General features: G+C 65.0%; 38 protein-coding genes and 1 pseudogene (1 of these 39 cut by a window edge). 20 read left to right on the plus strand and 19 right to left on the minus strand.

The features are described 5' to 3' along the window. A protein-coding gene (locus UU7_RS04445) for a sensor domain-containing protein (protein WP_007805749.1) crosses the window boundary here: on the plus strand, positions 1-993 show its final stretch. Its footprint begins 1,890 nt before the window's first position; the window shows 993 of its 2,883 coding nt (coding positions 1,891-2,883); its start codon lies off the left edge, out of view; its stop codon occupies positions 991-993. Here UU7_RS04445 and UU7_RS04450 read toward each other — a convergent pair. Beyond that, complete coding sequence (locus UU7_RS04450) at positions 990-1,913, minus strand: LysR family transcriptional regulator (protein ID WP_007805750.1); 924 nt, start codon at positions 1,911-1,913, stop codon at positions 990-992. The genes UU7_RS04445 and UU7_RS04450 overlap by 4 nt on opposite strands. Before the next feature lie 103 nt (positions 1,914-2,016). On the opposite strand from UU7_RS04450, the gene UU7_RS04455 reads away from it, so the two are divergent. The 10 genes from UU7_RS04455 (at position 2,017) to UU7_RS04500 (ending at position 10,683) form a co-directional block, all read left to right on the plus strand. Continuing rightward, positions 2,017-2,766 (plus strand): SDR family oxidoreductase, encoded by a 750-nt coding sequence (locus UU7_RS04455; protein ID WP_007805751.1) that lies wholly within the window; start codon positions 2,017-2,019, stop codon positions 2,764-2,766. Positions 2,767-2,886: 120 nt separating this feature from the next. Next, positions 2,887-3,639, plus strand: a complete 753-nt coding sequence (locus tag UU7_RS04460; protein WP_007805753.1) for an SDR family oxidoreductase — start codon at positions 2,887-2,889, stop codon at positions 3,637-3,639. A 166-nt stretch (positions 3,640-3,805) separates the two neighbouring features. Next, positions 3,806-4,264, plus strand: a complete 459-nt coding sequence (locus UU7_RS04465) for a MarR family winged helix-turn-helix transcriptional regulator (RefSeq protein WP_007805755.1) — start codon at positions 3,806-3,808, stop codon at positions 4,262-4,264. A 62-nt stretch (positions 4,265-4,326) separates the two neighbouring features. Then, on the plus strand, positions 4,327-5,823 hold the full coding sequence (locus tag UU7_RS04470) for an efflux transporter outer membrane subunit (RefSeq protein WP_007805759.1): 1,497 nt from the start codon (positions 4,327-4,329) through the stop codon (positions 5,821-5,823). Continuing rightward, positions 5,820-6,992: an HlyD/EmrA/EmrK family protein gene (locus UU7_RS04475; RefSeq protein ID WP_007805761.1), complete on the plus strand. Its 1,173-nt coding sequence runs from the start codon at positions 5,820-5,822 to the stop codon at positions 6,990-6,992. The genes UU7_RS04470 and UU7_RS04475 overlap by 4 nt, the downstream gene beginning before the upstream one ends. Before the next feature lie 22 nt (positions 6,993-7,014). Beyond that, positions 7,015-8,544, plus strand: coding sequence for an MFS transporter (locus tag UU7_RS04480; protein ID WP_007805763.1), 1,530 nt, complete (start codon positions 7,015-7,017; stop codon positions 8,542-8,544). Beyond that, a complete protein-coding gene (locus tag UU7_RS04485; RefSeq protein ID WP_007805764.1) occupies positions 8,541-9,062 on the plus strand; it encodes a MarR family winged helix-turn-helix transcriptional regulator in 522 nt (173 codons plus the stop codon). Before UU7_RS04480 ends, UU7_RS04485 begins: the two co-directional genes overlap by 4 nt. A gap of 156 nt (positions 9,063-9,218) precedes the next feature. Then, a complete protein-coding gene (locus UU7_RS04490; RefSeq protein ID WP_007805766.1) occupies positions 9,219-10,223 on the plus strand; it encodes a catalase family peroxidase in 1,005 nt (334 codons plus the stop codon). 35 nt (positions 10,224-10,258) lie between these two features. Further along, on the plus strand, positions 10,259-10,501 hold the full coding sequence (locus UU7_RS04495; protein ID WP_007805768.1) for a hexameric tyrosine-coordinated heme protein: 243 nt from the start codon (positions 10,259-10,261) through the stop codon (positions 10,499-10,501). After that, the gene (locus UU7_RS04500) at positions 10,498-10,683 is read left to right on the plus strand and encodes a hypothetical protein (RefSeq protein WP_007805770.1); all 186 of its coding nucleotides are present in this window, start codon (positions 10,498-10,500) and stop codon (positions 10,681-10,683) included. The genes UU7_RS04495 and UU7_RS04500 overlap by 4 nt, the downstream gene beginning before the upstream one ends. 96 nt (positions 10,684-10,779) lie before the next feature. Here UU7_RS04500 and UU7_RS04505 read toward each other — a convergent pair whose 3' ends face one another. Continuing rightward, positions 10,780-11,217: a carboxymuconolactone decarboxylase family protein gene (locus tag UU7_RS04505; RefSeq protein WP_007805771.1), complete on the minus strand. Its 438-nt coding sequence runs from the start codon at positions 11,215-11,217 to the stop codon at positions 10,780-10,782. Positions 11,218-11,478: 261 nt separating this feature from the next. Here UU7_RS04505 and UU7_RS04510 point away from each other — a divergent pair, with 261 nt between their 5' ends. The 3 genes from UU7_RS04510 (at position 11,479) to UU7_RS04520 (ending at position 13,219) form a co-directional block, all read left to right on the plus strand. Further along, the gene (locus UU7_RS04510) at positions 11,479-11,757 is read left to right on the plus strand and encodes a hypothetical protein (RefSeq protein ID WP_007805773.1); all 279 of its coding nucleotides are present in this window, start codon (positions 11,479-11,481) and stop codon (positions 11,755-11,757) included. 51 nt (positions 11,758-11,808) lie between these two features. Then, the gene (locus UU7_RS04515) at positions 11,809-12,126 is read left to right on the plus strand and encodes an antitoxin Xre/MbcA/ParS toxin-binding domain-containing protein (protein WP_238530883.1); all 318 of its coding nucleotides are present in this window, start codon (positions 11,809-11,811) and stop codon (positions 12,124-12,126) included. A 184-nt stretch (positions 12,127-12,310) separates the two neighbouring features. Next, positions 12,311-13,219: a helix-turn-helix transcriptional regulator gene (locus UU7_RS04520; RefSeq protein WP_007805776.1), complete on the plus strand. Its 909-nt coding sequence runs from the start codon at positions 12,311-12,313 to the stop codon at positions 13,217-13,219. A gap of 15 nt (positions 13,220-13,234) precedes the next feature. Here the strand turns inward: UU7_RS04520 and UU7_RS04525 are convergent, their stop codons facing one another. From UU7_RS04525 to UU7_RS04535, 3 genes are all read right to left on the minus strand, one after another. Continuing rightward, on the minus strand, positions 13,235-13,867 hold the full coding sequence (locus UU7_RS04525; RefSeq protein ID WP_007080779.1) for a response regulator transcription factor: 633 nt from the start codon (positions 13,865-13,867) through the stop codon (positions 13,235-13,237). Positions 13,868-14,127: 260 nt separating this feature from the next. Then, the gene (locus UU7_RS04530; protein WP_007805779.1) at positions 14,128-15,525 is read right to left on the minus strand and encodes a phospholipase D-like domain-containing protein; all 1,398 of its coding nucleotides are present in this window, start codon (positions 15,523-15,525) and stop codon (positions 14,128-14,130) included. Then, entirely contained in the window at positions 15,522-18,980 is a 3,459-nt protein-coding gene (locus UU7_RS04535) for an AAA domain-containing protein (RefSeq protein ID WP_083845932.1), read from the minus strand. The genes UU7_RS04530 and UU7_RS04535 overlap by 4 nt, the downstream gene beginning before the upstream one ends. Before the next feature lie 554 nt (positions 18,981-19,534). On the opposite strand from UU7_RS04535, the gene UU7_RS04540 reads away from it, so the two are divergent. Then, on the plus strand, positions 19,535-22,540 hold the full coding sequence (locus UU7_RS04540) for a sensor histidine kinase (protein ID WP_007805783.1): 3,006 nt from the start codon (positions 19,535-19,537) through the stop codon (positions 22,538-22,540). On the opposite strand, the gene UU7_RS04545 is transcribed toward UU7_RS04540, so the two are convergent. From UU7_RS04545 to wrbA, 5 genes are read right to left on the minus strand one after another with little or no spacing between them, the layout of a single operon-like run. Next, entirely contained in the window at positions 22,525-23,061 is a 537-nt protein-coding gene (locus tag UU7_RS04545) for an SCO family protein (protein WP_007805785.1), read from the minus strand. The genes UU7_RS04540 and UU7_RS04545 overlap by 16 nt on opposite strands. Positions 23,062-23,075: 14 nt before the next feature. After that, complete coding sequence (locus tag UU7_RS04550) at positions 23,076-24,698, minus strand: linalool dehydratase/isomerase domain-containing protein (protein ID WP_007805787.1); 1,623 nt, start codon at positions 24,696-24,698, stop codon at positions 23,076-23,078. 4 nt (positions 24,699-24,702) lie between these two features. Beyond that, on the minus strand, positions 24,703-25,809 hold the full coding sequence (locus tag UU7_RS04555; protein WP_007805789.1) for an NAD(P)-dependent alcohol dehydrogenase: 1,107 nt from the start codon (positions 25,807-25,809) through the stop codon (positions 24,703-24,705). 30 nt (positions 25,810-25,839) lie between these two features. Continuing rightward, positions 25,840-26,304 (minus strand): DUF4126 family protein, encoded by a 465-nt coding sequence (locus UU7_RS04560; protein WP_007805792.1) that lies wholly within the window; start codon positions 26,302-26,304, stop codon positions 25,840-25,842. 30 nt (positions 26,305-26,334) lie between these two features. Beyond that, a complete protein-coding gene (gene wrbA / locus UU7_RS04565) occupies positions 26,335-26,934 on the minus strand; it encodes an NAD(P)H:quinone oxidoreductase (RefSeq protein ID WP_007805794.1) in 600 nt (199 codons plus the stop codon). 358 nt (positions 26,935-27,292) lie between these two features. Between wrbA and UU7_RS04570 the strand changes: the two genes are divergently transcribed. Both UU7_RS04570 and UU7_RS04575 read left to right on the plus strand, forming a co-directional pair. After that, a complete protein-coding gene (locus UU7_RS04570; protein ID WP_007805796.1) occupies positions 27,293-28,237 on the plus strand; it encodes an NADP-dependent oxidoreductase in 945 nt (314 codons plus the stop codon). A gap of 157 nt (positions 28,238-28,394) precedes the next feature. Beyond that, on the plus strand, positions 28,395-28,820 hold the full coding sequence (locus UU7_RS04575; protein ID WP_007805798.1) for a cupin domain-containing protein: 426 nt from the start codon (positions 28,395-28,397) through the stop codon (positions 28,818-28,820). Between the two features lie 276 nt (positions 28,821-29,096). Here UU7_RS04575 and UU7_RS04580 read toward each other — a convergent pair whose 3' ends face one another. The 4 genes from UU7_RS04580 to UU7_RS04595 all read right to left on the minus strand — a co-directional run bounded on the left by UU7_RS04580 (position 29,097) and on the right by UU7_RS04595 (position 32,725). Continuing rightward, complete coding sequence (locus UU7_RS04580; RefSeq protein ID WP_007805800.1) at positions 29,097-29,567, minus strand: OsmC family peroxiredoxin; 471 nt, start codon at positions 29,565-29,567, stop codon at positions 29,097-29,099. Positions 29,568-29,581: 14 nt separating this feature from the next. Continuing rightward, positions 29,582-30,247 (minus strand): OmpW/AlkL family protein, encoded by a 666-nt coding sequence (locus UU7_RS04585; RefSeq protein ID WP_083845933.1) that lies wholly within the window; start codon positions 30,245-30,247, stop codon positions 29,582-29,584. Positions 30,248-30,252: 5 nt separating this feature from the next. Continuing rightward, complete coding sequence (locus UU7_RS04590; RefSeq protein ID WP_007805803.1) at positions 30,253-31,740, minus strand: aldehyde dehydrogenase family protein; 1,488 nt, start codon at positions 31,738-31,740, stop codon at positions 30,253-30,255. Positions 31,741-31,993: 253 nt separating this feature from the next. Continuing rightward, positions 31,994-32,725 carry an alpha/beta fold hydrolase gene (locus tag UU7_RS04595; protein WP_007805805.1) on the minus strand — a complete coding sequence of 244 codons (732 nt, stop codon included), beginning with the start codon at positions 32,723-32,725 and terminating at the stop codon, positions 31,994-31,996. A gap of 220 nt (positions 32,726-32,945) precedes the next feature. On the opposite strand from UU7_RS04595, the gene UU7_RS04600 reads away from it, so the two are divergent. Next, positions 32,946-33,806 carry a helix-turn-helix domain-containing protein gene (locus UU7_RS04600; protein WP_238530884.1) on the plus strand — a complete coding sequence of 287 codons (861 nt, stop codon included), beginning with the start codon at positions 32,946-32,948 and terminating at the stop codon, positions 33,804-33,806. A gap of 178 nt (positions 33,807-33,984) precedes the next feature. After that, positions 33,985-34,950 carry a helix-turn-helix transcriptional regulator gene (locus tag UU7_RS04605; RefSeq protein WP_007805809.1) on the plus strand — a complete coding sequence of 322 codons (966 nt, stop codon included), beginning with the start codon at positions 33,985-33,987 and terminating at the stop codon, positions 34,948-34,950. Positions 34,951-35,022: 72 nt separating this feature from the next. Here UU7_RS04605 and UU7_RS04610 read toward each other — a convergent pair whose 3' ends face one another. The 5 genes from UU7_RS04610 to UU7_RS18225 form a co-directional block, all read right to left on the minus strand. Beyond that, positions 35,023-36,270 (minus strand): patatin-like phospholipase family protein, encoded by a 1,248-nt coding sequence (locus UU7_RS04610; protein WP_007805811.1) that lies wholly within the window; start codon positions 36,268-36,270, stop codon positions 35,023-35,025. 82 nt (positions 36,271-36,352) lie between these two features. After that, positions 36,353-36,757: a GFA family protein gene (locus UU7_RS04615; protein ID WP_007805814.1), complete on the minus strand. Its 405-nt coding sequence runs from the start codon at positions 36,755-36,757 to the stop codon at positions 36,353-36,355. 88 nt (positions 36,758-36,845) lie between these two features. Further along, complete coding sequence (locus UU7_RS04620) at positions 36,846-37,793, minus strand: alpha/beta fold hydrolase (protein ID WP_202946788.1); 948 nt, start codon at positions 37,791-37,793, stop codon at positions 36,846-36,848. A gap of 134 nt (positions 37,794-37,927) precedes the next feature. Beyond that, complete coding sequence (locus UU7_RS04625) at positions 37,928-38,449, minus strand: GNAT family N-acetyltransferase (protein ID WP_007805818.1); 522 nt, start codon at positions 38,447-38,449, stop codon at positions 37,928-37,930. A 629-nt stretch (positions 38,450-39,078) separates the two neighbouring features. Beyond that, positions 39,079-39,555 carry a hypothetical protein gene (locus UU7_RS18225; protein ID WP_157581865.1) on the minus strand — a complete coding sequence of 159 codons (477 nt, stop codon included), beginning with the start codon at positions 39,553-39,555 and terminating at the stop codon, positions 39,079-39,081. Positions 39,556-39,641: 86 nt separating this feature from the next. Here UU7_RS18225 and UU7_RS19130 point away from each other — a divergent pair. After that, positions 39,642-41,198 (plus strand): annotated as a pseudogene (locus tag UU7_RS19130) (IS1182 family transposase); the annotation flags it as partial.

Consider the following 41,198-nt stretch of genomic DNA (forward strand, 5'->3'; position numbering starts at 1 on the left):
GAGCTGGCCGAGGCGCTGCGGGCGGTGGTGGCCGAGCCGATCGAAGGTGAGGATTACCGGCTGCTGCTGACCGCCAGCGTGGGCGTCAGTCATTCGTCCGCGCATGGCACCGATGCGAGGAACCTGCTGCGCCGCGCCGAGGCGGCGATGAGCCAGGCCAAGCAGGAAGGGCGCGACCGCGTCTGCGAATTTTCGCTGGCCCAGATGCAGGAGCTGGAAGACCGCCTGCTGCTGGGCAACCATCTGCGCGATGCGATCCGGCTGGGCGAACTGGAGCTGCACTACCAGCCGCAGCATGCTGCCGCCGACCTGCGGTTGACCGGTTTCGAGGCGCTGCTGCGCTGGAACTGCCGCCAGCTCGGGCAGGTTTCACCGGCCCGCTTCATCCCGATTGCCGAAGCGCTCGGCCTGATGCACGAGATCGGCGGCTGGGTGCTCGACGTGGCCTGCCGGCAGGTACGCGAATGGCTTGACCTGGGCTATCGCGACTTCACCGTCGCGGTGAACGTCTCGGCCCAGCAACTGCAGCGGCCCGGGCTGCTGGCCCAGGTGGCCGCATCGCTGCAGCGTCATGCCGTGCCGCCGGCGATGCTGGACATCGAGATCACCGAAAGCTCGCTGATGGAAAACGTGGGACGGGTGCAGCGCGCCCTGGCCGAGCTGAAGGCGCTGGGCATCAAGCTGTCGCTGGATGATTTCGGCACCGGCTATTCCAGCCTGGCCTATCTCAAGCAATTCCCGATCGACAAGCTGAAGATCGACCAGATCTTCGTGCGCGACCTGCCGCAGGACGCCGCGGATGCAGCGATCGTGCGCACCATCATCGCGGTGGCGCACGAGCTGCACATGGGCGTCGCAGCCGAAGGCGTGGCGACCGCGGAACAGGCGCAGTTCCTCGTCGGCGCCGGTTGCGACGAATTGCAGGGCCACCATCTCGGTCACGCCCTGAGCGCCAGCGAGGCGGCGCTGCGCCTGGATCGCGCCCGCGGCTAGCGGTTTTCCGCGGACACCGGCAATCCCAGGATCAGCCGCTTGGCCAGGCGCGGCTGGCGCAGTTGCTCCAGCCACCAGCTCAGCGCGCGACCTTCATGATCGCTGCGCCAGGCGACGTAGAGCGTATTCGGCTCGCGCGGCTCGCTCATGGCCTTCTCGATCAGCTGGCCGCTCCGCAGCAGGGCGCTGGCGCGATGTCGCGGCAGCCAGCCCACGCCCAGGCCATCGCGCTGGGCGAGGATCTTGGCGCGCATGCTGGGCACCGCCAGCGTCGCCTGCCCACCGACGATGCCGTAGGCGCGGCCGACGTTGCGCGAGGAGTCGGCCACCACCACCGAACGATGGGCGCCGACCGCGTCCTGTGACAGCGGCCCGGCGACTTTCGCCAGCGGGTGCCGCGGCGATACGGCGAACACCCAGTCCATCGTGCCCAGCTCGAACCAGCGCAACTTGGGCATCGCCGGCGGCTCGTTGGTGGCGCCCACCACCAAGTCGGCCCGGCCCTCGCGCAAGGCTTCCCAGGTGCCGCCGAGCACCTCGTGGGTCAGGCGCAGGCGCACGCCGGACTGCAGCGCGTCGAACGCGCGGATCACCGGCAGCAGCGTCTCGAACTCCAGGATCTCGTCGGTGACGACGTGCAGCCGGTCTTCCCAGCCGTTGGCCACCTGCTTCACGCGCTGGTTCAGGCGGGCCACGTCCTGTACCAGCCGGCCCGCCTCGCGGGTGAGCAGCTCGCCGGCCGGGGTCAGTTGCAGACGGTAGCGGCGGCGGTCGAACAGCAACGCGTCGAAACGTGTTTCCAGCTGACGCGCCGCATGCGAGACGGTCGAGGGCGCCTTGCCCAGGTGGGCTGCCGCGCGGGACAGGCTGCCGGTGCTGCGGATCGCCTCCAGCAGGGCCAGTTCGTCGTCGGACAACATGTGCAACTCCTTCGAACGAGTTCGTCGAAACGATGGTACGGCAAACGCCACGCCGGCGATCAGGATGGCCCCACTGAAACACCACCCGTCACTGGAGCACCTCATGAACCGTTTCGAAGGCAAGTCCGTACTCGTCACCGGCGGCAGCAGCGGCATCGGCCTGGCCGCCGCCCACGCGTTCGCCGCCGAAGGCGCGCGCGTCATCATCACCGGGCGCGACAGCGCCGCGCTGGCCGAGGCCAGGGCTGCGCTGGGCGGCAACGCCATCGCCCTGCGCAACAACGCCGGCGTGGTCGCCGAGGCAAGGGACCTGGCTGCCGCTCTGGCCAGCCAGCAGATCCGCCTCGACGCGGTGTTCATCAATGCCGGCAGCGCGAAGTTCGCGCCGTTCGCCGACGTCGACGAGGCGCTGTGGGACCAGAGCTTCGGTACCAACGTCAAGGGCGCCTATTTCCAGATCCAGGCCTTGTTGCCGCTGCTCGATGCCGGCGCCTCGATCGTGCTGAACGGTTCGATCAACGCGCACATCGGCATGCCGAATTCGTCGGTCTACGCCGCCAGCAAGGCCGCGCTGATCTCGCTGGCAAAGACGCTCTCGGCCGAACTGCTGCCCCGCGGCGTGCGCGTCAACGTGGTCAGCCCCGGCCCGATCAGCACGCCGCTGTACGGCAAGCTGGGCATGGACGCGGCCACGCTGGAAGCCACCGCCGCCCAGATCCAGGGCCAGGTGCCGCTGGGCCGCTTCGGCACGCCGCAGGAAGTGGCCGCCACCGTGCTGCACCTGTCCGCCGCCGAATCGGCCTTCATCGTCGGCAGCGAAATCATCGTCGACGGTGGCATGAGCCAGCTGTAAGGCGACGCAGCGCGCCCGATCGCGCTATTGATCAAGGTCGGGCACGTTCCTGCAAGACCGGCGGCGATCGGTGCGCGATCGTCGCCTTTCGCTCGTATCCGCCACCCACGCAGGAACTCCATGAACACCTCATTGCAGGACAAGATCGTCCTGGTCACCGGCGGCAGCGCCGGCATCGGCCTGGCCACGGCCAGGGCTTTCATCGACGCCGGTGCGTTCGTCTACGTCACCGGCCGGCGCCAGCCGGAGCTGGATGCGGCGGTCGCCACGCTGGGTCCGCGCGCCGTGGGCCTTCGCGCCGATGCGGTCAGCCTGGACGACATCCGCAAGGTGTTCTCGCGGATCGCCGAGGATCATCGCCGGCTGGACGTGCTGTACGCGAACGCCGGCTTCTACGAGTTCGGCCGGCTCGGCGACATCACCGAGGAACACCTCGACCGCAGCTTCGACACCAATGTGCGCGGGCTGGTGTTCGCGGTGCAGGGCGCGCTCCCGCTGATGCGCGAAGGCGGCTCGGTGATCCTCACCGGCTCGATCGTGGCCACGCGCGGCGCCGAGGCCTTCAGCATCTACGCCGCCAGCAAGGCGGCCGTGCGCTCGCTCGCACGCAGCTGGGCGGTCGAGCTGAAGGATCGCGGCGTACGCGTCAACGTGGTCAGTCCCGGCCCGATCGACACTCCCGGGCTGGGCGGCCTGGCCGGCGAACCGGCCAACCTGGCGCCGCTGAAACAGCACCTGGCCTCGACCGTGCCGATGGCACGCATGGGTCGGCCGGACGAGGTGGCTCACGCCGTGCTGTTCCTGGCCTCGGACCAGGCCAGCTTCATCACCGGTGCCGAGCTGACCGTCGACGGCGGCGCGAGCCAGCTCTGAAACAGCGATGGGGCGCTGCCTTTTTCGTACCACGGGCGACCGGTTCGTGACAGGCGTGCCGGCCATGGCGGGCGATGATCCCTGCCTGTGCGGGATACGTCACAATTATGACTTGACAGAAACAGCCTAGGCAGATAAATTGCGGCCGTCATCGAGGAGACGGTCAATGAAAACCACGCCAGCCAGCATCAAGTCGCAGCTCTCCACGGGCGAGCTCGGCTTCCTGATCACCGGCGTGCGCAACGCGATCTGGAGTTCGATCGAGCGCGAGCTGCAGCCGCTGGACATCACCGCGGCGCAGTTCGTGGTGTTCAACACCATCGCCAAGGGTCGCGGCAGCACCATCGGCGACCTGTGCCGGGTGCTGGGTTACGACTCCGGCGCGATGACCCGGTTGCTGGATCGCATCGAGAAGAAGGGCCTGGTTCGACGCGTGGCCAATCCGGATGACCGGCGCAGCTACCTGATCGAGCTGACCGAGCAAAGCGCGGCGCTGGTGCCGAAGGCGCGGCGCCACGTGCAGGCGGTTTTCGGCGAGCTGCTGCAGGGTTTCGACGAGCGCGAAGCCGTGGCGCTGAAGGCCTCGCTGGAAAAGATCCTGGAAAACGCCGCACGCAGCGGCTGAGGCTTTTGTACCGGCATTTATCTGCCTAGGCTGTTTTATCCCCACCTATCGAGGTTGCCAGGATGGACGCGCACGTTTTCCCCAATCGTCCCCGCGCATGGCCGCTGGCGCTGCTGCTGGCAGGCTCGCTGGCCGGTTGCGCCAGCATGCACGGGCTGCATACGCATGCGACGGCGATCGACCCGGCCCGGGTGGAAGCCAGCCAGAGCCTGGCGGGCAGCAAGCTCTCGGCCGCCGCGTGGCCGCAGGATGCCTGGTGGACCCGCTTCGGCGATCCGCAACTCGACCGCATGATGGACACCGCGCTGAGCGGCCAGCCCGGCCTGCGCATGGCCGAAGCGCGCGTGCGCCAGGCGCAGGCGGTTGCCGGCATCGTTGGTGCCTCGCTGTATCCGCAGGCGAACGCCAGCCTGCGCAGCACCCGCCAGCGCTTCAGCGAGGACGGCACGGTGCCGCCGCCGATCGCCGGCAGTTGGCAGACCATCAACGAGTTGTCGCTCGGGGTGGGCTACGAATTGGACTTCTGGGGCAAGAACCGTGCGGCGGTGGACGCGGCGCTCGATCGTGCGCACGCCGCCGACGTGGACCTTCAGGCGGCGCGGCTGATGCTGACCACGGCGCTGGCGCGCACCTATCTGCGGCTGGATCTGGCCTATGCGCAGCGCGACCTGGCGCAGGACACGCTGCAGCAGCGCGAGCAGACCTTGGCGTTGACCCGCCAGCGCGTCGCCGCGCAGATCGATTCGCAACTGGAACTGACCCAGGCCGAAGCCGCCTTGCCGGCCACGCGCGAGCGCCTCGCCGCGATCGGCGAGTCCATCGCGCTGATCAACAACCAGCTGGCCGCGCTGCAAGGGCAGGGGCCGGATGCCGGTGCGCGCATCGCGCGGCCGCAACTGGCCCAAGTGAGCGAGGTGAGCTTGCCAAGCAACCTGCCGGCCGAGCTGATCGGTCGACGCCCCGACGTGGTCGCCGACCGCTGGCGCGTCGAGGCCGCCAGCCAGGACATCAAGGTCGCCAAGGCGCAGTTCTATCCGAACATCAGCCTCAACGGCCTGGTCGGTTTGCAGAGCCGGGGCTTCGACAACTTCCTGGATGCCGGCAGCCGCGTGCTGGGCATCGGCCCGGCGATCTCGCTGCCGATCTTCGACGGCGGCCGCCTGCGCGGCAACCTCGGCGTGCGCCAGGCCGGCTACGACATGGCGGTGGAGCATTACAACGCCACGGTGATCGCGGCGGTGCACGACGTGGTCGATCAACTGGTTTCGCTGCAGTGGCTGCAGCAGCAGGCGCACGAACAGGACGAAGCGCTGCGGCTTACCGAGCACGCCTACGAACTGGCCCAAGCGCGCTATCGCAGCGGGCTGGCCAATTACCTGCAGGTGTTGTCGGCCGAAGGCCAGGTGCTGGCGCAGAAGCAGCAAGTGCTGCAGTTGCAATCGCGCCAGCGCGAGCTACGGCTGAACCTGATCCGCGCGCTCGGTGGCGGCTATCAGCCTGCCGCCGTGCCCGGCGCCACCTCCGTTGCCCATGTCCAAGCCCCCGGGAGCAAATCATGAACACCGACGCACACACACCGCCCGCTGTCGCCGTGGCGCCGGCGCCATCACCGCGCTCGCGGCTGGGGCAGTGGCTGGCCATCGCCGCCGTGGCGATCGCGGTGATCGGCGCCGCGCTGTGGTGGATGCTCGCCGGCCAGTATCGCGAGGCCACCGAGGACGCCTACGTCAGCGGCAACGTGGTGGCGGTCACCGCGCAGGTCAGCGGCGTGGTCACCGCGATCGGCGCGGACAATACCGACTACGTGAAGGCCGGCGGCAACCTGGTCAAGCTGGACGACACCGATGCCCGGCTGGCGCTTTCGCGCGCCGAGGCGCAGCTGGCGCGCAGCGTGCGCATGGTGCGCGCGCAATACGCCAACGTGGGCCAGACGCGCGCCAACGTGGAGTTGCGCAAGGTCGAGCTGTCCAGGGCGAAGGCCGACCTCACGCGCCGGCGCGAACTGCTCGCCAGCGGCGCGATTTCCGGCGAGGAAGTGAAACACGCCGAGAACGCGGTGCACGCTGCCACCGCGGCGCTGGATGTGGCCACCCAGCAGGTCGCCGGCAGCAGCGCGCTGATCGGCCGCACCACGGTCGCCAGCAACCCCGACGTGCTGGCTGCCGCCTCGCAGGTGCGCGATGCATGGATAGCCGTCTATCGCACCAACGTGCCCGCGCCGGTCACCGGCCTGGTGACCAAGCGCAACGTGCAGCTCGGCCAGAAGATCAACCCGGGCGTGTCGCTGATGTCGGTGGTGCCGCTGGATCACCTGTGGGTGGATGCGAACTTCAAGGAATCCCAGCTGCGGCACATCCGCATCGGCCAGAAGGTGGACCTGGTGGCCGACGTCTACGGCGACGACGTGGTCTACCACGGCACCGTGATCGGCCAGGACGCCGGCACCGGCAGCGCGTTCTCGCTGCTGCCGGCGCAGAACGCCACCGGCAACTGGATCAAGGTGGTGCAGCGCGTGCCGATCCGCATCGCGCTGGACCCGCAGCAGGTGGCGCAGCACCCGCTGCAACTCGGCCTGTCGATGAAGGTCACGGTGGCCACGCGCCAGCGCGAAGGCAGCCGCCTGGTGACGGCTGGCGCACCGGAGCACGGCTACCGCACCGACGTGTTCGCCCGCCAACTGGCCAGCGCCGATGCGGTGGTCGACAAGATCATCGCAGCCAACCAGTAGCCCCGCGCCGGAGACCATCGTCATGAGCTCACGCAGGCGGGAATGGCTGGTATGCGCCACGATCTTCGTGCTGACCGCGATCGAGTTCCTGCAATTGAGCATGGTCGCCTTCGGCGCCGGCCCGATCATGGGCGAGGTGAGCATCACGCCGGAGGACTTCAGCCTGATCGCGGCGGTCTACGCCAGCGTGGCGATCCTGGTGATCTCGATGCAGCGCTGGTGGGTGACCCATCTCGGCGGACGGCTGTTCATCCAGTGCGCCACGGCGGTGTCGTTGCTCGGCGCGGTGCTGTGCGCGAGCAGCCATGATTTTGCCTCGTTCCTGCTGGGGCGCTTCGTGATGGCGCTGGGCGGCGGCGTATTGTTTACGTCGGCGCGCATGATCATCCATAACCGACTGGCCGGACCCAAGCGGTTCTACGGCATCAAGTCGCTGGCCTATGCGCTGGCGCTGTCCATCGCCGCCGGGCCGTGGCTGGCGGCGCAGATGGTGTCCGCCGATACGTGGTCGGCGATGTTCTGGCTGCTGGTGGTGCTCGACGTGGTGGCCTTCGTGCTCGCCAGCTTCAGCCTCGACAACAGCCTGCGCGGCTACGAGCAAGGACGCAGCGACTGGAATCCGTGGCAACAGGTGCTGCTGGCCGGCGGCAGTTTCGGGCTGCTGTATTCGCTGCAGCGCTTCTACTACGACTTCTATGGTGACGCGCTGTTCGTGATCGGCGTGCTGGCCGCGGCGCTGCTCGCCTTGGTTGTCTACGCCCATCACCAGCGTCGGCACCGGCAGCCCCTGCTGCACCTGGGGCCGATGCTGCATGCGCGCTACATCGCCGGCATCGCGCTGTTCCTGTTCGGCTACCTGATGCTGGGCGCGAACAACTATGTCATCCCGGTGATGCTGCAGCGGACGCTTGGCTATTCGTGGGCAACCGTGGGCGACTTCGAGGCCGTCGGCGCCCTGGCAGCGGCGGCCACCTTCACCGTGGTGTCGAAGCTGTTGCCCCGGCACCCCGCGCCGCGCAAGTTCTGGATCACCGGCTTCGTCGCGCTCGGCCTGTTCGGCATCATGCTGGCGCGCTTCGATCCGGCAGCCAACCCGTGGCTGCACGTGCTGCCCGCGCTGGCCTGTTACAACATCTTCCTGTTGACCGTGTTGCCCATTGCCGCCATGCAGACGTTCCGGCAGATGGAGAGCGACGAGACGCTGTTCTCCAACGCGCAGCAGGTGAAGAACATGCTGGCCCAGGCCGGCATCGCGCTGGGCATCTCGGCCGCCACCCTGGGCCAGCAGTGGCGGGCCACCGTCCACTACAACGTGCTCAACGCGCAGGTGACGCCGGACAACCCGATCTACCAGGCCACCATCCACCACATCCAGGACGCGTTGTCGGCCAGTGTCGGTCCGGCACAGGCCGGCCAGATCGCAGTGGCGCGCGTGGCGCAGATGCTGGGCCAGCAGGCCGCGCTGCTGGCCAATATCGACCATTTCATCCTGATCGCCGTACTCGCCGCGCTGGGCATCGTGGTGACGCTGATGCAGCGCGTGTTCAAGTGAATGCGTCGCCCCATGGCATCGCCAACGATGCGGATGCATTGACGGTGCGCGCACCGCTGGTGCCGCCGGCCAACGCGGGCATGCGCAAACTGCTGCTCGCCGTGGAACGCTTGCACAAGGGCCTGCAGCAGGCCATCGAAGACTTGCTGGCGCCGCACGCGCTGTCCGTGTCCCAGTGGCTGACCCTCTGCGCCGTGGCCGAGGAGGGCGGGCGCACCCTGACCCATCTGGCACGGCAGCTGGATCGCGATGCCGGTTCGCTGTCGCGGGCGGTTTACCTGCTCAGCCAGCGCGGCTTGTTGAGCCCCCTGCGCAATCCGCACGACCGGCGCAGCAGCCGGTTATCGCTCACGCCGGAAGGCCAGCGCATCCACCAGGACGTGGCGCCACGCATCGCGCGGCTGCTGGTCGCGCTGGATGCAACGCAGGCCCGGGCCGGCCACGCGCATGCGTCCGTTTCCCCGGTGTTGGACGACCTCGCCGCGCGGATCGAGCAGTGCAGGCAGCGAACCCCGTAGGCCTGATGGCGCGTCTTTCGACGCCAGGGTCGGCGCATCGTGTGGATGTGACGGGAAAAGCCTAGCGGCGGCGTTTTCGTGCAAGTGGAAGGGTGGCGCGGGTGCTCTGATGCCTCTCGTGCCCCCGTGTTCCAAACTGCCCAAGGGAGAGTCACCATGAAGACTTGCAATACGTCGTCGTTCAAATGGCTGCCGCTGGCTGCAGCACTGATCGCCGGCAGCGCGAACGCCCAGGTGAGCTCGCCACAGCCGCCGCTGAAGTACACGCCCACGCAGATGGTCGAGACGCTGCACGGCGTGTTCGGCGATCACCATGCGCGCGCCATCCATACCAAGGGCATCATGCTGACCGGCCGCTTTACCCCGTCGCCCGAGGCTGCGCGGGTTTCCAGCGCGGTGCATCTGCACGGCGCCAGCGTGCCCATCATCGTGCGCTTCTCGAATTTCGTCGGCGTGCCGGATGCGCCGGACAACGACCCGATGTCGTCGCCGCGCGGCATGGCCATCCGCTTCACCCTGCCTGATGGCAGCAGCACCGACATCGTGTCGCACTCGTTCAACGGCTTTCCCAGCCAGAACGCCGACCAGTTCCGCGAGCTGCTGCAGGCCATCGCCGCCAGCGGTCCCGACGCCGCCAAGCCGACCGCTTTGGACGGCTATCTGGCCACGCATCCGGCGGCAAAACATTTCCTGACCGTGGCCAAGCCCGCGCCGGTCAGTTACGCCACGCTGCCGTACTACGGCGTCAACACCTTCAAGTTCATCAATGCGCGCGGCAAGGTCACCTACGGTCGCTACCAGATCGTCCCGCTGGCGCCGGCGCAGTACCTGAGCGATGCGCAGGCGAAAGCCGCCGCGCCGGAATATCTGTCGAAGGAAATCGGCGAGAGGGTGGCGCAAGGCCCCCTGCGGTTCCGCCTGATGCTCCAGGTTGCCGGCAAAAACGATCACATCGACGACCCGTCCATCGCCTGGCCGGACGCGCGGCCGCAGGTCGAGCTGGGCGTCATCGCCATCGATCACCTGGTGCCGGACAGCGTGGCGGCGGAAAAGAAAATCGTGTTCATGCCGAACAGCCTGCCCAAGGGCATCGAGGTGGAGGACCAGATGGTCAACTTCCGTTCGGCCGCCTACGGCGTGTCGTTCAGCGCGCGGCAGTAAGACCCACCACGGTCACCCAATCTCGGAGCACCGCCATGTCCTTCGCCCTGGTACCCGGCAATACGTTGATCACCGCTACGCCCGAGGAGGGCCGGCAGCTCGCCTTCAAGCTGGCCCGGCTGGCCATCAAGGCAACCCAGCCCGACGACGCGATCCGTGGCCGCTTGCGTGACGTCTACGCGACCGACCCGGCGATGCTGATGGCGGCAGGCCATACGGTAGCGGTCGAATTCGCCACGATTGCTGCCGCCAACCACTATTGGCGCGTATCCGCGTGAGCGCGGTGCGCCGCTCCCTGGTCGATCGTTCCCAACCGCCGCAACGTGATGGCCACGGGCTGCCGCACGGCAGCCTGCGCCACGACTGCGTGCTGTACTTTCGCGATCTGGCGGTGGCGACGATCATCTTCGTGCCGTTCTGGAGCCTGCTTCATCTGCTGCGGGTCTCTGGTTCGCACTGAAGCGTGGCCGTGCCACGACCTGCGAAGCCAGTCCCGACACCGATGCAGCCGCAGGCGGGGCGCATCAGCGACGCGCCCCGCCATTATTTGCGGCCGTCAGGCCGGCATCTTGCGGAAGGCGATGGAGAACCGGTTCCAGCCGTTGATTGCCACCACCAGCAAGGTGAGGTCGGTGATCTCCTCGTCGGTGAAATGTGGCTGCACCGCCTGCCACACGTCATCAGGCACGTGGTCACTGCTGACCAGGGTCAGCGATTCGGTCCAGGCCAGCGCGGCGCGTTCGCGCTCGCTGAAGAACGGCGTTTCGCGCCAGGCGCTGATCGTGGCGAGGCGCCGATCGTCCTCGCCACCCTTGCGCGCGTCCGCCGTGTGCATGTCCATGCAGTACGCGCAGCCGTTGATCTGCGAAGCGCGCAGGCGCACCAGTTCGACCAGCCCCTTTTCCAGGGAGGATTTTCCGACGCGCTGTTCCAGGCCGATCATGGCCTTGATCGCTTCCGGGCTGGACTTGTAGAAATCGAGACGCTGGTTCATGGCGAACCCCATGGCAGTTGATGGAACGGACAACTCTAGGGCGCCGCGAACAAGCTGGATTGAACATTCTCGCCCTGCATTGCGCATTCGCGATCGACAGGCGATCGAGGCCAACGAGCGACAAAGAGTCAACAACGCGCAAAAACGGACAATCCGCCACCGCCGGGTCTGACTATCGTCGAGTCCGTCATCAGCGAAGAGGGCGACGGGATGGGCGCGATACCTTCGATCCAGCGGTCGGCAAAGCGGTCACTGCAGGCCATGCTTGTGGCGGCGTACCACGTCGACCCCTCCGACCAGCTGATTGCGCCAGTGGGTGCGGAAAGCTACAGCACCGTGTTCAGCCTGATTCCCGCCGCACTGGCCGTGCTGCGCGTGGCCGCCGAGATCGAGCCGGACCCGGCCGACGTGATGCACTGGTACCGGCAAACCCGGATTGCCGAGCTCGGCTACCTCACCGCGGCGGAGCTGGTCTCGCTCGGGCGTACCGAAACGGTGATCGCCTTCCTGAGTTCGATACGCGACGGCCAGCGCGGCTGACGGCCGTCGCGCGTCGCGCCGTTCCACCGAGAACTTTCCAGCGAGCATCCCATGCGCAAATCAACCATGAACTTCAGTGAAGTCGCCCGCGAGATCGCGCGGATCAATTCGCAGCGGGACCAGATCGTGCTGGACGCGTTCTCCACCCTGGAATGCCGGCATGCCACGCTGGCCCAAACGCTGCTGGACAACGTGGGCAACCGTCAGCGCGCGGCCTACTGGATGTGCACGCATCAGAAGGCGTTCGAGGGTCGCACCGCCTACGAAGTGCTGGCGGACGGCGACGAGGACCAGGTCTGGGAGCGCATACCCGGCAACCCGGAGGGCGAGCCGATGAATCGCCTCGAGCGGTCGCGCATGGCGTACTGAAGCCATGGCGCAGGCATGTGCGGCGAAAAGGCAGAGGGACGTCCATACGTCTGAACCGGCGGCGCATGCAGGGTAGGTGAGATCTACCCAAACGAGGGCATCACCACGCCAGCTTCCTGCCTACGATCATTCCCGACCCTCGCGCCAACGCGAGCTGCGGACACCTCGTCCGGGGACGGCAGACATGCTGCAGGGAATTTTCGGCGAGCGCCTGGGACGCTCGTTCGATCTGGGCGATCCGCCCACGGTGCTGAGCTCCACGTCGGGTGGCCAGGCCCTGGCCGCCACCGAAATCCGCTTCGATCCTTCCGCTGAAGGCTTCCGTGCGCCGCTGGGCAACGACGACGGCTACCTGGTGGGCCTGCAGTTTCGCGCGCTGCGCCGGCACGAGCTGTGGCTGGACGGCGCGCCGGTGCCGGTGCAGCCGTTCGAGCGCGGCTGCAGCTGCATCTACGACCTGAAACGCGATCCCGTCGCGTGGCTGGGCGAGCCGGTGCATTCGCTGAATTTCTACGTGCCATGCCAGGCGCTCGCGGAACTGGCCGACGAGCTGGGCCAGTCCGCCTGCAACGAGCTTCGCCAGGAGCCGGGCCGCTTCGTCGACGACCGCGTGATCGACTGCCTGGGCCAGTGCCTGCTGCCCGCCCTGCACGGCACGCAACGCGGCAACCAGCTGTTCGTCGACTACGTACTGCTGGCAGTGCGCCACCACCTGGCGTCCAGCTATGGCGGCATGCGCACCGTCAGCCAGACCATCCAGGGCGGGCTGGCGGCATGGCAACAGCGCAAGGCCAAGGAACTGATGCGCGCCAATCTGGTCAGCGGCATCGCGCTGGAAGAGCTTGCCCAGGCCTGCCGGTTGTCCACCAGCGCCTTCGTGCGCGCCTTCCGGAAAAGCGTGGGCATGCCGCCGCACCAGTGGCTGCTGCAACGGCGCATCGACCGCGCCATGGAATTGATGCGCGACCGCTCGCTGCAACTGGCCGACGTGGCGTTGTCGTCCGGCTTTGCCGACCAGAGCCACTTCACCCGCAGCTTCGGTCGCAGGGTAGGGCGAAGCCCCGGGGCATGGCGCCGCGATTGCGCGGCCTGACAAGCGCAAGCGGGCTCAGGAATCCATGAACCCGCGGCGGATCGCAATGGTCACCGCGTGCGTCCGGTCCTCGGCATTGAGCTTGGCCATCAGGCTCTTCATGCGCGCCTTGACCGTGTCCTCGGAAATGCTGAGCGCCTCGGCCACCTCGCGGTTGCTCTTGCCCTCGGCCACCAGCCGCAACACGCTCAATTCGCGCAGCGTCAGCGATTCCGAACCCAGGTGATTGGCGATGTTCTGCGCCGCTTCCGCCGCCACCACGTGGCGCCCCGCCGCGGCCGCCCGCACCGCGCGCAGAATCTCGTCGCGGCAGGCGGATTTCAGCAGATAGGAAATCGCGCCCAGCTTCATCGCGCGGGTCACGCGTGCGTCGCCGGGGAAGGTGGTCAGCACCACCATCACCGCCTGCGGATAATCCGCCCGAATCGCCTGGATCGCCTCCAGCCCGTCGACATTCGGCATCTGCAAGTCGATCAGGGTCACGTCCGGCTGCAACGCGCGATAGCGCTCGATCGCCTCGGCCCCATCGGCCGCCTCGCCGACCACCTCCATGTCCGCTTCCTGCGCGATCGCCGCGCGCAAGCCATCGCGCATGACGGGATGATCATCGGTGATCAACACCCGGATGACGCCGTCGCTACTGCCCATGATGACGCCTCGCTCGAAGATGGCACGGCGCCGCACGACGCCCTGCCGGCATCCGTGCCCCGATGGTTTTGCGCACAATATCGGCTGTTGGGTGCTGGGGCTCAATACCCGAATGGGTAGGTGGCTTGGATTCTGCTAAATGTAGTAGTTCTATGCGTGCGGCATATCTCCCATTCCAATGCCTGCAGATCTGCACAAACCGCATGCTCATATCTGTCACACGACTTGAAATTGAAGAAGATACTTGTGGGTATATAAGGTCAATGGGCGTAACCCCTCTGAATTAGATCGAGGCAATCAGTAAACGTGCTATCGATGTAATCGGACTTGGTGATGTAGATACCAGCCTCATCACGCGGCTTGTCCCTTGGATCGCCTTTGAAGGAAAGCCAGTTGAAGCTGGTGGTGATAGCGTATCGACTATCCGACACAAGCACCTTTCGGTGCGTGTTGCCGATGAAAGTAAAGGTGAAGTTCTTAAAGCGCTTTTCTAGATCCTTTAGATCGCGATCGGCTTTGGGGGTGATCGCCAACTTTCCGCCTGCCTTATTCTTACCATCTTCATCGACCAAGCCATATCCTATATACACTTTGATACCATTACGAAGCAGTGTTTCAAGGTTACGCACGAATCGGTCGGTTACTACCTGATGGCGAATCCATGGCGAGATGATCATCAATCGCTCCTTGCTGTTGATCAGTGCATCCTCTAGCAGCCCGGGATGTTCATGACACCTGATGTTCTTTAGCGTTGGGTTAACGACAGGAGTCGGCAAAGTATCCTCGGATTTGACCTCAGTCGATATCCCTCCAGTAAGGTTCTGTAGATGCAAGAGCTGAGACTTCTCGCTTTGTCCAAGCGCTGCCTGATTTACAACCTCTGAAAACTGGTCAGCTAGGACATGCTTGGCTCCGACCTCGTCCATTCCGCCTAGGTCTCGGAATGAATTTTCATGCTCAACCGAGATTCTGTTGTCGAGATAAAATGCTACCTGCGTTTCGTTTCCTGTTTCCGAGCGGAAATAAAGCATGGTACAGGGGACAAATAACATTTCCCTTCGCTCAATTCTGCGTATGGCCAGTAGCTCCTTCGAGTCCTCATTAGGTCGCCGCAGCCTTTCCAGCGCCGCGTCGATATCTTCGAGTAAAACGTCTTCAATTTCAGGCCGCTTCGCCCCGCACAGGGGGACTTCCATTTTTCCTTCGCTTCTGACTTCCTTTGCCTTCCACAGCAACCCTGACTGGTGGAATACCACCCGTTTCAGGAAAGGATCGAACATCAACTTGATGATTCGTTCTTCGGGAACAGACATGTGCGCGAGATCGACGGCAGCTCTTCCTTTCAAGGTTAAGCTGGCCGTTGCTTCACCATCGCTGGCGCCCATGTAGTTGATGAGTTCCTGCGAGTTGAGACTTGCTAGTACCGTGGTAAGCACTACGTCTTCAAGCCCAAGGAACTCCCGAATTTCCGAGGTCCGACCTAATCCAGCATCGATGGCGCGCAAGCATCCCTCTTCGATCGGATTGATGGGCTTTTTTTCCAAGGTCAGCACCTTGACCGTCAACTGATAGACGGGCAACGCAGCATCTTTGAAGTGAGCCAACTTGAACCCGGGGCGGGAAACTTGCTCGATATCGAAGTCAAGCCCGGCACTCATTGCTGCACCTCCTCGATCAGGCACGAGTCGGGGTGGCGTTGCATGTAGTCAATGACGTCTTTTAGCGGGTTCTTGTCACTCGCGGTCTGCATGCAATACGAATGGTCGCCAACTATCACCAAACGCTCCTTGGCACGCGATAGCGCCACGTTGATGCGCTCCAGTTCCTTCAGGAAGCCGAGACCCTTAACGTCCGAACGCGTAACCGAGAAAATGGCCACATCAGCCTCCCTGCCCTGGAAGGCATCGACGACGTTGACGAAAATTCGCGAGAAACTGCTCCACCTATGCTTGCTGGTATCGATGGCCATCTGCAAACGACGCCTTTGCTCGCCGTAACCCGTTAGAACGGCAATCGAGCGCTGTTGCCCTTTCCACTTTCCATGCTGGATATCAAAATCCATCCTGGTCAGGATGCGCTCGATGATCTTCACTTCGAGTTCGTTGTAGTGAGATGTGCCGACCGTTCTCGAGGATCTGTTCGTGGCGCGACTCGTGGATTTCCAAATCACCGGTTTCGGTAAAGTCGAGGCTAATGCGGGATCTGGCGTACGAGGGAAGCTTTTCAGCTGACGATCATAGAAGCATTCGGAAATCATGTCGCCGATTTCCGGAAGCATACGATGCTGGGATTTCAGTACCTTATGCAGCTCATCTGGCAAATGCTCGGTTAGATGCTTGAACAGCGTGGTCTGCTGATCGGCGGCGGATAGGCCATACTGCTTCAACAGTCCGCTGGACTTTAGCTCGGGATCTTGAAATGGGGACAATTGCTTGTTGTCGCCGACGAGGACCGTCCTTCGCGCTCTGGACATAGGTACGAGCACTTCCGTCGGAGTGGCAATCGATGCCTCGTCAACAATACATAGGTCGTAAGTAATCTCATTGCGGCCAGGAACACCCATCACGCCAAGGCAAGTTCCTGCAACGATGTTCGATGATGCAATGAGAGCAGCTCGGAACTCCCGCCCTCGGCCAAACCTAGTTTCCCAATCCACATGCGCCGCAATCATCATTCGAAGTTGCTTTCCTTCCGGAGTCTGGGGCGCGTAGTTATCAGCCCATGAGCGCAATTGGTCGGCGCCGCTCTCGGCAAGCTCCTGGATGACATCCTTGTCGGACTCGTACTTCCTGAATTCAGCAACCGACTCTTTGATGGCTCGCTCCAGGGATGCTTGCTCACCGACTAGTCCTCCGAGCTGGTCATCAAGCCCATCCCGCAGCTCCGGCTCCATGGATTCACGCTCTTCAGGGTCGAGGCTGCGGATCTGGCTGATTTCGACTTCGACCCTCTCAAGACGTTCCTTTAACCCGGCATGGGTACCAATTGCCATGGCCATACGCGTACTGGGTATCTCAACGCCATGATCACCGGCCCACTTCTCGATAAATGCCCTGCCACGTTCCACCGCTTCCTTGCGCATAAGTGGCAGCTTTCTATCCACGAGAAGCGCCTTGGAGGATGCTGCGATACGCTCATCATCCTCATGGCCGATTCGAACGGCACGAATCTGGCTACCTCCCTCCTTTGCGATGCGTTCCAGGGAATTGTCCAACGCCACGTGGGTTTGCGATGTCAGTAGAATCCGGGATGTAGGATTGACCTGTAGGGTTTGGAGGACTAGTTCCGTGATGAACGTGGTCTTGCCCGTACCTGGCGGCCCCTCCACGACCATCAATGATGGACTGGCTACAGCCACTCTGACTGCTTCCTGCTTATCTTCATCTATCTGAGATTGAACGAACTCAACCTCTTCGATTCTGGGTATCACAACCGTCGAGGGATCCATGATGTACTCCCCCAAGCTAGGATCGACGGCGCGGCCATACCTTACGGCATCAACCGCCACCTTTTGCTTGTCCAGTGCCGCGTCTGCCTTGGTTGTGTCGACAGCGAACATCCCCCTTTCCGAGATCGCAGATACGTCGATCCGGTTCCGATCGCTAGGCTGAACATGCACGATCTGGTTGGCGATGCCAACTACAGTTCCAAGGAACGTCCCATCGGGAACGTCTACCTTGATATCCTTGTCTTCAAGCACGGATACGTCTTGTCCATCTCGGGCCTTGAAAGCCACAAGACCGCCCAAGAAATCGATCTTGTCGTAGATAAATGATCTCTTTCGTGAGTTCTCAAGTTCAGTCTTAGCTGTCAGCAGATCCAACCAGGCCCTAAACATCTGCTGCCGAGCCTGCTCGATCCGGCGCAACTTCTGCTCGGTCGAGAATTCATTCAGCCGCTCACGAATCAAAGCGATAGTCCGAATAGATTCGGGCTTCGCCAAGCCGCCGAAAGAAAATTCACAATTCATCGGCATCGCGTTCTCGCGATCCCTTTCCATATCACTGACGGGGATCTCGTGAGCCGCAATCAGCTTCAAGCTGCTGGGCACCTCGTCATCCGCCACTGCGATATATCCATATCGCTCTCCAAGCATGCGGAGTGCCCTCTCTTCGTTGGGCTGGACTCCCTCTTTTGCCCTTGCATACTCACAACGTGCTTCATTCAAGTCCGCAAGAACATATCGGTTTATGGCGTCAACACCACTCATGCAAATGTCGTAGGAAATGACGTCTCTAACCTTCTTTGTCAGGTCAATGTAGATTGACCCATGCTTGGCCAGATCCGCTTTCGGCTGCGCTCGATCCAGTTCGGCGAGCAGGACAACTGCATTGATCTGCCTTTCGGATGGGTTATCTAGGGCAAGGCCCTTTCGGAGGATTCGTCGAATAGACTCATCGACATTAATAGTATCCAATGTCCTATGGAGATTAACATGCGACTTCGGTAACTCATTGCTCAACATGGCAATGCTTAGCGCGGAAAAACCGAACACGTCGCGCGAATAGCTATAGTTTCCATCATCCTGTTCGGGTGGAGCGAAGGGGACGGACGCAAAATGCGAAAGCGTTACGCCGGGGTCTATGAAGTTTCTAAGTTTAGAGATGCCAAAGTCGCAGACCCGAACGATCCCATCATCCCCCACCAAAATGTTCGATGGCTTGATGTCTCGGTGGACAATCGATTTTCCATGCGCAAATGCGAGCGCAGAAAGTATAGGGCGCCCAATCTGGACGAAATACGTCGGCCAGTCTTCAAAGTGACCTTCCTGCCGAATTGTTTCCAGGTCCTTGGGAACCCATTCCATGACGATGAAATGCTCACCGGTATCCGTTTCGAGTCCGGAATCCAAGATCTTCACGATGTTCTCGTGCGTCAGTGCGGAAAGGGCCTTCGCTTCACGACGAAAGGACTCTTTAACCACGTCGTCCACACCACTTGAGCTACGGAAAACCTTGATGGCTACACGTTTTCCGCTTTCAATCTCCAACGCCTGGTAGACATTGGCTATCCCCCCCGAACGCGGTGCTCCAGCCGTCACGTAGCGATTGTTGGCAAACATGCGCGGCGCAGTTTGCGGTTTCAAGGTCAACGTTTCACGTCCATCAGTCATCTTATCCCCTTACCCCGCTCGTACTGCTGATAGAGCTGATGAGCGCGTTCGCTTAAAGAAAGTATGCGGCCGATTATTGATGGCCGGGTCCCTAGATCCGGTTATACGACTCATCCTTGGCATACCGGATGGTGGCTAACCCCTTGAAGCCCCTTGAGCTTAGGGTGGCCGGGTCCAACTAACAAGCTAACCTCCAGCTTTATCCTGCTTGGCGGCGTAGACGCAGTGCGCTCCAGCTCATGTCCGCTTCGGGTCAGATTCCGCCGGTCGACGACTTAGGTCTGTAACAGATCATCACTCGGCCGTGTCATGCATTCGATCCAGTGTGTGCGGGGCTGGCTGCAGAGGGGCCGCACGCAGCCAAACCAGCCTGCAAAACATCAAGAAAGTACAAGCCGCGCCCGACCAAGCGCAGGATATGATCCCGCCAGGCTGTGCCATCCAAGGGTATTCCCCCGCGGGTGTCGGCAATCCGGAATACTGCTTCCATGCCCTCATTGCTCGCAGCCCGTACCAGCCGCCAACGTCCCCGACGTTTTCGATGCATCGCGCCCATGGTGCTCGCGCTGGTCATGCTCGCGGCTACCTCGCTCCAGGCTTCCACGCCGCCGGAAACGTTGGCGAGTTTTCAACGCACGTCCTTTGCCAAGTCCGACGGCGCACCGGCCGGGATCAGTGGCATGGCGCAGACGGACGACGGGTTCCTGTGGATGTCGGGAACCAAGGGTCTGACCCGTTTCGACGGGGTGCAATTCACGCCGTTCAAGCCGGCACCGGGCGAGCATTTCCTGGAGGCGCAGTTGGGAATGCTGTTTCCGGCCGAAGGGGGCGGCTTGTGGATACAGAACGACAATGCGGGTCCCACCCTGCTGAAGAACGGCCACTTGACCCATTTCGGACTCGGCCAGGGGTATGTCGGAGCGGGGGTGACTCCTTTTCCCTTCTTCAGTGATCCACTCGGTGCGGTGTGGTCGGTGTCCAACAAGGCGGTCATGTATTTCAAGGACGATGCCTGGCACGTTGTCGCGCCGACGGTCCTGTCGGGGGACGGCTTCGGCAAGGGTGCGTTCGATGCGGACGGCAACTTGTGGTTGACCACCGGTGGCCCCGGTCTGCTGGTGAAGCCCAAGGGTTCCGCCAAACCGCCCATGCGATTGCCAGACATAGGAGGGTTCGACGGCAACGTCTTTGCGGGGCCTGCAGGCTTGCTCTATCTCGCGGACCGTCAGAATGGGATCGCCATCTATCGGCGCAGCGGCATCGCGCTCACCGAGATGACGGCGCCGATTCCCCTGCCGATCATCGCCGTCCTGCCTTCGCGCACGGGTGCGTTGTGGCTGATATCGAACAAGTACGTGGTTTCCCATGTGTCGCCGGAAGCGATCGCGGCGGCCGGGAAAAGCCATTCCGTACCGCCGTTGGAGGAAGTGCCCCAGCTTGGACGTTCGCCATTGAACATCATCGAGGACCGCGACGGGGACATTTGGACGGGCGGTGAGGGTGGCCTGGACCGCCTGGCCCGCACCGCGTTCCATCCGGTCGGACTGCCCGACGATATCCACGAAGTGTCAGCGTCAATCGACTCGGCCGGCAGCCTCTGGGTGGGCAGTGAAACACATCCGGTATTGCACCTTGCGTCACCCGCCGCACCGTGGAATTCCACCGAGGTGCCCAGCCTTACCCTGGCCACTTACGCCGACAGCGCCGACGGTACGGTCTGGGCGGCCAACAAGCTCGGGATCTGGAAGTTGTCGCCCGGCACGCCACAGCTGGTCGTGAAATATCCATCGTCCGGTCGGGGCGTTCCCTACAGCGTGATCAAGGATAAGGCGGGAACGCTGTTCGTGTCTTCGCCGCACCTGGGAAACGGAGTGCTGGCGTGGGATGGAAAGGCCTGGCATGACGTCCTGAAAAAGCACGCCACCGTGAAGGTCATGGCGGTGGACCGGCAGAACCGGCTGTGGCTGGGAGGCGGTGGGCCCAACCAGCTGATCGGGTTGTCGCACGGCATCGAACAACGGTGGGGCGAGGCGCAGAACCTGCGCGTGGGCACCGTTCGATCGCTCCTGGTCGATGGCGATGTGCTGTGGGTGGGCGGTGACGACGGCGTCCAGTTTTTCGACGGCAAGCGCTTCACCTCGCTGGTGAGCAGGGATGCCGAAGCATTCCAGACGGTCACCGGCCTGGTCAGGGACGCTGCGGGCAATCTCTGGGTACAGACGCTGGATGGTGTCATGCGAATTCCGGCCGCCGACGTGCGCAAGGCGATGGCGCTTCCCGGGTCGCGGGTAACGGCCCGCTTGTTCGATGCCACCGACGGCGTGCCCAGCGTGGTCGATGCAGACCGCATGCTGCCGTCGTTGCGCATGGGTGCGGACGGCCGCATCTGGACCCACACCGCGTCCGGGCTGGCATGGATCGATCCGGCCCGCGTGCCGAAGGCGCCGGCCTTGCCGCCGATCGTCGTCGAATCAGTGAGCACCGGTTCGGCCGTCTATCCGGCATCCGCGAGGGGCGTCGCGCTTACTTCTGCAGAAAATTCCTTTCGCATCACGTACACCACGCCGGCATTGAATCATCCGGAGCGCGTGCACTTTGCCTATCGGCTGGCCGGGTTCAACGACTGGCAGGATGTCGGCACCCGTCGCGAAGCGGTTTTCACCAAGGTGCCCGCGGGGCGCTACCAGTTCGAGGTGCGCGCTGTTCGATCGGGCGATACCGCCTCCGCCGTTCATGCGTCACTCGCTCTGACGCGCGCGCCGGCCTATTACGAGACCTGGTGGTTCCGCGCGCTGGCCGGCTTCCTGCTGGCGTTCGTGCTCTGGTTTGCCTATCGCATGCGCGTGAAGGCATTGGGACGGCAGATGCACATACGCATCGAGGAGCGCGAGCGCATCGCGCGCGATCTGCACGACACCCTGCTGCAGGGCGTGCAGGGTCTGCAGCTGCGACTGCAGACCTGGGCGGCGAGCCCCCGAATCGAGGCGACGCACCGGCAGGAGATGACCGACGTGGCGCTGCGCACGCGCGACATGCTTGTGGATGGCCGCGATCGCATCCTGGCGCTGCGCCGCGTGGACGCGTCGCCGGATCTTGCCGGCGATCTGCGTGCCATCGCGCTGGACTACACCACGCTGTATCGCGCGGGCTTCGTGCTGACCGAGGAAGGCGCGCCGCGGCCGCTGGTCCCCGAGGTGGCGCAGGAAATCCTGGACATCGCGCGCGAGGGCTTGCGCAACGCCTTCGTGCACGCCAATGCCGGCGCGGTCGAGTTGTGCATGCAGTGGCGGCGCGACGGGCTGCATGTTCTCGTGCGCGATGACGGCGACGGTATCGACGAAGCCGTGCTGCGTGACGGTGGCCGCGCCGGGCACTGGGGCTTGCAGGGCATGCGCGAGCGGGCGGAGAGGATCGGTGCGCGCCTGGTGCTGCGTCGTGGTGACGAGGGTGGCACCGAATTGTCGCTGGCGGTGCCGGCGCGCGCGGCGTACGCATCGGCGCGGCTGTGGCGGCGCTTGCGCAGGGTTCGGCAGGCAGGCTCGGATCAAGCGCCGGATTGACCTGACTGCGTTGTCAGCAACAGGCGCATGCGATCAAGCACTTCCTCCGCAGCGAGCGCATCGGCGAAATGGGATAGGCAGTGTCCCTCCGCATCGAGCAGGTAGGCGATCGCGGTGTGTGGCACGCGGTAGCCGTCGGGTTCATCCGGATCGCTGGCGCGCCGGGCAAATATGCGGAAGGCGGCCTTGGCCTGGTCGATCTGCGTGGTGGTGCCGGTCAAGCCCAGGAAAGCCGGGTAGGGTTGCAGGTAGTCGCGCATCACCTCGGGCGTATCGCGTGCGGGGTCCACGCTGATGTAGAGGCCGCGCACCGGCCAGCCTTCGCGGGCCAGTTGGCCGAGCACGCCGGCGTAGCGGGCCAGCGCACGCGGGCAGACCACGCGGCAATGGGTGAAGCCGAACAGCACCAGCGTGGGGCTGCCGCGAAACACCTGCTCGGTCACGGCGCGGTTGAAGTGGTCGATGAGCGAAAACTCACCGCAGCCAGGCATTGTGTTGACCGTGCCTGATTCGAATGGCATTTACTTAAGCCTCGTCATCCCCGCGAAAGCGGGGATCCAGTGACTTTCACGCGGCCAGCAATCTCATGGGTGTGCGCTGCGGTGGCGTCGTGCTCGAAAATCATCCGCATGGTTTGCACCCGCCGACCTGACCAGTGCAGCTCAAGTCCACGATCGATCGGCTGCAACGAAACCGGACCGCTGCAGGTGAGCGTGGATGCGTCGCCACTGGCGACCTGCACGTCGTCCAGCAGCAGGCGCCAGCCGCCGCGTCCACTGATGCGTCCGAGGATGATCCATGCCTCGGAGGACGGTCGGTCCGAACGCGTTTGCACGGCGAACCGCAGCGACTGCGTGGCGCGATCGAAGCGGGCCTGCAGCACATCCACGCCATTGCCGACCGCCACGATGGCCGGCTCGGCGAAATGGCCTTCGCCCCAAGGCGCCTCGTACACACCGCGCAGCCCGTCGCGCACATTGAGCCGCGCATAGGCCAGCAACACGTTGCCGGTCATCGGTTCGACCAGCGTGCGGTAGCCGGCGGCATCCTCGGCCTGGTCGTTGCGCGGATAGTACAGGCCGCCATCGCGCCACCGCGGCGCCATGCGGCGGTCGGCGTGCAGCAGCAATCCGCGCAGGGTTTCCTCATCGCCCATTTCCGAGGCCCAGGCGGCGACCCAGCCGAAGTCGGAATCGTCGTTGAGCACGACGTGGCCCTGCACCGGAGGACGCGGCGCGGACCTGACCGACAGCGTGCCATCGGGCTGGTGCAGCACGAGGTCGGCGAGTTGTTGCGGGTAATGCGCGCGCACGAAATCGCCGTTCCACATGTTCATCAGCGCGCCGCACCACGCGTCCACCCACGGCGCCTGCATCACGTTGGGGCGAACCGCGTGGGTGTCTTCGGCCAGCATCACGTGATAGTGGCCGTTGTCGCCGATGCGGCCGAATTGTTGCCACGCCTGCTCGTAGCCGCGGGTGACTTCGCTGGCCCGGTCGCCACCGGTGAGCAGGTCGTGCATGCGGAAGCCGAGGATGGCCGGCTGGTTGCAGATCTGGAAGATGCAGTTCGGTTCGCAGGCCACGCCGAGGTAGCCGCTTTCGACCATCTTCCAGTAGAGGTGTTCGTTGAGCGTGTTCTGGTCGTACTCGAAACGATGCCCGTCGCCGCCCCAGAAATACGACCAGTGCTCGAAGGTGATGGCGCCGGGTTGCGCGTAGCGGTCATCGTCGAACAGCACGTTGTACAGCAGGGTCAACGACTGCACGTAGGCGCTGTACATGATGTTGTCGCGTAGCACCGGGTTCCATTCTTCGCGGTACTGATCGCTCAGGTGCGCGTTGAAGATGCTGCCGCCGCGGCTGACGTCGCGCCAGTACAGCCAGCTCTCCGGCAGCAGCAGTTTCGCGATCAATCGCTCGAAGATCGGCTTGAACACGCCGGGCGCGGCTGGCAGGCGATGCACATGGGTGATCGCCAGGGCATACGCCATGTACGCCAACTGGAAACGGTAGGCGCCGAAATCATCCTGCCCCGTGCCGATGCCTTTCATCAGCGACCAGTCGTTGGCCGGCTGCAGCGAAAGGTTCTCGACGTGCCGCAGGTGACCGACCTGTTGCGGCGTCAGCGTGTCGGCGAGGCCGATGGCAGCGCGCACAGGCTCAGGCCTCCATCTCCAGCACGGCCTTGATGATCTTGCCCGCGTGCTGGTCGGCCACGGCCTGCTCGATGTCGTGGAACGGATAGAAGCTGATCAGCCGATCGAACGGGAAGCGGCCTTGCAGGTACAGGTCGATCAGCTGCGGAATGAAGACCTCGGAGATGGCGTTGCCTTCGATGTAGCCCTGCACGGATTGGCCGGCCAGCAGGAAGGTCAGCCACGGCAGCTCCAGCGGCTTGCCCGCCGCCGACGGCACGGCCACCAGCGCGACGTGGCCGAGGATCGCCAGTCCGCCGATGGCCGCGCCGATCAGCGCATTCACCCCGGCGGCGTCGACGATGGCGTCCACGCCGCGCGGTGCGATGGCGCGGATCGCCTCGCCCAGGTTGCCCGCCTGGCGGGTGTTGATGACGTGCGTGGCGCCCAGCTCGCGCGCGGTGTCCAGCCGCGCCTCCACCTGGTCGATCGCGATCAGCGTGGCGCAGCCGCAGACCTGCGCCGCCATGATCGCAGCCAGCCCGACCGGACCCATGCCGATCACCGCCATCGTGGAGCCTGCCTTGGGCCGGATACCGTTCATGACCGTACCCGCGCCGGTCTGGATGCCGCAGCCCAGCGGGCCGAGCAGCTTGAGCGGTACGTCCTTGCGCACCTTGATGGTGCTGCGTTGGTTGACCAACGTGTAGTGTGCGAATGAGGACTGACCGAAATAGCCAAGGCGTGCGCGACCACCGTGTTCGCGCTCGGCATGCGGGCCGTGCGGGTCGGCCTGAAAGTTGAGCGCAAAGAACTGATCGCAGTACATCGGCTCGCCGCTGAGGCAATGCGGGCAGGTGCCGTCGAACGCGGGCGCGAGCACCACGTGGTCGCCGGGCGCGACCTTGCTCACGCGGCTGCCGACCTTCTCCACGATGCCGGCGCCCTCGTGGCCGAACACGTTGGGGAAGGGCGCGTCGATCAGGCCGTCCTTGCTGGCCAGGTCGGTGTGGCACAGGCCCACGCCGACGATGCGCACCAGCACCTCGTCATCGCCCGGTTCGGGCAGCTCGATGTGCTCCAACTGGAAGGGTTGCTTCACGGATTCGACGACGGCGGCAAGGGTTTTCATGGGATGCACCTGTGGGGAAGTGGGAAGCGCTCAAGCCGAAGCGAGCACGATCAGCACGGCGCCGACGATCGCCACGGCGTCTTCCAGCAGTGCCGCGGGAAGGTCGTTATGGAAGGCTAGCGCCAGCGCACGCCGCGCACGGTGACCACTCCACGTGCCCAGGCCGGCACCGAGGGCGCCGATGATCAGGCCGGGCCAGAGCGCGCCATGGGTAGCGGTGAGCGTGGCGCCGGCCCATGCGCCGGTGACCAGACGGGTGCCGAACTGCATCGGGATCATCCGGCTGGGCGTTCTCGGCAGCTTGTCGTTGACCAGCTCGCCCAGCGCGGCCAGCACCAGCAGCCATGGCGTGATGGCGTAACCCATGAAGGCCAGCGGCGTGCCTTGCAGCGGCAACCAGCCCATGCGCGCGGCGCAGCTCAACACCGCGACGGGAGTCATTGCGCGCAGGCCGGCGATCACGCCGATCAGCAGCGCCAGGATGTCGATCATCATGATGGAGTTCTCTCGTGAGCAGCGAACGAATCAGCCGTGCAGCCTGATGGCCGTGTGGCCCACCAGTTCGCCCTGGTGGCGCGCGCCTTCCAGCTCGATGGCACTGGGTTGGCGCGAGCCGTCGCCGCCGGCGATGGTGGTGGCGCCGTAGGGCGCGCCGCCGACGATTTCATCCAGCGTCATCTGGCCCTGGTGGCTGTAGGGCAGGCCGACGATGGTCATGCCGAAATGCAGCAGGTTGGCGATGATCGAGAACAGCGTCATCTCCTGGCCGCCATGCTGGGTGGCGGACGAGGCAAACGCCGCGCCCACCTTGCCGTGCAGCGCGCCACGCGCCCACAGGCCGCCGGCCTGGTCGAGAAACGTCGCCATCTGTGCGGACATGCGGCCGAAACGGGTGCCGGTACCGACAACGATGGCGTCGTAATTTTCCAGTTCGGCGATGGTCGCCACCGGGGCCTGCTGGTCCAGTTTGAAATGGGCCTTGCGGGCGGTCTCCTCGGGCACGGTCTCCGGCACGCGACGGATCTCCGCCGTGGCGCCGCTGCGGCGCACGCCTTCGGCGATGGCCTGCGCCATCTGTTCGATGTGGCCGTAGGCCGAGTAGTAGAGAACCAGAACCTTGGCCATGTCGCGTCTCCGTGGGCTGCCGCGAGACATCGCTGCGAGATCAGGCTGATCCGCCTGGCGCTGTCAGGCACCGATTCTGGAGAGGCCGCGCGGCGCGTTCTTGGACGTTCGCGTCGGTGCTTGTTCAATCTCCGCGCAGCGAAATCGACGTGGCAGAACCTGCAAAGGGCAGCACGAACGCAAAAGACCTGCGCCAAGTTGCGGGCTAGTTTCGTGCACGGTGGATACGACAAGCCTGATCTCTTCCGTGGATGTTCCTGCACGCAGGAAGGGGCATTCGACAGGTGAGCATGAAGGTGGCAGGACACCGTTCTGGCTTTCCGGAGCGCCAGCGTTTTGAATCCGAGGAGTATTCGATATGAAAGCAAGCCGCATTCATGCCTTTGGCGGGCCCGAGGCTATCGCCATCGAAGAGATCGCGATGCCCGAACCGGGGCCAGGCGAAGTTCTTGTGCAAGTCCACGCGGCCGGCGTGGGTCCCTGGGACAGCTGGATACGCACGGGAAAAAGCGTGCTGCCGCAGCCGCTGCCCCTGACCCTCGGCTCCGATTTTTCCGGAGTGATCACCGGACTCGGCGAGGGCGTGACCGGCTTTGCGACCGGCGACGAGGTCTATGGCGTCACCAATTCCCGGTTCACCGGCGCGTGTGCCGAGTACGCGGTGGCTTCGGCAGGAATGATTTCCGCCAAGCCGCGTAGTATCACCCATCGGGAAGCGGCGTCGGTTCCGGTGGTTGCCACCACCGCGTGGCAGATGCTTTTCGAGCAGGCGGGCCTGAGCAGCGGCCAATGCGTGCTGGTGCTCGGTGGCGCCGGCAACGTTGGCGGGTACGCGGTCCAGTTCGCACATCGCAAGGGCGTACACGTCGTCGCCACGGGTTTTGCCGACCGGCTCGATGAGCTGCGCCGCCTCGGTGCGGACGAGACGATGGCGGCGGATGCGGCGCAGGCCGACGACCGAAAGGCTTCCTTCGACGCCGTGATCGATACGATCGGCGGCGAATGGCAGGTGAGGTCGATGCAGATGCTGAAGCCCGGGGGCGTCCTGGTCTCCGCCGTGAGCGCTCCGGATGCGGACGCTGCCGAAGCACTCGGTATCCGGGCCCTGTTTTTCCTGGTCAGGGTCAATACGTCCACGCTGGCCGAGATTGCCGCGATCATCGACCACGCCGCGCTGAAGCCTCGCCTTGGCCTGGTGCTGCCGATGGCCGGCATGGTTCGCGCGCACGAGTTTCTGGATGGCATTCGCAAACCGTCACCGCCGGGAAAGATCGTGATCGACGTGCTCGCCACCTCACCTTGAGGGACGTTGGCAGCCATGGCGGTTTGCAACTGCCGGAATGATCAAGTCGCGGCATGAATGGAAAAGAATCCGCGAGCGCCGCAGGCGAACATGCCATTGCCGTGGTCGCCGCCGGAAAGGTTCCGGCGCAGCCCACATTCCGCCCAGGAGAATGCCGATGAACGTTCGCCCGCTGATTCCGCCTTTCATGTTGGCTGCCCTGCTGGCTGCCGGTGCGGCCGCAGGAGCGTCACTGAAACCCGTCGAACACGAGACGGTCACGCCTGCGTTCGCGCACGCCATCCCCAACATTCCGGGCAAGGTGATCACCGCCGCGGTGGTGAATTACAAGCCCGGCGGCAAGTCGATATCGCATCGGCACGGGTCGGCCTTCGTGGTGGCGTATGTGCTCAGCGGTTCGATCCGCAGCCAGCTCGAAGGCGGTGAAGCGAAGGTCTATCACCCCGGCGAAAGCTGGACCGAGGCGCCTGGTGCGCATCACCTGGTCAGCGACAACGCCAGCGCGACCCAGCCGGCCTCGCTACTGGCGATCTTCATCACCGACAGCGGCAACACCAAGCTGGTGACCTACGACACGCCGTGAGGCTTGCAGCACGTGTGAAGTGGCCGATCGCCGGCATGTGTAGGAGCGCACCCTGTGCGCGAGCTCTAGCCCAGCTCCCCCGTACTCCCCCGCCACAGGGTGCGCTCCCAGACATGCCGGCAGTCCAACCCGGTTCGACGCAAGTTCATCGGCGCGTGGTCGTCGGTGCAGATCCATCCGGGCACTCGACGGAATGCCGCTATGCCCGTCGTTGCAGGGCTGCCACGTTCCGCGCTCGAGCCCCGGAGTGGCTGAAGAACCTGGAGCAACCGCGGATCAGGACGATTCGGCGCTGACTTGTCGATGCGCGCCCCAATCACCTGACAGCTCCGTCTCGATCGTGACCGTGGCATTGAACAGGCGCGACAGCGGGCACCGGGCGCGCGCCAGGGCGGCCAGCCTGCGGAAGACGGGCGGGTCGGCATCGGGCACCACGGCGCGCACGCTCAGGTGGACCGAAGTGATGGCGAAACTGGCGAACTGTTGTTCCAGCACCACGGTGGCCGAGGTCTGCAGTTCGGTCGCGGTGAGGCGGGCTTCGGCCAGCACCATCGCCAGCACCATGTTGAAGCAGCCCGCGTGGGCGGCCGCGAGCAGCTCTTCGGGATTGCTGCCGACATGGCGGTCGAAGCGGCTGGCCACGCTGTAGTAGTGGTCGTCCAGCGCGCCACTCTCGGTGGACAAGCTGCCGCGTCCCTCGGGAAAGCCGCCGTACCAGAGGGCCGAGCCGCGTCGTTCGATCTTCATGGCAACCCCGCTGGTCAGAAGTGGTACGACACGCCCATGTTCCAGATCACCGGGTTCAGGGTCAGGTGCGAGGTGGCCGGCAGGTCGCCTGCCGGCGTGGCCGCCAGGCCGCGCGCATCCACGCCGACCCAGATCTTCTTCGCATCGACGAACAGCGCGAAACGTCGGTTGAGGCGATACTCGACGCCCGCCTGCAGCGCCACGCCGGTGCCGTTGTCGACATGCACGTGGCGGATCGCGGCGTCACTGGTCTGGGTGATCAGCGTGTAGTTGACGCCCAGGCCGACATACGGGTGAAAGCGGCTGCGCAGGGAGAGGTGATACTGCAGCGCCAGCACCGCCGGACCGTAGGTGGCTTCGGCCAGCTTGCCGGCGCTTTCCAGCGTGCCGGCGCCGTAGATCTTCGCCGTGGGCGGCGCGCCCAGGGTCAGCGCGACCGCCCAGTTCGGGGTGAGGAAGTAGCCGGTTTCGAAGGCGAAGCCGGTGTTGTGCCTGACGGTAGCGCTGGCGCCGGGAAGCTGCTGGCCGTTGATGGCCACGGTGCCGCTGGCGTGGAAGTCGGCATAGGCCAGGCCGCCGCGAATGAACCAGCTGCCGCCTTCATCGGCGTGGACGGCGCGCACCGCGAAGCATGACGTCAGCGCAGCGGTGCAGAGGAGTGCGTATCGGAAATTATTCATGAGGGTCAGAACGGATACTGTGAGGGGGTGTGCTGGATCGACACCCAGTGTTCGGAAGTGAACGCGTCGATCATCCCCTTGCTGCCGAAACGTCCGATGCCCGAATTCCTGTCGCCGCCGAACGGCAACGCGGGCATGTCGATCGCGGTCACGTCGTTGACGTGGCTCATGCCCGCGCGGATCTGCCGGGCGAACTGTTCACCGCGGTAGGTGTTGCCGGTGAGCACCGCGCTGGTGAGGCCGTAGTCGGTGTCGTTGGCCATGCGCAGTGCATCGGCCTCGTCCGCGGCGCGCAACACCGGGGCGACCGGCCCGAAGATTTCGTTCTGGGCCAGCGCCATGCTCTGGGTGACGCCGGTGAACACGTGCGGGCCGAGCATCAACCGCTCCGGCGCATGGCCCAGTCGCAACTGCGCGCCATCGCTGCGCGCTTGGGTGATCATGCCGGTGATGCGGTCGAGCTGGCGCTGGCTGATGATTGGGCCGATCACTGTGTCGACCTGGTTCGGGTCGCCGACCTTCAGCGCGCTGGCGTAGGCGATGTACGCCTCGACGAACGCGTCGTGCAGGCGGTCCAGCACGATGATGCGATTGGCGGCGATGCACATCTGTCCCTGGTGCAGGAACTTCGCGACGATGGCCGTGTGCACGGCCTGTTCGAGATCGGCGTCGTCCAGCACCACCAGCGGCGCATTGCCACCCAGCTCCAGCATCGCCTTCTTCAGGTTCGACGCCGTCACCGCCATCTGTCCGATATGCCGCCCCACCTTGGTCGATCCGGTGAACGACACCACGCGCGACGCGGGATGCTGCACGAACGTGTCGCCGATCTCGGCCGGGTCGCCCACGATCACGTTGAACAGTCCCGGTGGCAGTCCGGCTTCTTCCAGGATGCGGGCGATCAGCAAGCCGCCGGTCACCGGCGTTTCGGCCGCTGGCTTCACCACCACCGCATTGCCCAGCGCCAGCGCGGGCAGGATGGATCGCGTGCTCAGGTGCAGCGGCCAGTTCCACGGGCTGATCACCGCCACCACGCCGACCGGCCGCCGGTAGATGCGGTTCTCCTTGCCGGGGTAATCGCCGGCAACGATGCGGCCTTCGAGGCGCGTGGGCAGGGTGGACGATTCCAGCATCGCCGCGTGCACCACCCACCACTCGATCTCGGCCTTGCTGCGGGTGCTGCCCGATTCGCGGATCAGCCAGTCGACGATCTCGTCATGCCGCTGCTCCATCACCGCCGCCGCCTTGCGCAGGACGGCCGCGCGCTGCGAGGGCAGCGCCTGTGCCCACGCGTCCTGTGCCTCGGCCGCGCCGCGGAAGGCCTCGTCCACGTCGAGCGCATCGGCCTTGCCGAAGCAGGCGATCACTTCGCCGCTGTACGGGTTGAGCACGTCCAGCGTGGCGCGCGCACGGCCATTGCGCCAGCGGCCGGCGATGAACTGGGCGTCGAAGGCATAAGGCTTCGAGCTGTCGGGTGTGACGGCGGTATCCATGACTGTGTCCTGTCGGGCTGGGAGGGAGCACCAGGCGCGGCACGAACGCGCCGCGAACATGACTGCAGCGTAGGCCGCGAAATCACCAGAGGCTTGATGCTTCCTGCCGCTGTTTGCACGATCGCGCAGCCGCTTTCTGGCGCCTGCGATGCTGCCTCCCCTGCAAGCAGGGGGAGGAGCAAAGCCGCCGTGCTCCCTCCCCCGCGTTTGCGGGGGAGGGTTGGGGTGGGGTTCGCTCTTGATCCGGCGACGGCTAACAGGCGCGGGCAACGGCCTCGAGGATCACCTCGGTGAATTCCCGTGGACGAGAGAGAAACGGCACATGACTTGCGCCGATCTCCCGTACTTCAGCGTGCATGCGCGTAGCCATCCGATGCTGGCTGGCGGGAAGCACGATCCGGTCCTGCGTCGTCACCACGTACCACGCCGGCAGCTCGCGCCATGCCGGCTGATCGATGACCTCCTCCAGCGCATCGCGATGGATCGGCGCATCCACCGCCGCCAGCACATTGGCCTGGATGAGCGGAAGGTCGTGAGCCAGGTAATACGAAAAGCCGGTGCGCTCGAAATGGATGTAGCCGGCCTCGTCGGCGCGGGTGCGCGGCCGTTGCGCCAGCTCCGGGTCGCAGGCGCGCAGCGAGCGTACCGACTCGCCACGATCCGGCGCGAGCCCGGCCACGTAGACCAGCGCAGCCACGTTGCCGGTGGAGGCGGCCTGGGTGATCACGGTGCCGCCCCAGCCGTGTCCCACCAGGATGACCGGACCCGATAGCGCGTCCAGCACACGCCGCACCACCGCCACGTCACCGGCCAGCGATTGCAGCGGGTTGCTCACCGCCAGCACGTCCAGGCCGTGGGCCTGCAAGCGCGACATCGCCTCGTTCCATGACGAGCCGTCGAACCACGCATCGTGGACGAGGATCACCCGCGGCAGCCGATTTTTTTCCGTCGCCGCGATGCGCCCTGCCGCGCGGGAGATCGACATGACCGCTTCCGTTACCCAACCGGACGCCAGCCTGCCAAGGCATCCATGGGGCGCCTTGTACGAATTTGCCGCCGCTGGTGAAATCTTGCGGTGGCCACGCCGCCGTCATCGCGCTGGCGCGCAGCGTCCAGGATTTCTTCCGGCGCTGGCGCGCAGAGGCGATTTGCTGCTGTTGCCGGGAGTGATCATTGGCCCGGGCAGCTTTCACGAGGGCATCCCGATGACCAGTGCAACGATGGCCGCAAATGACGGCATGGTGGACGGCGCCGTGGGCGACGCTTTCCAGAACCGCACGACGCCCCAGCGGCGCGACCGCACCGCGAGGCGGTGGTTGTGCCATGTGTCGGTACGCGTGACGCACTCCTCCCCGTTGTTCGCAGCCGGCTTGCTGGCGACGCTGCAGCAGGTGCCCGGCTATGACGTGGCGCTGGCCGACAAGCCGTCGTCGGCGCAGCGGCTCATCAACGGCGCCGTGCATGTATTGATCACCGATCGCCGCAACGCGCCCGATCATCTGGATGGCAGGGGGCCGACGTCCGCGTACGGCCTGCCGCGCCCGCGGGTGATCCTGCTCACGAACGAGCCGGTGCTGGCCGGGCCGGGGCTGGCGCAGCCCCGGGTCGATGCCTGCCTGTCGATGGACTGCGCCCCCGATGACCTGCTTGCCACGGTGCGCCGGCTCGGCCATGCCGCGCTGGGACCGCTGGTTCTGGAAGAGGCCGAACCCCCCGCGTGCCGGCAGCCGACGCGGGGCGGGCTTGGCCCCAGCGCATTGCGCCGGGTGCGCAGCCACATCGAGGATCACCTCGCCACCGGCGCCGACCTGGTTTCGCTGGCGCGGATCGCCGGCGTGTCCTGCTGCCACTTCTCGCGTGCGTTCAAGCGAAGCATGGGCATGCCGGCGCATCACTACCTCATCACCCGGCGGATCTCCGCCGCCATCGCCCTGATCAGGGATACCGACCGCGCGCTGTCCGACATCTCGCTGGAGGTGGGCTTCGCGGACCAGAGCCATTTTTCCCGCACCTTCGTGCAACTGACCGGCCTGACGCCCGGCGACTTCCGCCACCGCTGCCATTGAGCGGCGGCGTTGCCCGGCAACGCGTCCGCGTATTGCCGGGGGCAGGGCGCAGGCATAGAGTGCCAACGTCTTCCTTGCCGCTTGCCGGCGCGGAGCCTGGCGTGAACCGAGCACCCAGCCGTCGTCTCCCGTGGCCGCTGCACGCGTCGGCGCGCGTCCCGCGCGGGATGGTGCTGCCGTGAGCGCGCCACCCATCGCGGACATCCAGCACTGGTCCACGCGCGACATCGCGGCCGGGCAGCGGCTGGCGTTCTACTCCGATGTGATCAGTTCCGCGCTCGATCCGATGGTGGTGGCTCGCGCCGTCACCGACCCGTTCGACGGCGAGATCACCGCCACCCGGCTGGGCCCGCTGATCCTGGTGCACGGCGTAAGCACCGCGCACGATTGCGTGCGTGGCGCGGAGCATGTGGCGCTCAGCAGCTCGCGCCAGTTCCATCTCATCGTCAACCGCCGATCAGGCTGGAACCTGCGTCATCGCGATTGGGTGCACGTGGGTTGCGGCGATGCGGTGCTGCTGGATTCCCGCCTCGGACACTATCTGAATTTCGCGCAGGCCTTCGACAACGTGCACCTGGTCCTGCCGGAAGCGTGGCTGGGCCAGTGGCTGCCTGATCCGGCGGCGTTCGTGGGAAAACCCATGCCGAACGATGCGGCGTGGGCGCGCGCGCTGACCAGCTTCATCGCGCAGCTCGTGCCGGAAAACCTGCAGCACGGCGCCTTGCCAACCCAGCTGATCGTCGATCACGTCGGTGCCCTGCTGGCGCTGTGCGCCAACCAGCTCAGCGGCGAGATGATGCAGCCGGTGCTGCGGCAACGGCAGCTGCGCGACCTGGTGCAGGACGCCATCGTGCAGCGCTGCACCGAGCAGACCCTGGGAGCGGTGGACGTCGCCCTGGCAGTGGGCATCTCGGTGCGCACGCTGCATCGGACACTCGCCGCGTGCGGGCAGACCTTCGGCGGTTCGCTGATGGCTGCGCGCGTGGCGCTGGCCACGCGCATGCTGGAGTCGCCGCTGATGGCGCGGCTGACCATTTCGGAGATCGGCCGTCGCGCCGGTTTCGCCGACCCGTCGCACTTTGTGCGCGTGTTCCGCCGGCACAGCGGCACCACGCCGGCGCGCCTGCGGCGTGGTCGCATCTAGAACGCGGGCGGGGCCACGCACCAGAACAGGCCTCCGGCCACATCGGCGGCCTCTCGCTTCGTGCCTGGCCTGTCAGCGCGCGGCCGCTGCAGACGGCGCCGGACAGGCACCGATGCTGGCCGTTGCCGCCACTGCGATGCCGCGCAGGTTCATGTTGCGCCGGATCGACTGCTCCGGCGTCATCCAGGCCAGCCCTTGCGCGGCGCAATCGGCGGCGTAGTCGAACAGGGCGAGCATCTGCGTCTGGTTGAAGTCGATGAAGCTGGTCTGCGGGTAATCCACCGGAATGTCGGTGAGATGGAACGTCATGCCCAGCCGGTGCGAGGCCGCGATGTTGTCCACGATCGCCTCGCGCGTCTTGTAGGTGAGTTCGGCGGCCAGCGCATTGGAGAGGATGTCGACGGTGTTGTAACGGGTGGTCTGCGGCGCCCGCGCCAGCTGGCCGTTGACCAGCATGTACAGCTGGGCACCGCGCAGCAGCGGCAGCTCGGTCGACTGGATGCCGGCGATCAGCGGCGTGCTGAACACCGAGGTGGTGACGCCACCATCCACGTGCATTTCGTCGTAGACGTGGTCACCGTCGCGCACGCGGATCAGCACTGGCGGGAACACGCCCGGCACGCTGGCCGAGGCGATCAGCACGTCGCGGAACAGCGTGCGCGCCTTCTCTCCGCCCTGCCTGGCGATCTCGCCCAGATTCCACAGCACCGTCTCGTGCTTGTCCAGGTCGGTGGTGGCCACTACCAGCCGCCGACCCGTAGCCGCCTCGCGCGCCACCGCTTCGATCATCTGCGGCGTGACGAAATGATCGACCAGCTGGAACAGCGCGTTGTGATGCGGCAGGCCGCGCGGCGACAGCAGACGGGACAGCACGGTGCGGGTAGGCGAATGCAGCAGCCGCGCGCTGCGCTCGCCGGTGAACGCCTCCCGCATCCGCGCATCCCATTCCGGCCCGAGGAAGGCGAAGGGCGCCAGCAACGCACCGGCACTCACCCCGGTGACCATCTCGAATTGCGGTCGCGCATGCGCCCGCGTCATGCCGGCCAGCACGCCGGCACCGTAGGCGCCGCCCGAGCCGCCACCGGACAGCGCCAGGATATCGACCGTGCCGTCGCGCGCCGCGCTGCGCATGCCGCCGAAGAAGGCGGGCGCCAGCGCGGTGAAGTTTTTCAGGTCGGTGGTGACCAGGCGCACGTCGGGCGAAAAGCCCTCCGGCGCGGCCGCGCCGATCAGTTCCGGTGGTGCGGGCAGCCGCGGGACGGTCCCGCAACCGGCCAGCAACACCAGCGCAAACATCAGCAGCCCCGGCTTGCATCGCATCGCGTTGACCCCCGGCGATGAACAGTGTCCGCGCAGTATGCGGTCTGGCGCCATGGCGCATCAATGCGCCATTGCCGCCGTCTCAGTCCGGGAATCCCGCCATGCGTGGAATCGTCTCCAGGGCCTCGTCCCAGTCGGCCCTGCTGGCTACGAAGAGGTGCGCGTCGGGTCGGAGCGTGACAGCGGTATCAAGGCTGCCGGCCGGAACGACCAGCATCTGGCCGTCCATCGGCGTCACCGGCAACGCCGAGCCACAGATTGAGCAGAAGCACCGGAGGTGCCGGCTCTGCGGCAGCTCGAAGCGCGTCACCTTGTCTTCGCCGCTGAGCCATCGCAAGCGGGCCTGCGTGGAAAACAGGTTCGCGCCGTGGGCCGAACCGGAATCCTTGCGGCAATACGTGCAGTGGCAAAGGTAGAAGTGCTCGAACTCGGCTTCCACCTCGAAGCGCACCGCGCCGCAAAGACAGGAGCCGGCGTGGACACTCATGCGCCGACGTCCTCGCCGCGTCGCGGCAGGCGAGGGGAGTTCGCCACGTCGCCGCCGCCGCTCACCATGTGTCCGGGCCACGCCATCATCAGCCAGCGCCCGGCACAAGGAGGCGGTCGACGATCGCCGGCAGCATCGGATCGACGGCGAGTGTGTAGTGGGTGGTGTTCGGCAGAATGGCGAGCTGGTTCGCGGGTCGCAGGGAGCCGTCGACCCCGGCATCGCGCTGGCCGCCTCCCAGGGCTTTCCAGAACTCGACCATGTGCCCGGGCCGGATGGCGTCGGCGTCGGCAAAGACCAGCAGCGTGCGAGCCTTGATCCGGGCGACGTCGGCGCTCCAGTCGAAGGGGCGTTTGGTCAGGTCGCCGACCTTGCGGAACAGGTTTGTCCAGTCGACGTCGGGATAGGTCTGTCCCAACGGCGATGCCTTGACGCCGGGGCCGTAGGCGGCTGCATTGACCTCCAGTTGCCTGAAGGCCTCCACCCCCTCCGGGTAGAAGCCGTCCTGCTTCATCGCCGCGGACACGAGCACGAGCCGGTCGACCACGTCCGGATGGCGGATCGCGGTCTGCAGGGCGACGCTGGCTCCCAGGGAATAACCCATGATGTCAGCCTTGCCGAGCTTCAGATGGCCGATCAGCGCGGCGATGTCGTCGCCCAGCGTTTCGCTGCGCAATGGCCGGTCGGTGCCCGGCGTACGCCCGTGCGCCTGGAGATGGGGCGCGATCACCCGCCGGCCTTTCGCCAATGCGGCCAGATTGCTGCCGAAGCTGTCGGGGTCGATGCCGCCGTGAAGAAGAATGAGTGGCTTGCCGGCGCCATGCACGCTGTAAAAGACGTGCTGGCCATCGACGTCGGCAAAATGCCCGTTCGACATCGCGGGAGTCTCGCTGGCTTGAATGCGGAGCGCCGCCGTCATCGCGGCGGTAGCCATGGCTGTCTTCAGGAAATCGCGTCTGAGCATATCGTCCTCATCGCGCTGGAGTGGCGGGTGAAAAACGTTCGGTCCGAGGTTCCGGACCGCATCATGCATCATCTCTGCTCCCGGGCGCTTCCCCGGAAGCATGGTTTGCGGATGGCGGAGTCGGCAGGCAAGCCGGTTTCCCCGCCGCGTTCGTCCGGGAGAGACTTGGCGACCATGTACAGCAGCTCCGCGGCGCAAAAACGGTTCTACTCCGAAGCAAGCGCCCTGACCATCACGAGGTCCCGCTGCTGATCGCCGCCCAGTGAAAACACATGCTCACCCGTCACGACAAAGCCGAATTTCCCGTAGAACGCGATGGCCCTCGGATTGTGTTCCCACACACCGAGCCAGACGGCGTCTGCGCCGCGTCGTTGCATCGCCTCGATGCAGGCATCCATGAGCGCCTGCGCCACCCCCTTGCCGTGCCAGTCCTCAACGACATACAGGCGCTGGATCTCGCCCGGTCGCTTCGCCGCCACACATCCCGGTGCCTCGCCCCGGCGCAGCTGGGCATAACCGACCAGGCGCCCCTCATCCTCGCTGAGCAAGGTGAGCAGGTCGGGGTCGGCGATCTCGGCTGACTGAATGTGCGCGCCGTAGCTGCTTCGGCAATGAAGCTCCATGTGCTCGGTGGTGTTCGTTGCACCGAACGTCGCCCTGAAAGTCGCCTCGGCAACTTCGGACAGCCTGCCGGCATCACCGGCGTGCGCTTTTCGTATCGTTGGCATCGTCACTACCTGGGGTATGCGGGAATGATGTCCCCGGGCGCGATTTATACCCTGGTCCGAGCCGGCAACATCGACTCAACAAGACCGTCTAAGGAAATGCAGTCTGGCAACGTTCGACGCCGCATCAAACTGACAAAGCAGCACGCAACACGAAGCACAACACGATCGCCAGCAGTGGCCCGAAAGCTCAGGGCAAAAGCATCATGCACCCGGGCTTGACTGGAAGTCTCCTAAGGAGATGTTAGGCCGCTACCCAACCGTCAGCGACCGCCCAAGAGGTAACAACCGTAGCCCATGCGGCGACTGTAAGCACTATGGCTACCAACGAAACCCGGGAGAGACGAGCGCTGTGTCGACTGGCAATGCGATAGGAGAGCATGACGCCACCAGCAACAAGCGCTGAGACAAGGACGAAGGCCTGAGGCAACCAGGCAGGCACAACCACGTACGCGGGGTGGTATGGGTCAGAAAGTCTCGGCGGCCAGACGGCAATGAGCGAGGCAATGGCCACCGTAAGCAGCAGTGCGCCACAAGCTGCCATGAGATAACTCAGTACTTTTATGCGAGTTGCCATTACGGCCTAACGCTGGAATTGAGCGGCGGCGTAGCCGTCCGCCTCGAATGATCTGTTAGCGCGCTGGCTGTGCGGGAAGCTTAGAGCCGGCCGCTTTCAGATCTCGTAACCCTGACTGTAGATCGCTTTGGCGAATAAGTAACGCGTGAACGCCGTAGCCGTCACCGAAATCCTTCAAGTAGCGCACCAAATTGATGGCATTCGAGTCGTTTGTGCCAGACAAAGCGATACGTGCAGCACCGTTGCTGATGGGTGAAACTGAAAAGGAGAGGTCGTTGATGTTGATCTTTGCAAGCTCAACTTTGTAGAGAGCCAGATCGCCCTTTGAGTCGAGGTCGCGGACTGCCAGGAGCCCTTGCCCTTCACTATTGAGCTCCAGGCGCAGCACTGAACCCCACGCGTCCGGGCCAACCCAGACGCCGGCTAATTGCGCCCTTGACCGCGGCATTGGCGGCTTGATCGCCTGCGCGCTTACGCTCACAAGCAGCAATGCGAGCCCTGTCAACGAAGCAAGTAAACGTCTGGACTTCACGACTTCCTCTGAAAGCGCTAACGAGGTTGTAGAAAAACCTGCGCTGATGTTGCTTCAATAGCTTCAGGCGAACAAGAGGCATCTGCATGGCGCGTTACAAGCACATCGACATGAGTCCGCGGCTGTTGCCGGTCGACCTGCAGGCGCAGCTGGTGCCAGGGTCGGTCGCCCATACGCTGTACCACGTGGTCGATCAACTGGACCTGTCGGCGTTCGATGCGCACTACCGCAATGACGAGAGCGGTGCGCCGGCGCATGCACCGACGATGTTGCTCAAGGCGGTGCTTCTGGCGTATTCCCAGGGTATGGTGAGCTCGCGCTCGATCGAGCGGGCCTGCCGCGACAACGTGCTGTTCATCGCCTTGACCGGCGACGCCAAGCCGCATTTCACCACGATCGCGGACTTCGTCAGCCGCTCGCGCGACGCGATCGCGGCGGTGTTTGCCCAGGTGCTGACCCTGCTTGATGGCGAAGGCCTGATCGGCCGCGAGCCTGCTGGCGTTCCCGACGCCAGCAGCCACTTCCCACATCCTTGTGGGTCGTGTTCGCCATCGATGGCGTGAAGCTGCCCTCCAACGCCTCCAAGCATCGCTCCGGCACACGAGCGGAGTTTCTTGCGCAAGCTCAGAAGATGGAACGTGCGGCGACCACCATGCTGGAACGCCACCAGGCCAACGATGCCGGCGCCGCCGAAGACGTGCTGGATGCCAAAGCGGCTGCTCGCATCCAGCGTCTCACCGGCGAGGCGGCGAAGATTCGTCAGTGGCTGGCCGATCATCCGGAAGATCGGCCCGGCACCCGCGGCAAGGTTCGCAAGTCCAACCGCACCGACAGCGAGTCCGCCAAGCTGGCGACCGACAAGGGCGTGATCCAGGGCTACTGCGCCGTGGCCGTGGTCGATGCCGACCATCAGCTGATCGTGGAGGCTTCAGCCCACGGCACCGGCGCGGAACAGGAATTGTTGCTGCCTGTCCTCGAAGCGTGCGCCACGCAGCGCACCGCCTCGACGCTGATCACCGCCGATGCCGGCTATCACTCCGAGGCCAACCTCGCAGCGCTGTCCGAGAAGGGCATCGACGCCCTGATCGCCGACAACGCCATGCGTCGACGCGACGAACGTTTCGCCGAGCAGGCCAAGCACCGGGTCATGCCCGAGCCGCTGCACGACAAGTCACGCAAGGAAGCGAAGCCACGCCTGTTCGGCAGCGAGGATTTCATCATCGCGCCGGACCAGTCACACGCGATCTGTCCTGCCGGGCAGCGGCTGCATCGCAACGGCAAGGACTGCACCATCGGCGGCTATGCCGCGATCAAGTTCCGCGCACCGGAAGCAGCCTGCAAAGACTGCCCGCTGCGCACGAGGTGTTTACGCAAACCCCAGACCACACGCTCGCGGCAAGTGGCCGTACTTGCCCGCAAAGCCGAACGCACCCACAGCGCGCGCATGCGCGAGCGCATCGACAGTGCGTGGGGACGCGAACAATACGGGCGGCGCTTCGCCACCGTCGAGCCGGTCTTCGGCAACGTACGCCACAACAAGCAGCTCCATCGATTCACCCTGCGCGGTCAATCCAAGGTGGATGGTCAGTGGAAGCTGTTCGCACTGGTGCACAACATCGAGAAGCTGGCGAACTACCGCAAGG

Origin of the sequence: Rhodanobacter spathiphylli B39 (genome assembly GCF_000264295.1) — a bacterium.
Classification (GTDB): domain Bacteria; phylum Pseudomonadota; class Gammaproteobacteria; order Xanthomonadales; family Rhodanobacteraceae; genus Rhodanobacter; species Rhodanobacter spathiphylli.

Coding starts and splice junctions, on each gene's coding strand:
- UU7_RS04450 (WP_007805750.1), bottom strand. CDS start 1,913: ATGTTGTCCGACGACGAACTGGCCCTGCTGGAGGCGATCCGCAGCACC.
- UU7_RS04455 (WP_007805751.1), top strand. CDS start 2,017: ATGAACCGTTTCGAAGGCAAGTCCGTACTCGTCACCGGCGGCAGCAGC.
- UU7_RS04460 (WP_007805753.1), top strand. CDS start 2,887: ATGAACACCTCATTGCAGGACAAGATCGTCCTGGTCACCGGCGGCAGC.
- UU7_RS04465 (WP_007805755.1), top strand. CDS start 3,806: ATGAAAACCACGCCAGCCAGCATCAAGTCGCAGCTCTCCACGGGCGAG.
- UU7_RS04470 (WP_007805759.1), top strand. CDS start 4,327: ATGGACGCGCACGTTTTCCCCAATCGTCCCCGCGCATGGCCGCTGGCG.
- UU7_RS04475 (WP_007805761.1), top strand. CDS start 5,820: ATGAACACCGACGCACACACACCGCCCGCTGTCGCCGTGGCGCCGGCG.
- UU7_RS04480 (WP_007805763.1), top strand. CDS start 7,015: ATGAGCTCACGCAGGCGGGAATGGCTGGTATGCGCCACGATCTTCGTG.
- UU7_RS04490 (WP_007805766.1), top strand. CDS start 9,219: ATGAAGACTTGCAATACGTCGTCGTTCAAATGGCTGCCGCTGGCTGCA.
- UU7_RS04495 (WP_007805768.1), top strand. CDS start 10,259: ATGTCCTTCGCCCTGGTACCCGGCAATACGTTGATCACCGCTACGCCC.
- UU7_RS04505 (WP_007805771.1), bottom strand. CDS start 11,217: ATGAACCAGCGTCTCGATTTCTACAAGTCCAGCCCGGAAGCGATCAAG.
- UU7_RS04510 (WP_007805773.1), top strand. CDS start 11,479: ATGCTTGTGGCGGCGTACCACGTCGACCCCTCCGACCAGCTGATTGCG.
- UU7_RS04515 (WP_238530883.1), top strand. CDS start 11,809: ATGCGCAAATCAACCATGAACTTCAGTGAAGTCGCCCGCGAGATCGCG.
- UU7_RS04520 (WP_007805776.1), top strand. CDS start 12,311: ATGCTGCAGGGAATTTTCGGCGAGCGCCTGGGACGCTCGTTCGATCTG.
- UU7_RS04525 (WP_007080779.1), bottom strand. CDS start 13,867: ATGGGCAGTAGCGACGGCGTCATCCGGGTGTTGATCACCGATGATCAT.
- UU7_RS04530 (WP_007805779.1), bottom strand. CDS start 15,525: ATGAGTGCCGGGCTTGACTTCGATATCGAGCAAGTTTCCCGCCCCGGG.
- UU7_RS04535 (WP_083845932.1), bottom strand. CDS start 18,980: ATGACTGATGGACGTGAAACGTTGACCTTGAAACCGCAAACTGCGCCG.
- UU7_RS04540 (WP_007805783.1), top strand. CDS start 19,535: ATGGTGCTCGCGCTGGTCATGCTCGCGGCTACCTCGCTCCAGGCTTCC.
- UU7_RS04545 (WP_007805785.1), bottom strand. CDS start 23,061: ATGCCATTCGAATCAGGCACGGTCAACACAATGCCTGGCTGCGGTGAG.
- UU7_RS04555 (WP_007805789.1), bottom strand. CDS start 25,809: ATGAAAACCCTTGCCGCCGTCGTCGAATCCGTGAAGCAACCCTTCCAG.
- UU7_RS04560 (WP_007805792.1), bottom strand. CDS start 26,304: ATGATGATCGACATCCTGGCGCTGCTGATCGGCGTGATCGCCGGCCTG.
- wrbA (WP_007805794.1), bottom strand. CDS start 26,934: ATGGCCAAGGTTCTGGTTCTCTACTACTCGGCCTACGGCCACATCGAA.
- UU7_RS04570 (WP_007805796.1), top strand. CDS start 27,293: ATGAAAGCAAGCCGCATTCATGCCTTTGGCGGGCCCGAGGCTATCGCC.
- UU7_RS04575 (WP_007805798.1), top strand. CDS start 28,395: ATGAACGTTCGCCCGCTGATTCCGCCTTTCATGTTGGCTGCCCTGCTG.
- UU7_RS04580 (WP_007805800.1), bottom strand. CDS start 29,567: ATGAAGATCGAACGACGCGGCTCGGCCCTCTGGTACGGCGGCTTTCCC.
- UU7_RS04585 (WP_083845933.1), bottom strand. CDS start 30,247: ATGAATAATTTCCGATACGCACTCCTCTGCACCGCTGCGCTGACGTCA.
- UU7_RS04590 (WP_007805803.1), bottom strand. CDS start 31,740: ATGGATACCGCCGTCACACCCGACAGCTCGAAGCCTTATGCCTTCGAC.
- UU7_RS04595 (WP_007805805.1), bottom strand. CDS start 32,725: ATGTCGATCTCCCGCGCGGCAGGGCGCATCGCGGCGACGGAAAAAAAT.
- UU7_RS04600 (WP_238530884.1), top strand. CDS start 32,946: ATGACCAGTGCAACGATGGCCGCAAATGACGGCATGGTGGACGGCGCC.
- UU7_RS04610 (WP_007805811.1), bottom strand. CDS start 36,270: ATGCGATGCAAGCCGGGGCTGCTGATGTTTGCGCTGGTGTTGCTGGCC.
- UU7_RS04615 (WP_007805814.1), bottom strand. CDS start 36,757: ATGAGTGTCCACGCCGGCTCCTGTCTTTGCGGCGCGGTGCGCTTCGAG.
- UU7_RS04620 (WP_202946788.1), bottom strand. CDS start 37,793: ATGATGCATGATGCGGTCCGGAACCTCGGACCGAACGTTTTTCACCCG.
- UU7_RS04625 (WP_007805818.1), bottom strand. CDS start 38,449: ATGCCAACGATACGAAAAGCGCACGCCGGTGATGCCGGCAGGCTGTCC.